We start from the raw sequence: 57,671 nt of genomic DNA, 5'->3' as shown, positions 1-57,671 counted from the left end.
GTAATGGAAAATGCAGAGGGCGGCCTCGAATCGAGGCCGCCCTCTTGCCATGTGCGGACATATCCGCAACTTGGCAAAACATTTTCTTTGGGGCTTGGGGGCCCGTATAATAGCGCCCGGTTCCGGGTGCCGCACCCGCCGCCCGCGCAACCATCTTTCCCAGACTTCACAACGATTTCCCCCGAAAGGAAGCGCTTTCCCATGCCCAATTTTGATGCCGAACGCAATATTGAAACCCAGCAGATTGATGCGCGGCTGAAGGAAATCCAGGCCACCATCTACAGCCACCGCCGGCCCATCGGGCCGGTTGAAGCCAGCGTGACCGGCCGGGGTCTGGGTCCGGAGCGCATGCCGAAGTCCGGCTGGAAGCCTTTCAAGGTCATGGACCGCTGGGGCGGCTTCGACCAGACCACCTGGTTCCGCATGACGGCGGTAATTCCCAAAGAATTCGCCGGCCAGCAGGTCGTGGCGCTGATCCGCCACTCGGGCGGCCACTTCGAATGGGGCGTGCCCATGCTTTCGGCGGCGGGCGAGGCTCTGGCCTATATCAACGGCCAGCCCTACCAGGGTCTGGACAAGTTCCACGAGGAGATCGTGCTGTCGAAGAAGGCCAAGGCCGGGGAAAAGTTCGAGATCGCGCTGGAAGGCGTGCCCAGCACGAAGATGGACATCGAGCACCACTTCGAATATGCCGACATGGCGGTGCTCCATCAGGAAGCGTGGGACGTGTATTGGGATCTCCTGGTGCCCTTCAAGGCCTACAAGGCGCTCGACCCCGGCTATGCGCCCGTGCGCCAGCTCTTTGACGTAATCGCAAAGGCGGTCCGCATGGTGGACCTGCAGCACGTGGGCACGCCGGCCTACTACGCCTCCTGCGCGAAGACGAGCGCGTGGCTCAAGAAAGAGCTCAAGCGTTTCGAGAACAGCCACGGCATGGGCAAGCTTATTCTCGTGGGCCACTCCCACATCGACACGGCGTGGCTCTGGCCCCTGCGCGAGACGCGCCGCAAAGTCGGTCGCACCTTCTCCACGGTGCTGCGCCTCATGGAGCGCTACCCGGAGTACCACTTCTCGTGCAGCCAGCCCGAACTGTACATGTACGTGAAGGAGCACTTTCCCGAAGTGTGGAAGGGCATCAAGCAGCGCGTGAAGGAAGGCCGCTGGGAGCCCTGCGGCGCGCCCTGGATCGAACAGGACAGCAACATGCCCAACGGCGAGTCGCTGGTCCGCCAGTTTCTCTACGGCAACCGCTTCTTCCAGAAGGAATTTGGCATGCGTTCGCGCACCGCGTGGCTGCCCGACGCCTTCGGTTACCCGTGGTCCCTGCCCCAGATTCTGCGCCAGTGCCAGATCGACACTTTTGTCACCACGAAGATCGACTGGAGCATGTTCACCAAATTCCCCTACAGCCTCTTCCAGTGGCAGGGTATCGACGGCACCCGCATCCGCGCGTGCATGCCGCCGCTCAACTACAACGGCAATCCCGTGCCCGCCGATTGCATCCAGCAATGGCAGCTTTTCAAGCAGCGCGACAGGATCGAAGAGCTGCCCTTCCCCTTCGGCTGGGGCGATGGCGGCGGCGGCGCGACGCCGGAGATGATCGAGCACGGGCGACGCCTGAAGAACATCATTGGCGTGCCCAAGTGCGAATTCGGCCGCACACAGGACAGCTTGGACCGCATGGCGCAGCAGTGCCCGGACGAGGCCCTGCCCGTATATAACGACGAGCTGTATCTGGAACTTCATCGCGCCTGCCAGGTGACCCAGGCCCGCACGAAGCGCTTCAACCGGAAGATCGAGATCGCGCTTCACGACACGGAGTTCCTCGCGTCCCTCGCCCACCTCAACGGCGGCAAGTACGACAACGACACCCTCTGGACGGCCTGGCGCACGCTATTGACCAATCAGTTCCACGATATCCTCCCCGGCTCGTCGATCACCGAAGTGTACACAACCGCCGAGAAGGACTATGCGAAGGCCCTTCAGACCGTGCTGGACGTGCGCGCGACCGCGCTGCCCAAAGTGCTGGGCAAGAGCAACGAAGCAAGCCCCGGCACCCCGCTGGTCATCTTTAACACCCTCTCCTGGGTTCGCACCGATGTGGTGGAGGCCGAAGTGGCCCTGCCCAAGGGCGCTTTCCATGTGGTCGGACCCGACGGCGTGGTGGCGCCCAGCCAGAAGATCGGCAAGGACCGGATTCTCTTCGAGGCGGCCAATGTGCCGCCCCTGGGCCACGCCGTGTTTCATGTTGTAAGCGGAAAGGGGTCGACCGCCGAGCCTTCCGAGTTGAACGTGAACACGAAGGCCCTGGAAAACGACACCCTGCTTATCAAGCTCGACGGCAACGGCGAGTTTACCAGTATCTACGACAAGCTCGAAGGCCGCGAAGTACTCGCCAAGGGCCAGAAGGGCAACGTCATCCAGTTGTTCGATGACCGTCCCTTCGATCACGACGCCTGGGAAATGGACCACAACTTCGACGAGGAACAGCAGTGGGCCCCGGGAAAGGCGGAGTCCGTCAAGGTGATCGAAGAAGGCCCGGTACGCGCCGTGGTGCGCGTGGTGCGCAAGACCGAAAACAGCACCATCACGCAGGACATCACGTTGTACGCCCTGCTCCAGCGGGTGGATGTGCAGACCCACGTGGACTGGCATGAGAAGCGCGTGCTGATGAAGGTGGCTTTCCCGGTGGACATCCTGAGTTCGAAAGCGACCTACGACATCCAGTACGGCACCATCGAGCGGGCGACCCACGGGAGCCGAGAGCACGAGCGCGCGCGCTTCGAGGTCACCGGCCACCACTGGGCCGATCTGTCCGAAGGCAACTACGGCGTGAGTCTGCTCAACGACTGCAAGTACAGCTATGACATCAAGGGCAATGTCATGCGCCTGTCCCTGCTGCGCGCCCCGGTGCACCCCGATCCCCAGGCGGATCAGGGCGAGCACACGATGGTTTACAGCCTCTATCCCCACAACGGCGATTGGCGCAATGGCACCGTGCAGCAGGGCTACGAACTCAACGTGCCGCTGATCGCGGTATCGGGCGCCGCGGCCGAAGCGGCGGCCTCCTTCGCGAGTATGGACGCGGACAACGTGATCATCGACGCCGTAAAGAAGGCGGAAGATTCCGACGCGCTCATCGTGCGCGTCTACGAGGCTTATGGCCAGCGCGGCGATGTGCTTCTGTCCTTCGCCCGCCCGCCGAAATCCATTGCGGTGTGCGACATGATGGAAGAGAACGACAAGCCCGTGAAGTTCAAGGGCCACACGGCCGCCCTGTACTTCACGCCCTACGAGATCAAATCGTTGAAGATTCAGTTCTAGGGTAACGAGATTGAGCGAATGATCGCGGCCCGGTGGTGCAAACCGCCGGGCCGTTCCATATCTTACACTGCGTATGAAAATCGAGTCGTGATCCGGTAGAAAATCAGAGGGAGCGTTATTGTGAAGGGTGCTCAAATTCCAGCCATTCAGGTGTCCGCATTGACCGGTCAGGAAAGGTTCACAAATGGGGCAGGAGACCTGCAATTTGAAATCCTAGACTTCTGGCGATGGATGGGATCTGATCTAGTGTGCAATTCAATGCGCGGTCTGCTGGCAGAGTTCATTGTGGGCCAGGCCTTGGAACTGAAAGGCGGTGTGCGAGTCGAATGGGACGCATGCGATCTCGCTACGCCGTACGGTGTCCGAGTAGAAGTGAAATCCGCCGCCTATTGCCAATCATGGGCACAGCGCCGCCTTTCGCCGATAAGTTTTGATATAGCTCCCAAATGGCCGGACAACATAGCCACCAATGAAGTGTCTGAATGTGCACGGCGCGCGGCGGACGTTTACGTGTTTTGCCTCTTGCATCATCAAGACAAGACCACCATTGATCCGACCCAGATGGAGCAATGGACATTTTTTGTCTTGTCGGCGCGCGTACTCGATCAACAGGTTTTCGCTCAAAGGCGAATAGCGCTTTCCTCATTGCGAAAGCTCGGACCGATAGAGTCGAATTACGCCAAGTTGCGTGAAAGCGTTGAGCGCGCGGCCTCCGAATAAACTCGAATCCTATCGCATCCTGTCATACGAACTCTTCTTATCTGCGCCTGAGATTAATTGCCGTAGTTCAGTCCCGCAATTTTTAGCGACATCAATACATTTCTTCCACGCGCACAATCTCGGTGCTGTGTTGTGGCGACAGGTACGTCACATCTTCGAGGAGGTCGAATTGTGTACCGAAAAACTTGTTGAAGATGACGCGGAAAGAATTCACGGGCGTGATCTCCGGGTAGAGGAGGCCATCATACTGCCGGTCGGGAAAGTAGAAGGTGCTCAGGTTGGCGCAGCGATCGCGGACGTACTCTTCCCAGGGGCCTTCCCAGGGCAGCAGTTCGTTGGAAAAGGTGCTCTGCCAGGTGGTCCGGGGACCGTGATCACCCTCGATGATGATGACGGAGTTCGGTTCGTGCTTTTGAATAGCGTCCACCACCGCAATGAGCCGCCGGTTCACGAAGTCTGTCATCTGCCGCCAGCCTGGCTTGTAGGGCGGAAACTCCAGCAGCACATTGCCGTCCACATCGTAGGCGTGGGGCAGGTGGGGCGCCATGAGGTGGGCGAAGACGAACATGGGCTTGTCTTCCCGCCGCACGGTTTCGAGCGTGTCAAACACGAAGGGGACCCGGTGGTGGAATCGCTTCTTTTTCATCCGGTTGAGGACGGAGCGAATCGGGGTGGCGTCGATCAACTGCTGGTGATATTCCGTGGGCCGCCAGCCGCCCGGATGGATAAAGCGGTCCGCCTCGCCCAGTTCCGTGGGGAAGACGCCGGAGGCGATGGCCACGAACTCGTAGCCGACGGACCGGAGCATGGGCACCACCCTATTGCCCCGAATCTGGGAGAGGAGGGAAGGGTAGCGCGCGTCCTCCCAGCCTTCCGTGGCGATGGCGTTGTCTAGATAGTCCATGTTGAGGGTGGACGCGAGCGAGGGCAGCGTGTTGGGATAATTGGAGCGGCTCCGCTCTGCGATGTAGAAGCCCCGCGCGCGAAGCTGATCAAGGAAGGGCGTGTTGTCGATGTCGAAATACGACTTCAGATAGTCCGACCGGGGATATGAATCCGCCACGATGAAATAGATGTTCGGCAGGGCTGCGGGGTCCAACGCCTTGTCCGCCGGGACCGGCATGGCCACGCTAGGTTGCGCCTGGGACTGACGCACGAGCGCGACGGCGCAGGAAGCCAGCGCGACCAACAGGATCAAAGCGGAAATGCGGTTCAGGGCCGTGGTGACGCCCTTGAAAGACCAGGGCGACTTCCGGAGTCCCCAGAGCGCGCCTGCGGCGATCAGCGCGGTCGCGACCGCGATAGCCGCCACGGCGCCGGGACTGAGGAGTTCGCGGAAGCTGAAGAAGTCCCGAAGGGTATCGACCACGAGGCTATAGCCGTAGAAGGGCAGCCAGAACAGGGAGAGGGCCAGTCCCCGCTTGTGCGGTTGCGGCAGGAGTGGCCAGAGGGCCAGCCAAAGCAGGGTCGTGGCTGCGATCACCACGGCGGCGGGCAGCCATACTTCGTTAAAGCCCGCCCAGACCATGTTGGCCGAGAGCAGGGAAAAGAGGGGGAAAAGCCCGAAGAAAAAGGGGTGCAGGATAAGGGCGCGGCTTCGGTTGGGGGGCTGTTCGGTCATGGCGGATGGTAACGTTGTGTGGGCCACCGAATCAATGCACCGTGTCGACCCGGATGATCTCCGCACTTCCCTGGGGGGACAGGTAGGTGACGTCTTCGAGCATCTCGTAGTTCCCGCCGAAGTACTTGTTGAAAATCACACGAAAGGTGTTCACCGGCGTAATCTCCGGGTAGAGCAATCCCTCATACTGGCGATCCGGAAAATAATAGGTGCTCAGATTGGCGCTGCGATCGCGGATGTACTCTTCCCAGGTGCCCTTCCAGGGCAGCAGGTCCATCGTGTTTGCGTCCTGCCAGGAAGTCCGGGGGCCGTGATCGCCTTCGATGATGATGATCGAGTTGGGCTCGTGGCGCTGGATGCTGTCCACGATTTCCGTGAGGCGACGATTCACAAGATCCGTCATCTGGCGCCAACCCTCCTTGTAGGGCGGATAGTCCAGCCGTATGTTGCCCTCGGCGTCGTAGCCGTGGGGCAGGTGGGGCAGCAGCACGTGGGCGAAGACAAACATGGGCCGTTCGTTTCGCCGCAGGCCCTCCAGCGTGTCAAAAACGAACGGGGCGAGGCGGTGGTGGTGGGGTTTTTTCATGCGATTGAAGATGGACCGGACGGGTGTGATTTCTATCAGGCGCTGCTGATACTCCGTATACGGTTTGTCGCCCGGGTGAATGTAGCGGTCGGCCCCGGTCATATCCGTGGGAAAGAGTCCCGTGGCGATGGCGACATACTCGTAGCCCCGTGCGCGCAGCGTGCGCACCACGAGATTGTCCTTCATCCGGGGGATCAGTTCCGGGTAGTACTCATCCCAGCCGCCGGGGGCCAGGGCGTTGTCGAGATACTCGAGATTCAAGGTGGACGACAGCGACGGCATGGTGTTGGGATAGTTGGAGCGGCTCCGCTCCGCGATGTAGAAGCCCCGTTCCCGGAGGGCATTCAGGAATGGCGTGTTGTCCATGTCGAAATACGATTTCAGATAGTCCGCCCGGGGATAGGAGTCGCAGACGATGAAGTAGATATTGGGCAGCGCATCCGCGTCCGGCGGAACGGCCGCCATCGCCGTTGCGGGCTCCATCGAAGGAGAAGGGGCCTGGCGCGCGTAGCTCATGGCGCAGGAAAGCAGGGCCACCGCGAGAGCCAGCCCCGAAATACGGTTCAGGAATTTCGTCGCGCCGACAAGCTCCCAGGGGGCCCGGCGCAGCATCGCTATGAATGCGAGCCCGAGCGCCGCCGCGAGGAGGGCCACCGCCGCCAGTGCTCCCACGCCGAGCATTTCCCGATAGCCCAGGAGCGCGCGGAGCGAATCCACGATGGTGCTGTAGCCGAAGAAAGGCAGCCAGAACAGCGAGACCACCAGACCCCGCTTGTGGGGCTGAGGCACGAGGGGCCACAGGGTGATCCACAACACCGCCGCGACCGCGAGGACAACCCCGGCGGGCAGGAGCACCTCGCCGAGGCCCGCCCAGGCCATGTTGGCCGACAGGAGCGAAAAGAGGGGGAAAAGTCCCAGAAAAATGGGATGAAGAACCAGGGTCCGGGAGGATGGGGAAGGGGAGGAACTCATGGATCAGTAAACCTCCGTCACTTTCAGCAGCTCCCGCGAGTTCTGAGGCGTGATCCAGGTGACGTCGTCGAGTTTTCCGTAGTCCGTCTGGAGGAAGGTGTCGAAAAGAATCCGGAACAAATTAACCGGGGTCATCTCGGGATAGAACAGTGTCGCGGGATCTCTTTCCGGCACGTAGACCGAGAGCAGATTGGCGCTGCGATCGCGCACGTAGTCGCGCCACTCGCCTCGCCAGGGATTAGCCGCGTACTCCTCGGGGCTCTGAAGGGCCGTGTTGCTGCCGTGATCGCCCTGGATGACAATGATGGAGTTGGGCTCGTTCGTTCGGATCTCGTCCACCACTTCGATCAGGCGCTTGTTCAAGTACGTTGTGACCGTGCGCCAGCCCTCCTTGTACGGCGGAAAGGTATCCACAAAGTTTCCATCCTTGTCGTAGGCGTGGGGCAGGTGGGGCGCCAGGAGGTGAGCAAAAACAAACATGGGCCGTCCCTCCCGGCGCAGGCCCGCGAGCGTGTCCAGCGTGAAGGGCACGAGCTGATACCACAGCAACTGGTCCATGCGGTTCATGATGGAGCGCACGGGCGTCATGTCGATAAGGTTCTGCTGATACTCCGTGTTGTTGAAGGCGCCGGGGCGGATGAAGCGGTCGGCATCCTCCATCTTCGTGGGAAACAGCCCCGAGGCGATGGCGACGAACTCGTAGTCGTGGGCCCGCAGTGTGCGCACCACGAGGTTGTCGCGCACCAGGGGAATGAGGAGGGGATAGTTCTCGCTGAACTGCCGGGGAACGATGGCCGGGTCCAGGAAGTCGAGATTCAGCGTGGAGGCCAGGGACGGCAGGGTGTGGCAGTAGTTGGAGCGGCTTCGATCGGCCACGTAGAAACCCCGTTCCCGCAGTTGGCCCAGAAAAGGAGTATTTTCGAACTCAAAATAATCCCGGAGATAATCCGCCCGCGGGTAGGCATCGCAGAGGATAAAGTAGATATTGGGAAGCTGGGCACGCTGCTCCGGATTGAGGCGCACGGGCACGGCGGCGGCCTGAGCGCGGGTATTGAAGCCCCGGGCCACCGCGACAACGCAGGAAAGCAGCGCGACCGCCAGCATGAAGGTGGAGAGGCGATTCAGAAAAGCTGTTACGCGTACAAAGGGCCGGGAAGTGCGCCGCAGCAGGTAGAGCAGCGCGGCGGCGATGAGCAACAAGACCGCTGCGGCCCCGACAGTCTGGGCGGGGCTGAGCATGTCGTGGAAATCGAATTGGGCGCGGATAAAATCCACCACGGCGCCATACGCATAGAAGGGCAGCCAGAAGAGCGAGACCACCAGGCCGCGCTTGTGCCGGTCGGGCAACACGGGCCACAAAACGAGCCACAAGATGCCCCCGATGATCAGGACCGCACCGGCAGGCAGCAGGGCTTCCGTCGGCGCCGCCCAGACCAGGTTGGCCGAGAGCAATGAAAACACCGGGAAGAGCCCAAAAAGAAGGGGATGGGCGATCAAGGCGCGATGTTGCGGTGTGGTGGTGTGCATGCGCGATGGTAGCCTTCGTCCGCGTTACAGTTCAATGGTCCGCCGGTGGGATGTGGTAGAAATTGCGCTGGTCGCCTCGGACCAGCATCTCCAGCGGCAGGCGCATGAAGGACGGCGCGGCCACATACTCTACGCCATATTTCACCGAGAGCCGCTGCCAGGTCTCCAGCGAAAAGGAAGGCCACACCTCATGCCACGCCAGAGGCGGCTCGGGCCGGGGCGCCGCGGGATCGAGATAGACGCCGTAGAAGTCTTGAAAGATCGCATTGACGGAGGGCGCGATGGCCGGGCGGTAGACGCCATGCAGCATGGTGGCCATATCCGCCATGACCGGATGGCCAAACTGCATCTGATCCCCCGCCTGATCGTGCTGGACCAGAATCATCCCCTGCGGTTTGCCCTCTCGTTCCATGACCTCGGCCACCGCTTGATGGAAATCACTTCGATAGAGATGGTTGCGGGCCTCGACCTCCCGGGCCACGAGGGCCAGCAGGATCAGGCAGGCCAGCCCCGCCCCGACAAAGCGGAGCGCGCGCGGGGTGACCGCGCCGGGAAGGGGCACGCAGGCCGCGAGCACGCCCGCCAGCGTGCATGCGGCGCCATACTGGTGAAAGACCGCGAGAAGCCCGAGCACGGCGGCGGACGCAACAATAGCCGCCATTGCTGGAACGGCCCTCTGACGGCAGGCGAGCAGTAAACCGGTGCCCATCGTTCCGCCGAAGAGGTAGAAGAAGAGATATTCTCCATTGTCGAGATACTTGGCGATCATTTCGCGCTCCATCGCGAGATCGGCCAGCGGGGTGAGAAGCGCGGCCAGCAACGCGGCGCTAATCCAAGCGGGCATGCGGTCCTCGCGGGTATAGCCAATGGCCACCAGCAGCGGAATCAAAACGGGGGCCACATGGTTCATGAGGCGATAGGGCAGCCAGCCCACGAGCACATAGGGGATGTCGGGTCCCATGACATAGTGGACCGCCATGATGGACCAAACCAGGATCGAAGCGATGGCGCAATAGAGCAGGCCCCAGGTCCAGGGACTCTCCAGCAGCGGTCCCTGGGGCGTATTCGAACGCCCGGCGCCGCTGCGGCGGACAGCCAACAGGCCAACGGCCAGCAGCACCGCCCCCACCAGCACGATGTGGCCCGTGGTCCAGGGGATGGCGCGGTGGCCGGCATAGCGCTCCATGAAGGTGCGCCACAGCAACTCCGGCGCTACGGGACTGAAATAGGGGCCGTCCACCGGCGGGGCTACGGCGAACCCGCGCAAAAAGAGGGCAAAAAGAACCGAAGCCGCGAGGCCAGGTATGGCAAACCGAATCAGGGTGAGCACATCGCGGGTCTGACCTTTCCGCAGGAGCCACAGGACCTGAAGCGCGCCAATGATCAGAAGTGGCGGAAACTGGCCGAGGTGGACGGCGGGCGCAAGGCCCAGCAGCAGCCCGGCGAGGCGGTAGCGCCGATCCAGCAGGGCCCAGAGGGCCAGCAGCATATAGCCGAGTCCGATGGCGCCGTTGGAGAAAATCATGGGCCAGACGAGCACGGGGTAGGTGCTGTAGAAGCTGGTATGGATCTGCAGCAGCACGAAAATCACCGCCACGTGGCCGACCAGTTGCCGCCGCGCGAAAAGGGTGCCCAACAGATACACGGGCACCGTCGAAGCGGCGAGAAAGGCCCAGTTCCGCAGCAGATTTGGGAGCAGGGGCTCGGGGAAGAAATACATGAGGGCGGCCAGGCTGTAGGTCTGGAGACTGTAAAAACCGTGGACGTACTGGAAGAGGGGATGCCCTTCAGGGTAGGGGATCTGACCCAAAATCACCTGAGCGAACTCGTAGTTCTCGTCCCAGCGCACGCCGCGCAGGAGGACTGCCAACAGCGAGAAGACCGTCCAGAGCATGGCCCCCGTCAGACAGGGGCGCTGCGTGAAAGGCTTGCGAAAGTGTTCGAGGGTCATGGATCAGATTCCCGGTGCGGCACGGTGGAAAGGCGCTATCATGGGGCAGGCCCGGTTACGGGGTCAACAAACTACCGGCCCGTGCGGCGCGCCGGTATAATACCGCCCGTGGGCCGCAGGCTCGGGCATGCGGCCCGCGATACAGCGCCACGGTGAAGTGTGAGGACGCATTGACCATAGACCGGAAGATTTACCGCACCCGCTTCGGCGAGGAAGAGATGGGCGGCCGCATCGAACTGTGGCAGGTGCTCTGCGAACACTGGTTCGCCCGCTACATCCCCGCCGACTCCACCACCCTCGATCTGGGGGCGGGCGCCTGCGAATTCATCAATAACATCGTCTCGGCGAAGAAATACGCCATCGATCATAACCCCGACGTGACGGGCCATGCGGCGGATTCCGTGGAGTGCATCGTGGCCGAGCTGGTCGATGGATTGAAGCAGGTGCCGGATGACAGCATTGATCGCATCATGGTCAGCAACGTGTTTGAGCACCTCCCCGATCGCCAGTACCTGTACGATTGTCTGGCGGAAGCGTATCGCGTGTTGCGGCCGGCCGGCAGGATCATCGTGATGCAGCCGAATATCCGCGTGGTTAAAGAGCGCTTCTACGACTACTCCGATCACAGCCTGCCCCTCACCGAAAAGGGCATGGCCGAATCGCTCCAGTCCAACGGCTTCGTGCTGGAGGAAGTGCGCACCCGTTTTCTGCCCTATACCACCAAGAGCCGCTATCCACGCTGGCCCTGGCTGGTCAAACTCTACCTGATGTTTCCCCCGGCCCATTATTTCATGGGCGGACAGATGTTTCTCGTGGGCCGAAAAGACGGTTCTCTCAGAAGTTAAGCAGGTCGAAACCGACGTGAAATGAAAGGGCCCAACCCGGCATGGAGATCGACAGCTTTCTCTTCAAACTGAAAACCGCGCTCAACTATGCGAACCTGGGCGAACGCATCAAATCGATCGACGGCTACCTCATCGACATTCAGGGCTATACCCTCATGCTCCTGGCCGAAGAGGGGCCGGGCTGCGGCGCGATTGTGGAGATCGGAAGCTTCATGGGCAAGTCCACCTGCTGGCTTGCCACCGGCTCGAAAAACGCGCAGCGCGAAAAGGTCTACGCCGTGGACCACTTCGCCGGGTCTCCGGAGCACCAGGAGAACGCCCAACACGAAGTGAGAGCCCTGGTGGAGCAAGGCACCACCTTTCACAAGTTCGAAGAGAACATCCGCAATTTCGGAGTGGAGGACCACGTCATACCCGTCAGGGCCAGCTCGCAGGAGGCCGCGGAACGTTGGAGTGGCCCTATACGACTTCTCTTTATCGACGCCGACCACTCTTACGAAGCATCGCAACTCGACTTTAGTCTGTGGTCTCCCCATGTCGTACTGGGCGGCCTGATCGCATTCCACGACATTGGCGATTGGGAAGGGGTCACCCGCTTCTATCAGGAACTGCTGCAAACGTCCACCGAATTCGTCGAGGTCGTCAACGTCGCCGGGCTGTGTGTTGTAAAGCGGATTGCGCCACCATCCGGGGTCTCGCCCGCGTGAGGGTGGAGAATCCCACGCTCACCGGAGACGGCCGCGCCTTCCGCATCCTCCAACTGACCGATTTTCACGCCGACGTGAGCGAATATGAAAACGAGCGGACCCGCGCGGATGTCCGTGCGATGGTGGCGCGGTACCGTCCCCATTTTCTCGCGGTGACGGGCGATATCTGGTGTGGTGACGCACGACCCGAGACCGCCGGTATGTGGATGACCCGGGAGCTGGATTTCCTGGCCTCGCTGGAGACGCCCTGGGCATTCACCTGGGGCAATCACGATTACGCCACCGATTTTGCCCGGGCCCAGGCGCGTATATGCGCCACGCCGGGCTACGCGGCCCCCGAGTCCACCCCACGGGGCGAGTGTCATCTCGAAGTGCGCGGGGCGTCTGGTGAAACCGCCTGGGACCTCCTTTTCGTCAACTCCCGCGATAAATGGCGGCTTCCCGGCGATCTGGCTTGGCTGCTCTCACAGTCCAGGGCCCTGGCCGAAACGCGGAAACGTGTGCTGCCCGCCATCGTATTTTTTCACATCCCCCTCATGCGCTATCAGCGGGCCATCGACGCGGGGCGCGTTCATGGAATCGCCATGGAGGAGGTGCTCGCCTGGGGAGACGAAGGGGACACCGGCGCGGATCTGATTTTGTCGGCGGCCAATGTGCGGGCCTGTTTCTGCGGCCACAGCCACCGGAACGACTGCTGGTTTGAAGAAGACGGTGTGGTCTTCGCCTATGGTCGCTCCACGGGTTACGGGGGCTATGGCGACGACGTAAGAAAGGGCGCGAAGCTGATCACACTGGACCTCGCCGGAGGCGACTTCCGCTTCGAGACGGTATTCGGCGATGGGAGCGCACCGGAGCCGGGGTGCTGTCATGCATTTCCGTTTCGGGATCGTTGTTATACTGAAGGTGATGGATACCCGATGGACCAACAGGACCAAAGATGAAAATATTTGCAGGAAATATGCTTCTAACCGCCCTTTTGCTCGTGGCGGCGTGTCCCGCTCCGGCTCAGGACGAGGAAGCGCCGCCGGTGCGTACTGGTATCGAAGCGATCGACTGGGCGGCGGAGCAGGTGAATTTTACGTTGCGCGAAGCCGAACCGGCCTCAGATGGGGCCAATGCGGCGACGGTCCAGGAAGAAAAGATGCCCGTGCTTTCGCCCACCCACTCCATCGAAGCCATGGAGATGATGCGCCTGCAACAGGAGATCCGTCTCCTGCGCGAGCTCATCGAAGAGGGCATGGTGAATCGGGTCACCGCGCTGGAGGCGGAGGTGCGCGACCTGAAAGCAACGTTGCGGGGCGAGCAACCGGTCGGTCCCGTGGTGCCCAAGCCCGATGAGCCGGCGCGAGCCCGCCTTCCCCAGCCCGAACCAGGCGCCGCAACGGAGGCGAAGCCGGAAATGTCCCTGGAGGACCTGGCGGCGGCCCAGTTGCCCGCCGTGCCGGCAGAGGAATTTAAGTTTACCGTGGTGGACGAATGGGGGCGCAGTCCCGAGGCCGTTGCGGAGCTGGGCGGCACGGCGTCCACGCTGATTGGCGTGGCGGGTCTCGTGCCCGCGGGAAGCACTCGGGACGATGTTGTGGCCCTGGCTCAGGAGCTCCGCACGAAGTATCGCGTCTACGACAACATCGTGATCGAAGTATTTGACGATGCGAGCGCGGCCCAGGATTTTGCCGATTCACAAAAGGTGAACGCGGAGCGAAGGGTGCTGAGCATCGCAAAGTCCAAGGCGGAGGGGCGGGATCTCATGATCTACTTCGGCGGCGAGTTGCCCGAGGCGCTGACACCGTAGGGACAGCGTCGCCACGAGTTTCGGAATCTCGAAGTTCTCTACGGGGCATCTGCCGAACTGGAATTTTCTTGGACCTGCAGTGCTTTTTCCGACTCTCGGTCACGGGGCGACGCTGTCCCTACATCGCGTCCAATCGCATGCAGGCCGCAACGCGCCCCTCGCCACAGGCCACCAGCGGCGGTGTGGCCTGACTGCATGCCGGGGTCGCCCAGGGGCAGCGGGGGTGGAAGGCGCAGCCCGCGGGCGGGTGCAGGGGCGAGGGGGGATCGCCCTGGAGCATCAGGTTCTCGAGCTGGGCGGCGGCCCCGGCGGTGGGCCGGAGGATGGCCCCCAGGAGCGCACGGGTGTAGGGGTGGCGCGGGTTGTTGAAGACTTCGGCGGCGGGGCCCTGTTCCACAATTTTGCCCAGGTACATGACGGCGATGCGCCGGGCCATGTGCTTCACCACGGCGAGATCGTGGGATATAAGAATCATCGCCAGGCGCTCTTCGATGCAGAGTTCGCGCAAGAGATTCAGGATCTGGGCCTGCACGGAAACGTCCAGCGCGGAGACGGGTTCGTCGGCCAGGATGAGGCGGGGCTTCAATGCGAGCGCCCGGGCGATGGCGATGCGCTGGCGCTGACCGCCCGAAAACTCGTGAGGATACTTGCGCACAAATCGTTTCGCCAGACCCACCTTTTCCATGAGGCGTCCGACTTCATGGGGCACGCCGTCGCGGTCGATGAGGTCGTGGGCGATCATGGGTTCGGCCAACGTGTCATAGACCGTCTTGCGGGGGTTCAGCGATGCATAGGGGTCCTGGAAGATCATCTGGAATTCGGGCCGGGCGCGTCGGAGCTCTTCCTTGCCGTAGGAAGTAAGGTTCTTGCCGTTGAAGGTAATGGCGCCGGAAACGGGCTTGACGAGTTGCATGATCGTGCGCGCCAGCGTTGACTTGCCGCAGCCGGATTCGCCCACGAGGCCCAGGATCTCGCCCTCTTTCAATTCCAGGCTTACGCCGTCCACGGCGCGCAGCCACTCGACCTTGCGATTGAAGAAGGGACCCGAAGTGATGGGGTAGTGGGTCTTGAGGTTGTCGATGCGAAGGAGGCAATCGTTATTCATGATGTGGCCTCGGCGTATTCAAAAGAAATTGGAAACGTGCCACGCGATCCGGCAACGCCGGTTCGTGTGCCCGTTTCGAGGTCAAACCAGAACAACAAAAGGGGTGTTTGGGCGAGTGGTTGAGACTCAATTCCGCCGCTCGGACACGGCCTGCTCCAATGTCCCAAGTCCACGAGGCTTATGGCACACGAACCGGCGTTGCCGGATCGCGTGGCACGACCGTAGTGCTCTTTTGTGCGCGGAATCACAACGCCACCTCCCCGGTCTGCACGCGAATGCACGCAGTCTCCTGGCCCGGCTGCGCTTCGGCCAGCTTCATTGCTCCGGTGCGGCACGCGTCCTGCGCAAACTCGCAGCGCGGCGCGAAGGCGCAGCCCTTGATTTCCCGGCCCATGTCGGGCGGCATGCCGGGAATGGTGTAGAGCGCATCGCCGGACTGGTGCAGGGCGGGCATGGAAGCCATGAGCGCTTTCGTGTAGGGGTGGGCGGGTTTGCTGAAGAGCACCTCGCGGGTCGCCGACTCCACAATGCGCCCGGCATACATGACCAGTACGCGATTGCAGGTGGCCGCGATGACGCCGAGGTCGTGGGTGATCATGATCACCGCCATGCCGAGATCGCGCTGGCGCTGTTTGATGAGGGCAAGGATTTGGGCCTGCACGGTCACGTCCAGGGCCGTGGTGGGTTCGTCGGCGATTAGCAGGGCGGGCCGCGTAATCAGGGCCATCGCAATCATGATGCGCTGGCGCATGCCGCCGGAAAACTCGTGGGGGTAGCGCTTCAGGCCGCTTTCCGCATCCTGAATACCCACCTCGCCCAGCGCATGAATCGCCCGCATGCGGGCCTCGGCTTTTGAGATGTTGCTATGGAGCAGCAACGGCTCCATGAGTTGCTTGCCCACGCGCATGTACGGGTTCAGCGCCGTCATGGGGTCCTGAAAAATCATCGAAATGCGGCCACCGCGTATCTTCCGCAGCGCCGCCGGCGTTGCGGCGAGTAGATCGATGCCTTCGAAGTGCGCCGTGCCGGATTCCACCCGTGCCGGGGGCACGGGCAGGAGTCCGAGAAGAGAGTACTGCGACACCGACTTGCCCGAGCCCGATTCGCCCACAATACCGAGGGTTTCGCCGGGTTCCAGGCGGTAAGAGATTCCATTCACAGCGCGGATGACACCGTCGCGGGTGTGGAAGGCGGTCTGAAGATTTTGTACGTCCAGCAGGCTCATGGGTCAGTCCTTCGACGCTTTGGGGTCGAGGGCGTCCCGCAGACCGTCGCCCAGGAAATTCAGGGCGAAGAGGGTGGTCGAGAGCGCAAGGCTGGGGAAGAGGAGCATCCAGGGGAACTCTTCCATCGTCTCCACGCCCTCCTGAATCAGGAGGCCCCAACTGCTCATGGGGGGTTGCACGCCGAGGCCGAGAAAGCTGAGGAAGGCCTCCAGCAGCATGACCTGGGGCACGGTGAGGGTGACATAAATGATGATCGGCCCGAGGGTGTTTGGGATGATGTGCTGGAAGATGATCCGGGCCTCGGTGAAGCCCATCACCCGCGCCGCCTCGATGAACTCTTTCTCCCGCAGGGAAATAACCTGCCCGCGAACGATGCGGGCCATGGTAAGCCACTCCACCGCGCCAATGGCGATGAAAAGCAGGAAAATGTTGCGGCCGAAAACCACCATCAGGATGATGACAAAAATGGTGAAGGGGAGGGCGTACAGCACATCGACCAGACGCATCATGATCTGATCCACGCGCCCGCTGAGGAAGCCCGCGATGGCGCCATAGGTCACGCCGATGACCATCGAGACGAGCGTGGCCACGAGGCCCACGAGGAGCGAGATGCGGCCGCCATAGAGCGTGCGCGTCAATAGATCGCGGCCCAGGGGATCCGTGCCAAACCAATGGCTCGCCGAGGGGGCCGAGGCGTAGAGCGCCGTGTCCTGCTGGTCGTAGGTGTAGGGCGAGAGCCAGGGTCCGACAAGTGCGCAGAGCACGACAAAAACGAGGACACCCGCGCTGATGACGGCGAGCTTGTTCTTCCGCAGGCGGTGCCAGGCATCCTGCCAGAGGGAGACGCCCGCTTCGGCGTTGTCCAGGATTGCCGCGCTGCTCATCGGGCGGACATCCGCACGCGGGGATCGAGGAGAGCGTGGATCACATCCGCCGCAAGATTGAGGAAGAGCACCAGGGTGGCATAAACGAGCACGGTGCCCATGATCATCGTGTAGTCCCGGTTGAAGGCCGCCTCCACGAACTCGCGGCCGAGGCCGGGCACCTGGAAGATCTTCTCCACCACGAACGAGCCCGTGAGGAGGCCCGCCGTGGCCGGACCCAGGTAGGACACGACGGGCAATATGCCGCCGCGCAGGCCGTGCCTCAGCACCACGGCGACTTCGCTCAAGCCCTTGGCGCGGGCGGTGCGGATATAGTCCTGCCCCATCACTTCGAGCATGCCCCCGCGCGTGAGCCGGGCCACATAGGCGGCATAGACCGCGCCGAGCGTGAGGGATGGTAAAATTTTTTCCGATGGCAGGTCCCAGCCCGCCACGGGCATCCAGTCGAGCCAGAGGGCAAAGATGAGTACCAGCAATGGCCCGAGCACGAAATTGGGCAGGCAGATGCCCGCCATCGCGAAGGACATGGGCGCGTAGTCGCGGAGAGAATTGGGTCGAGTCGCCGCGATGATTCCGGCGGGCAGCCCGATGCACAGGGCCACGATCAGGCCGTAGGCCCCCAGCTCCAGAGAAACGGGAATGCGCAGCAGGATCCACTCGCGCACCGTGCGGCTCGGCTTCTTGAAGGAGGGCCCCAGATCACCCTGGAGCACTCCGCCAAGGTAATCGAGATACTGGCGGTAGAGGGGTGCGTCAAGGTTGTAAGCCGCCTCCAACTGGCGCATGGTCTCCTCCGGCACCCGGCGTTCATCGTCAAAAGGCCCCCCCGGCGCGATGCGCACCATAAAGAAGGTCAACGTGATGATGGCCAGCAGCACCGGGATAAAGGTAAGCAGGCGTTTAAGAATAAAACGGATCATGAAAACTTCGCTGTTCGTCCCCCGGAAAAACCGATGCCCGCGGCGCACGGCACCGCATGCATACTATGCCATCCCGTGAGGGGCCGGTTCCAGAGGGCGAGGATGTGGCCGCGCGGGACAACTCTCAGAGGTTGGGAGTTGTCTCCTCAAGCTGTCGCCGATCGGGAGCGCGGGTTTTCCTACCCGCGTATCGTGCGACGGAGTCGCACGATAATCACGGACTGGAAAGTCCGTGCTCCCGCTGGACCGTATTTTCACAACGTCTCACGCGAACCTACCCCAGCCGGTCCGCCAGGTATCGGGCCGCCGTCCTCGCACTCGTACTGCGGACGAGGGTGCTCAGGTGGACGGCGTCCTCCACGTGACCCCATTCCCAGAGGGTGTCGATGTAGCGGTCCTTCTCTTCCGGGCTCAGCGCGGACCAGGTCGGTCCGTTGAACTTCCGCCTCGGTCCCAGTGTGTATTCCGCCGCGAAGATCTTCGCGGCGTCGTCTTCCCGCGGTGTTATCCAGTCCCAGACCAGGCGCAGGGTCTGGCCATTTTCCATCCGGACCGGGCTGTGGAAGTCGCGGCGGATGCCCGTGCCGCCCCGGAGCACCGGGTTGCGCCGGATCCGGGCGAGGGCGAGGAGCAGGGCCTCGGGCAGCGGCTCGGTCACGGCAATGTCGAAATAGGCGTAGTGGGTCTTGTACTGACCGCCCCGGTGGGGCAGGACGCGCAGCTCGCGAACGCGGGTGATGCTCTCCACAGTGTCGCGCGGGATGAAGAGCACCTCCGCCACGCCCGCCGCGGCCGGCGTGGTGATTTCGGACTGGAGGTTCACATAGACGCCCGCTTCGGTCAGCTTTACCAGCCAGTTGCGTGGACTGCGGCACTGAAAGAAGCGGAGGCTCAGGAGCACGCCGAAGAAGACCGTCACCAGCCCGGGAATGGCGATGTAGATGGGGCTCGTGGGTTCGCCCTTGGGAATGGCGGTGTAGCCCGTAATCGCGGCCGTCACAATGACCACCATCGCCAGGCTCTTCCACGAGACATTCCTGAAGGTATGGTGGACCTCCCCATGAGGGACTTCGGAATTGCTCAACAGTTGCACGGCCACGCGCTCAATTCCCGTTCAATGCGGTCGCGGCAATCGCGGCATGCCGCGCATTCAGCTTTTCGCTCAGTTCACAACGAATCGTCTCATAAGTCGGGTCATCAATGAGGTTCTTCGTCTCGCCGGGGTCGTTTTTCAGGTCGTAAAGTTCGTCCATGCCGGGGCGTCTAAAGTCGCGCATGAGCTTCCATTCCGGCGTGCGATACATGCGCATGTCCGCGTCTGCGCCGTGGTGCATGGCGTATTCGCCGTAGAATTCGTTGCTCCAGGGGATGGACTCGCCCTTCAGCAGGGGCAGGAAATTGCGCCCGTGAATCAGGTCGCCCTCCTTCGGCGATTGGCCCGCCATGGCGAGGAGCGTGGGGTACCAGTCCAGGTTGGTAACACATTCCGTCACCACCGAGCCGGGCGCGACCACGCCCGGCCAGCGCACGAGAACCGGAACGCGCAGCGAGGTGTCCCACATGTTGGGCCGGCGCCCACTGGGTTCGCCGCCCTTCGTGAGCCAGGTGGCGTTGCCCTTGTGGAGCACGCCATGGTGACCCACGTTGTAGCCGTGGTCGCTCGTGAAAATCACAATGGTGTTCTTCGCCAGCCCGTACTCGTCCAGCAGATGGAGGATGCGCCGGAGATTGCGATCCACCCCCGCCACACTGGCCAGGTAGTCGCGCATGGACTGCTCCATCTTCTCCCGGTCCAGGTTGGGTACGTCGGGGTTGGGCAGGGTCAGCACCCGACCTTTCACGTGGTCCGCATCCGCTTCCGCCACGGGGGTCCAGGGCGCGTGGGGCTCGCGAAAATGGAGGGAGAGCATGAAGGGTGCGTCCCGGTCCGCCGCCCGTTGCATGAAGCTCAGCGCCCTGGCCGTTACGAGGTCCGAGGTCAGCCCTTTCTCCTCCGCCACGACGCCATCGTGCTCCAGAATCGGATCGATAACCTTGGCGCCGCCTTCGCGGAAGCCATAGAAGAAGTCATACCCGAAATGGACCGGAAGAAACCTGTCCTGTGTGCCCTGGTGCCACTTGCCCACGAGTCCGGTGTTGTAACCGGCGTCGCGCAGGTCGCGCACCCAGGTGGGCAGCGTCGGCTCCAGACCCAGTCGGGACTCGTCCCGCGTGTCCGGGCGCTTCGCCGGTGAAATCCAGTCGGTAATGCCCACCTCCGATCCGTAGCGGCTCGTCAGCAGGCCCGCGCGGGACGGCGAGCAGACCGGCGTCGTCACATAGAAATTGGAGAACTTCGCACCCTCCGCAGCCAGGCGGTCCATGCCCGGCGTGTCGGCGTCGGGATTGTTCTCGTTGCCCATGGCCCACGCGCCCTGGTCGTCGGTGAGGATAAAAAGGATATTGGGCCGGGTGTCGGCCCAGGCACAAAGCGGTGCCAGGGCGAGAAGGAGGAGCAGGGAGTATGGGATTCGCATCGAGTCCGGCCTTTCGTCGTTGGTCCTTCAACATGACCACAATCATACCGTGTCAACCATGTGTTCCAACAAATCCAGGCATACTGGGAGCGCCGGCATCCCTGCCGGCAGAGATACAGGTGCAACCCGCCGCCGCCCGGCTTGCAGTTGCCCGTGGCAGACGGTAGGATAACGGCGGTGGTCCACAGCAACGATATTTCCGCCCCTATGCCAATCAGGAGAATTTCCCCGCCCCATGGCCAGAGTCAAGTGCCCCCATTGCTTCCATGTGAATCCCGATCAGCAGGAAAGCTGCCAGCAGTGCGGCGCCAGCCTCCCGAAGATCCGGATCGAGGCGCGCTCCGCCATCCAGGAAGCGCAGCAGCCGGGCAAGAGTCAGCTTCAGTTCCGCCGCGGCCAGGTCGTGGCCGGGCGCTACACCGTGCTCAATCTCATCGGCCAGGGCGGCATGGGCTGTATCTACAAGGTGCACGACAACACCCTGGGCGAAGACGTGGCCCTCAAGACCCTGCTGCCCCAGTTTCTCCAGGACAAGCTGGTACTGGAGCGCTTCTATAACGAAGCGAAAATCGCCCGACGCCTGGCCCACCCCAACATTGTGCGCGTTCACGACATCGGCGAGGACGGCAAAATCCTCTATATCTCCATGGAATACCTCCAGGGCATGTCCCTTCGCGAGATTCTGGACAACCTGGGACCCGGGCAGCGCCTGCCCATCGCCCAGACCTTGAAAGTGTTCGACGAGCTTTGCTCCGCGCTGGAGTATGCCCACCAGTTCACGGTCCACCGGGACATCAAGCCCGAGAACGTGATGATCGGCCAGGATGGCTGCGTGCGGCTGATGGACTTCGGTATTTCCAAGCTCATGGCGAACACCCGTCTGACCAATGCCTCCATCGTCATGGGTACCCCCTTCTACATGTCCCCGGAGCAGATCCGGAACAGCCGCGATGTCGACGCCCGGGCGGATATCTACAGTGTGGGCGTGATGCTCTATGAAATTCTGACCGGCACGGTGCCCACCGGCGTGCCCAAGCCCGCTTCACAGGTGACGAAGGATGTGCCCCCCGCCTTGGACAAGATCGTGGCCAAGTGCGTGGAACCCGACCCCCGGGATCGCTATCAGAGTGCGAGCGAACTGCGCCAGGCCTTCCAGCCCCTCCGGCAGTACATCAACAAGTCCGGCATCTCCGGCGGCAAGACCAGCGTCATCCACCGCGCCGCCGGCAGTTACTCGCTCCGGAAGATCGCCGGTGGACTTCTCGTGGCGGGCGCCGTGCTCTTCGCCCTCTGGGGTATCGCCCGGGCCGATGAACGCCGCAAAAAGATCCTGGCCGAGCCCGCGCCCACCGTGGAGGTCGCGGGGAGTGTTTCCCTCGGCGCTCCGACCATGGACGACTATAGTGCCCTCATGGAGCAACTCCAGCCCCTGGCCCGAAGCACCGCCCGCCCCGGCTTGAACCGGGCCGCCGAACTGGGCGACGAATTCTGGAGCGCGGCGCGCGCCGCCACCGACTCGACGGCCGCCCTGCAACTCGCCGGCCAAGCTACCCAGTGTTATCTTGCGCCGCTGCTCATCCGCGATGAAATGGTTTTCGTTCCGCCGGGCCCGATAACGCTCGACGGCGGCCCCGTCGACGTGGGGGGCTTCCTCATCGATGCCCACGAGGTGACGGTGGAGCAATACAAGCGCTTTGTGGTGGACGAGTCCCTCTACTGGTCCCTTCCGCCGGAGTTCAAAGATCGGGAGAGCGAGCTTGCCCGTCATCCCATCAGCAATGTCACCTGCGTCGACGCCCTGGCCTATGCGGCCTGGAATCGCAGCGACCTCCCCACCGAGGCCCAGTGGGCACGGGCGGCCTATGGCGATTCGCCCGTCGGCAGCAGTTATCCCTGGGAGGGCGACCCGGAACCCGAAGATGCCAACGTCCGTTTTGATCCGGCGACGCCCTTCTGGACGGCGCCCGTGGGCGAGTTCAAGAGCGATCTTTCGGGCTTCGGTTGCTACGACATGGTCGGCAACGTGTCCGAGTGGACCCGCAGCGCACAGTCCCCCCTGGGGGAGGGTGAGTCACCCACCTTCCAGACCATGATGGTCATTCGCGGCGGCAACGCCAACGAGCCGCCCCGGCCCTGGACCATGCGGGGCACGAGCGCCTACGCGCAGAAAGCGCTGACCCTGGGCTTCCGCTGCGTGGTGAACATCCCCACGGATCCGGCGGCGGCCCGGGCCGCCATGACCGGGGGATTGTGACCCGCTTTTTCGCAGAATTCGCGGCCGCCGCTTATTCCGGTTTGACAGCCGCACCGTAAATTCTCTAAAATCCAGCTAGTCTTCATGCATGATCCGCGCCCCAGGGGTCCTTACGGAATGCAGCGTTCCCGTGGCCGACCTGCCCGCGCTGGAGTGCGCGTTGGGATGAGCCCGACGGGCGCAAGACGAATAGAAAGTGTGCTGGCTCATGGATACGGTCGTCTGCCCTCATTGCAAAGCCCACCGCATCATCACTTCGCGCGTTCCCAAAGATGTGGTGGCCGTCATGCCCTGCCCCAACTGCCACGAACTCGCCGTCCTCTTTCGCGACAAGATCATCCCCATCAACCGGCGCATTCTCGAAGAGGGCAGCCGGGAAGAGCGCACCCAGCACCTCGCTCAGGTGATCACCGAATTTCTCGAAGCGGGCATCCTTCCCTTTCATGAAGGCGGCTCGGATTTCGACAGCGGCGACGAGGAGATGGATGAGCCCATGGAGCGCATGGAGACCCAGCGCGGCGCCCGGGGCCTGGATCCCATTTCCGACAAAGAAGCGGAAAAGTTCACCCGGGTCGATCTGAAGTGCCTGGATGACGCGTCCTACTTCAAGCGCCACTTCGGGAAGTAGGCCGGGACCGTCCCGAATGGCACTAACTTAAGGGTTTCCGAGCAGAAAAAGGATTCCAAGGGTGCCACCCACACGCGGGCCGCCTCAGGCGGCCATCAGCTTGTGGGTGATGGGACATAGGCTTTGCCTGGCCACTCATGAATACCAGCTTGGCGGCTGCTTTTTCGTTGCCTCGCGACGAACTTGACTCGCTTGCAGGCGCCGCACCCATAAACTCCGTCGCAAGCTCCTCCGTGTATGGGTGGCACCCGCCGTTGGCCTCGATTGTTCAAGGTCAATCCCGTGAAGTTAGTGCCATTCGGGACCGCCCCGCGCTTGCAAAACGCGGGACAGTCCCAGAATCACTACGGAAACCCGGGAGCAATCCGCTCGCCGAGGCTGTTTCTGTTATCAAAGGCACGATTGCCTGTTGGACCGTTCCGTCGCGGTCAATGGTGCGAGAAGCAGCGCTCCAGGCTGAAGACCATCGTCGCGCCCGCTTCGTTGCAGGCTGTGATCGCGTCGTAGTCGTTCACGCTGCCGCCGGGCTGCACGATGGCCGTGATGCCCGCCGCGGTCACCGCGTCCACGGCGTCGCGGAAGGGGAAGAAGCCGTCGGAAGACATGACCGCGCCGTCGAGCGTCTCTTCGCCCTTGTACTTCTGGCCCGCCTTGATGATGGCCTGCTGCACCGCGCCGACGCGATCCTGTTCACCGGTGCCAACGGCCAGGGTCTGACCGTTCCTGGCAATCACCACGCCGTTGCTGCGTACGTGGATGTTCACGTACCACGCGAAGAGGAGGTCGTCCAGCTCGCGCTCGGTGGGCTTGCGGGCAATATCCGCGCGGCCCTGCTTGGGGTGATCGTTGTAAGCCGGTACCAGGTCCGCCGCGCTCTTCACGCGGGAGAGGTAGGGTTGGGCGAGGACAATGCTGCCGTCGTCAAACACCTTCATTTCGTAGCCGCGCGCCACGTCGTCGATATACTTCGGCAGGGCGGAGAACTCGGGCACCTTGATGATGCGGATTTCCTTGTTCCGCTTGAAGCGATCCGCGTCGTTGAAGGCGGCGAGGGCGGCTTCGGAGAAAGAGGGCGCTGCGACGCCTTCTACAATCGTTTCCATGATGGCGGCGGCGGTGGCTTCGTCCACTTCGACGTTGAAGACCACCACGCTGCCGAAGGCCGCCTGGGCGTCGGCGTCGCGGGCCCGCTCATAGACCTGCGCGAGGCTCTGGCCGTTCACTTCGATGGCCACGCCGCTGGGGTTGCAATGCTTCATCACGGCGCAGGCCGGGCGCTGCATGTACTTCAAGATGCCGATGGCGTGCTGCATGTCTTCCAGGTTCGTCTGGGAGAGGCCGCTCTTGCCGGTCTTGAGGATCTCGTAGCGACCGAGGACAACGCCCGCACCGTCGGCGGGGCGGTAGAAGGCCGCGGGCTGGTGGGGGTTCGTGCCGTAGCGAAGGTTTTCCACCTTCTCATAGCTGCGGCCCAGCAGGGCAAAGGTGTCGGGGAATTCTCCCTCCGTTCGCGTGCGGTACATCTGCTTCAAATCGTGTTCGGCCATGGGTATGCTCCTTTGGCGTTTAAGTCTGGCGGGGTGCAATCGTGCACTCCTCCAGGCCCAGGCGCGCGGCAAAACAACGTAAAGCAGCCCGTTTCCCCGTGGTTGATTCCACGCTTCGTCGCCAGTCACGGCGCTGCTTGTGAAGGTCCGTTATTATGCCACATCTCCGGGCGAATTCGGAATTCGGGCGACTTCGCAAGCCGCGGCTCGACTCAACCCGTGTACGTGATCGGTTCCGTCTTCAAATCCTCGTCTCTCAGCCCCAGGTCGGCCAGGATCATCCCGCAGGTGCGGCCACTGTCATTGTCGGGATACCCCAGGCTGGGGATATCGTGGGCGTCCGTGCCGATGGTGAACTTCGTGCCGTGGAGGCGCGCCTCCTGGAGTAATTCGCGGAACCAATCCAGCGCGTGGTCCACATGGCGTGGTTGCAGTTCGAAGGCCATGTTTACCTCGGCGGCCTTTTTCAGCACCGCCGAGAGCCGCTCGTGATTGTAGGCCTTTAAGATCGCCATCAGGCCGTCGTGATCGAAAATCTTGCTCAGCTTCTGATGGTAAAAGGGGTGGCCGATAGTGTCCGCGTAGCCCAGCTCCGTCGCGCCCCAGAGCATGTCCAGATAGTGGTTCGCATAGGCGTCCGCCGTCGGCTCGGGATTCTCCACATGTTTCAGGTGGTAGTGATTGCAGGAAATGAGGCGGTAGTCCAGCATGGCCGCAATTTCGGCGTCCGCCGCACTGAGTTTCGGATTGATCATGGTCGACTCCGTGCCGATCATGACCTTCATCGCGCCCGCCGCGCTGGCTGCCGCCAGGGCCTCTTCCCGGTTCGCCGTCAGCTTTTTCTTGAACTCTTCCCGTTCATCTTCCCGGTCGATGTGTTCCGAGATGCCCATGAGCGTCAGGCCATGGGCCGCATTGGCAGCTATCATGTCCTTCACGATCATGTCCTTCTTCGCTCCCGCGCGCCAGGTGTGCATGTGCCAGTCCTGGCGAATGGTGAAGGGCGCGGGGGGCTCCTGCGCGCGCGCGGAAAGGGCGGCGGCCGAGGCTGCGCCGAAAATGAAGAACTGACGGCGGGTCATGGGCTGGCGCATGGCGGGTACTCCTGAGCTTGGGGTGATGTGATGGGGCCATGGTAGCAGAAAACACGCGGGGTGCGACTATCGGACCGATCAGACAGATTAGACGGATCGGGAGAACTGATCAGATCGGTCTGATCCGTCAGATCGGTCTGATAGAGGCTCGCCCGCCGTCAGCTTCGTTGCACCGCCGCCCGCCCCCGGCGTATGATCAAGGCCCGCCGACTTCACCAACCCCGCACCCCGGCGGAAGAGGGAACACCAATGGAATACCGCATCGAAAAAGATACCATGGGCGAGATGCAAGTGCCTGTGGACCGCTACTACGGCTGCCAGACGGCCCGCTCCATCGTGAACTTCAAGATCGGCGGCGAGACCATGCCCCGCGAATTGATCCGCGCCCTGGGCATCCTGAAAAAGGCGGCCGCCCTCACCAACAACCAACTGGGCCTGCTGGCCGACGACCTCTGCAAGGCCATCTGTGCGGCGGCGGATGAAGTCATCGACGGCACGCTGGATGATCACTTTCCCCTCGTGATCTGGCAAACCGGCAGCGGTACCCAGACCAACATGAACGCAAACGAGGTCATTGCCAACCGCGCCATCGAAATGCTGGGCGGCGTGCTCGGCAGCCAGAAGCCCGTGCACCCCAACGACCACGTGAACATGTCCCAGTCCTCCAACGACACCTTCCCCACGGCCATGAGCATCGCGGCGGTGGAGCAGATCCAGAACCGGCTCATTCCCGCGCTGCAGGATCTACAGGAAGTGCTCGCCGCCAAGTCTGAGACTTTTGAAGACATTATCAAGATCGGCCGCACCCACCTGATGGATGCCACGCCCCTCACGCTCGGCCAGGAATTCTCCGGGTACGCCCACCAGGTGGCCAATGGCGCGGCCCGCGTCAACCAGACCCTGCCCCTGCTCGCCGAGCTGGCCCTGGGCGGCACCGCGGTCGGCACCGGTCTAAACACGAAGAGGGGCTACGACGAAAAAGTCGCCGCCCAGATCGCGGAGATTACCGGCCTCCCCTTCACCACCGCGCCGAACAAATTCGAGGCCCTTGCGGCCCACGACGCCATGGTTATGACCTCCGGCGCCCTCAAGACCATCGCGTGCAGCTTCATGAAAATCGCCAACGATATCCGCTGGCTCGGCAGCGGCCCGCGCTGCGGCATCAGCGAGATCATGTTGCCCGAAAACGAGCCCGGCTCCTCCATCATGCCCGGCAAGGTCAACCCGACCCAGTGCGAAGCCATGACCATGGTGGCCGCCCAGGTCATCGGCAACGACGCCGCCGTGGCGGTCGCGGGCGCTTCGGGCAATTTCGAGCTGAATGTCTTCAAGCCCGTCATCATCTATAACGTGCTCCAGTCCATCCGCCTGCTGGCCGACGCCGCCGATTCCTTCCGCGAAAACTGCGCCGTGGGCATCGAGCCGAACCGCCGAAATATTCAGGCCCACCTGAACAACTCCCTCATGCTCGTGACCGCGCTCAACCGTCACATCGGCTACGATAACGCCGCCAAGATCGCCAAGACCGCTCACCGCAATGGCACGACCCTGCGCGAAGAGTGCATCAATCTCGGCTTCCTCACGGGCGACGAGTTCGACAAGGCGGTGGACCCGAGCAAGATGATCGGGCCTTCGGATAATTGACAGATAAGAGGGGAATCATGGGTCTTATGGGTCGTACGGGTCAGCATGGCGTTCTATAGCTCCATTTGCTCTATGAAGCCCATAAGACCTGTAAGACCCATAAGCCCCCCTCCCGCCAACTAGTGACAAAACTGTCAAATAACCCTTCGTCTATGACGATTTCTTAACGACTCCATAAACCAGTCATAATATTTGATCTATCCCGCGTATTCCGCCAATATTTCGCCGTTTTCACTTGGCTTTTTGCCCAATCTCTCAGGTACAATGAGGTCGTTCTGAGGCGGTTCCGGTGCCAACTCTGCCCAGCTTTTCCCCTGGCGCCATCGCTTCTCCGGCGCATCCCGCGCCCCCAGCGCAGTTCCTTTGCAGACTCAAGACGAGCCGGATCCCCGCCCCGCGTCAAGAAAGGAATCTTGAACATGAGTGAAGACCTCCTCCGAGAAATACTCGGCAACGCCAACAAGAATGACACCTTTCGCCAGATCCTTGTCCGTGCCCGGGACAATCGCACCCTCCTTCAGGTCTTCGCCAATTCTCACAATCTGGACGAGAGCATCATCGGCTTTGTGCGCAGCATTGGGCCCGACACCTGCACCATGGAAGAAATCCGATACACGGGCGAAGAGGACGGTAACAATTCGTTTCTCATTCGCGATGTGATCCAGATCGCCGAAGACACCCGCCTGCTGCGCCGCATCGAAATCCTTCGGGAGTGCGGCCACGGCATTGAAGACTCGGAGCCCTTGCTCGCCGAAGTCTCGGATTGTTTCGTCACCGAACTTGAACGGGCCCAGGCGCTCCATGAGATGGTGAACTGCAAAATTGCCACCTTCCGCGATTTTCGCCATGTGGCCGGTTTTGTTCGCAACATCAAGGACGGCTACGTCCAGATCGCCCTGATTACCATGGAAGGCGATCCCGACGGCCTGGCCACCATCCGCATCAACGATATTGTCAGCGTGTACCGCAATGAAAAACGCCAGCAGGCCGCCATGCTCTTTCACAGCGAGCGCGACCGGCTGTACCCCGAGCTTTCGTAGGCCCTGCCCTCACGAGGTTACCAGAAAAGCCCCCGGATGATTCCGGGGGCTTTTTTTATCAATCGGGCTCGAACATTTCGGTCAAGTCCCTCGCGCTGTGTATCACGCGAACAAGCTCCAGTTTGGACTTGCGCATCCGAAAGTAAATTACATAGCGACCTACGGGGTAGCTTCGCATACCCTCTCCGAGATCAGCGTTCCGGGCTTTTCCCAATCCCGGCATCGCCGCAAGTGCGACACATTGCCTGTAGATCGACTGAAGGAGACTTGTGGCCGCGTCCTCATTGTCGCGACTAATGTACTCCCAAATCTCGGCAAGATCGTGACGCGCCGCAGGCGAAATATCTACAGGATCTTTCAAGCCTGCCGTTTCTGTTTGCCGAGAGCGATAATGTCTTGGACGTCAAACGGAAGACCCTCGCCACGGTCCAACTGCTCCAGCCCTACGGTCAATTCCCTGCGCAGCCGCTCCAGCTTGAGCGCCTCCCCGTCCCTTCGTTCTTTCAAGAGACGCAAGCCATCTCGATAGACTTCGTCAGGCGATTCATACAGGCCCGAATCGATCTGCTCACGTACGAAATCTGCCAGTCCTTTCGGTAACGCAATTTCCATTGGGAGTCTCCAGCTTCTATGTGGCAGGCGCAGCCTGCCTCTTCATCTGAAATTATACAGTATTCGCCCGATTCCCACCAGACTGGACAAGCCGCCCTCGCCTTGCTAGACTCAATGCCAAACGATGCCGCGCGCCGTCGCGCGCGCCCAGCCCAAAACCACGGAGCCTGTTCTCATGAGCACACCTACGTCACGCCGAACCTTTATCAAGACGACCGCCGCCAGCGCCGCCGCCCTGGCCGTCGCCTCTGGCGCACACGCCAAGCCCAAGGGCAAACGCGAGTACGGCATCTCGCTGGCCGGCTGGTCGCTCCACCGCACCATCGGCGAGGGCGAGGGGAAAATCCCCATGCTCGACATGCCCAAAATGACCCGGGAAACCTGGGACATCGAGGCCATAGAACTGGTCAGCGGCATGCTGCCCAAGACCGACAAGGCCTATCGAGACGAGCTGGCGAAGAACGCCGCAGCCCACAACGTCGCCATCAAGCTCATCATGATTGACGGCCAGGGCAGCATCGGCGGGGCCACGCCCGAAGAGTGCGCCGACGCCGTGAAGCGCCACTCGGAATGGATCGACTACGCCGCCGATTTCGGTTGCCACTCCATCCGCATGAACTGGGCCGGCTCGGAAAAAGGCACCGAAAAGGACGAAGCCAAGCTGGACGCCTTCGTGAAGCGTTCCGTGCCCGGCTTCCACGCCCTTTGTGAATACGGCGAGAAGAAGAACATCAACGTCATCATCGAAAACCACGGCGGGCCCTCGTCCTATCCGCACGCCATGGACCTCCTCATGGCCGCGGTGAACCATCCCCGCTTCGGCACCCTGCCCGACTTCGGCAATTTCCCGCCCGAGCAGGACATCTACGAGGGCATCGACAAGCTCATGCCCTACGCCAAGGCCCTGTCCGCCAAGTGCTATGACTTCGATCCGGTCACCGGCCTCCACACGGACAAGGACAACAAGATGGTGGATTTCGAGAAGATGATCGAAATTTGCGTTGACAAGCACGGCTACAACGGCTTTATCGGCATTGAATACGAAGGCAACATCATGAGCGAAAGCGACGGCATTGCCGCCGCCAACAAGCTCCTGATCAAGCTGCGCGGTTAAATCCAATCTCATGGGCGGGCGGCGGACGCGTCCGCCGCCCGCGCGAGGAGTCGGCCATGCTAAAATTCAGCGCTGTCGATCAAGCCTACTATCAGAATTCAGGGGTGTATGCCGATGTATACACCATCCTCAACCGGCATACGGGTGAAACCCTGTGCAACCATGGTGACCTGGACTTGACGGAGATCGACGATGCCGAAGATAGAGGCGTCGATGTGCATGGTCCCGATTGGGTCGAGGTGCCGAAACAAGATGACCTCCGGCTGGGTCGCCAGGTGGCCATCGATTTCGTCGCCGAGTTCCTGCCCGATGATTTGGACAGGGTCTACGACTACTTTTCCAGCCGGGGCGCCTTTCGGCGCTTCAAGGATCTCCTCGAAATGCGGGACAAGGTGGCCGAGTGGCGGGCCTATGAACAGGCGCGAACCGAGGCCGCCCTGCGGGAATGGTGCGCCGACAACGACATCGAACTCGAAGACTGAACTGCGAGCCATCGCCGGTCCGGCATCACCGTGAGATTTCTCCGAACCTGTGACGCGGACGGACTTGCGCGGTATCATTGTAGTCGGTTAACGCGTTATTTCGGGGCTCCCCAATACCATGACCACCCTCACAGCCGCCTTTCAAGGCCTGATCAGCATAATCGCGGGCCTGCTGGCCTTCATCCTGGCCTTTGTTGATTTCACACAACACGATTACCTCCTCGTGGGCACGCGCATCCGCGAGTATGTCCTCCATGTGCCCGAGACCCTCGATCCCGAGGCGCCCACGTCACTGGTGATTGCCCTCCATCAGTTTACGGACACGGGACGGCGCATGCAGGCCCTTACCGGATTCGACGCCATCGCCGATCGCGAGGGTTTCATCGTGGCCTACCCCGACGGCATCCTCGTTTCGTGGAATTCCGACGCCGATGGAAACACCGGCGGGGTGAAATTTGTCAATGACGAGAAATTCATTCTCGAACTGGCGGAGCGTCTGCAGGAGCGCTACAACATCGACCCCGACCGGATCTATCTTACCGGCGCCTCCAACGGCGGCATGATGACCCAGCTTATGGGCTGCCGCCACGGGGACGTCTTCGCCGCCATCGCGCCCGTCATGGGCAGTCTGGAGAAGGTCAATGCCGACGAGTGCGAGCCGGAGGCGCCTGTTTCAGTCTTGTTGATCCACGGTACCGAAGATCCCATCGTACCGTATCTTGGCGGCGCTCAAGATGGGCCCCGCAGCCCCATCTATCTTTCGGCGGAGGAGAACGCGGCGCACTGGGCGGGCTACGGCGGGTGTGGCGGAGACCCCGTGGAGTCTATCGTGCCCCCGGTCGAAGGAGAGAATGGCGAGATCCGCCTCAGCACCTATACCACCTGCGAAACAGGCATTGAGGTCGCGCTGTGTACCGTTACGGGCGGGGGCCACACCTGGCCCGGCAGTACGGAAAACTACGACGAGGCACTCGTTGGCCCCACGAGCTATGCGCTCAACGCCTCGGAGTTTATCTGGGCCTTTTTCAAGGCCCACCCGCGGGTGAAGATCGAGGAATAGTGGATGGTGAAGTGGGACCGGCTTCACCGTAGCCAGGCCCACCGTCGGGAAGTGGCGGCGAAGGGGGGCCACGGGTTACTCTACGGCCTCGCCGCGTGGCGAAAGTTCCAACCCATTCAATTCCTAAATCGCAATTCTTAATTCCCAATTCACGGAGTGTCCCCGTGCCGCCCCTGTTTCATCGTTATCCCCGACTGGGGGAATCCCTGCCCCGTGTCGCCCTGGCCTCGCTGCCCACCCCCGTGGATCGCTGGGAGCGGCTTGGGGCCGATGCGGGTATCGCAAGGCTTTGCGTCAAGCGCGACGATATTTCCGGCGAGGCCTACGGCGGCAACAAGGTGCGCAAGCTGGAGTTCCTGCTCGCGCGCGCCACGGCGCTTGGGGCCACTTCAGTGCTGACCTTTGGCGCCGCGGGCTCAAACCACGCCCTGGCCACGGCCATCTATGCCCGCCAACTGGGCATGGAAGCCATCTCCATGATGGTTCCCCAGCAGAATTCCCCGAATGTTCGGCGCAACCTGCTCCGGGGCCTGGCGGCCGGCGCAGAGCTCCGGCTCTTCGGTGGCCGCAAGATGGTGTCCGCCGCCACGCTCCAGGAAATCGCTTCCCGGTTTTCCGCCGGGAAAGGTCGGCCCTTTGTCATCCCCGCCGGGGGCAGCGCGCCCCTCGGGGTCGTGGGCTTCGTGAACGCGGCCTTTGAATTGCGCGCCCAGGTGGAGGCGGGGCTCATTCCCGAGCCGGATCGCATCTATGTGGCCTCCGGCACGATGGGCACCTGCGTGGGCCTGCTGCTCGGCCTGGCGGCCGCGGGACTGCGCAGTCGGGTGGTCGCCGTGCGCGTGACCACCGCGCCCTACACGACGCCGGAGAAGGCGCGGAGACTTTATGCCCGGACCCTGGGGCTGCTCCGCCGGGCCGACCGCGATTTTCCGGCCATTCCTTTTCCTGAGTCGCGGTTTACCTTGCGGGACGAGTTTCTGGGGGAGGGCTATGCGCGACCTACGGAAGCGGGTACGGCGGCGCTGCGGCGGCTCGATGATCTGGAGGGGGGCGCCCTGGAGGGGACCTATACGGGAAAGGCGCTGGCCTGCCTGCTGGCCGATGGCGCGTCAGGCGCGCTGGAGAACGAGACGATCCTCTTCTGGAACACCTACAACAGCCAGTCCCAGGCGGATGCCATAAAAAATCTTGACTACTATCAACTTCCCGAGGGCTTTCATCGTTACTTTCAGGAAGCGCCCCAGCCCCCGGAGGGGTGAAGGCGTGATACTATGCTCGAAACCGGGGATCACGAGTTGGCCGCCTTGGCGGAAGCGAAGCCGCGAAAATTGTGCCGGTGGTACTCCCGGACTTCCCGGAAGGCGTCATCGGCGCAGGAAGGGCAATAGCCGTGGCTGACTTCCTCGAAGCGTGGAGCGCTGGGGTCGGAAACCCGCCACACACCATCGATTCGGATCTTTTTGCACACGCAACATTGAACTACCATGGTTTGCCTGCCTTTCTGCAACTACTTCATGCTTCTTCATGGGAGCATTAACCATGCCAACGGGATTTGTCCCGCGTTGATTTGATTTAAATTCCTGAAGCGCCATACACTAGGTGGCTCGCAGCCAGCTGAACATGTCGCCTTGGTCCAAAATGGAGCGCATTGTTCGGCATAAATTACCTGGTCCTCCCTGCGGAATTTACCGGGTAGCCGTAAATAATAGTCTAGGCATTGAGCGAGTAGTTCGCAGATTGCACACTTTTCAAGTATCGGCATTTGGCAAAATGTTGTCACTTTGACGGAGAACCGTAATGATTGACGTTCAGGGCCTCACCAAGTACTACGGCCCCATTGCCGCCGTGCAGGACGTTTCGTTTCACGTGGATGCCGGAGAGATCATCGGATTTCTGGGACCCAATGGCGCGGGCAAGAGCACGACCATGCGGATCTTGACCGCTTTCATGCCCGCCACGAAGGGCGAGGCACGGATCGCGGGCTTTGAGGTCCATGCCAATCCGCTGGAGGTGAAGCGGCGGATCGGCTATCTTCCCGAGCGGGTGCCGCTCTACGATGAGATGGTGGTTTCGAGTTTCCTGCGCTATGTGGCCGAGCTGAAGGGCGTGGAGGTCAAGGCGCGGAAGGGCGAAGTGAGCGAGGCGCTGTCGCGCTGCGGCCTGAGCCATATGGAGAATCGGATCATCGGCAATCTTTCGAAGGGCTACAAGCAGCGCGTTGGCCTGGCCCAGGCCTTGATAGGGAGTCCGCCGGTGCTGATCCTGGATGAGCCCACGGTGGGCCTGGACCCGGCCCAGATTGTGGAGATTCGCCAGATGATCAAGGGCCTGCGGGAGAAGCACACGGTGCTGATCAGCACCCACATTCTTCCGGAGGTGGCCATGCTGTGCGAGCGGGCCATCATCATCAATCAGGGCCACGTGGTGGCGGAGACGAAGCTGGACAATCTGGACGAGGGCGGCAAGCGCCTCGAAGAGCTGTTTATCAAGGTGGTTGCCGCCGATCGCGCGGCCCTGCCGGCGGGAGTGAGCGCATGAGAAACACGTGGGCGGTCTGCAAGCGCGAGTTTAAATCCTTTTTCCTCACCCCGGTGGGCTATGTGGTCGTGGGCATGTTTGCGGTCATCGCGGGCCTGTCTTTTTCCATTTCCTTTATCACCCACTCGGATATCACCCAGAACCCGACCATGTACGCCTATACGGCGGTGCCGGATTTTGAGGAGACTTTTCTCAGCCCCTATCTGGTGTTCTGCGGCATGTTGATCATGTTTCTGGCGCCCCTGCTTACCATGCGCCTGCTGGCCGAAGAACGCCACCGCGGTACGATCGAGTTTCTGCTCACCCAGCCCCTGCGCGACCGGGAAATCATCTTCGGCAAGTACCTGGCCGCCCTGGGCGTGCTGGGCGTCATGATGCTCGTCGTCGGCGTCAATCTCGGCATCATGGGGTGGTTTGTGGACAATGTGGAGCCGCCGGTTCTGGTCTTTGGCGTGCTTACCGTGTTTCTGATGGGTGCGGCCTGCATCAGCCTGGGCCTTTTCGTCTCGTCGGTCACCAGGACCCAGATTATGTCCGGCACCATCACCTTTGGCGCAACGCTCATCCTGTTTATTCTGGGAAATCTGGGCGAGGACATGCCCGCGGAGAGTCCAACACCCGAAGGCTGGCCGGCGGGACTGCGCACCGTCATTGCGTTCTTCTACCGAATCTTTCGCGGCCTCGTGATGGAGTTGCCCATTGACGCCCATGCGCGCGACATGGCGCTGGGTGTCGTGCAGCCGCTGGACATTGCCTATTACGTGCTTTTCAGCGCGTTCTTCCTGTTTTTGACCTTCCGCGCGCTGGAAAGCCGGAATTGGAGAGGCTGAACCCTTGAAATCATTACGAACCTTTACCGGGATTGCGGCCCTGCTCTGCCTGGCGGCGGCCGTCAACCTTCTGGTGTGGCAGCAGGCGTCCTACATGGCGGTGGCGTGGGGCGCGCTTCTGCTCGGGCTGGGTCTGGGCCTGGTCTGGCTGGTCATGGCGGTGCTCGGGCTGGCGGGCAGCGCCGGCTGGGAGGGCTGGGCGGCCGGCGGGGTGAACGCCGCGCTTTCGACCGTGTTCTTCCTCGGCATCTGCATCACACTGTACGTGTTCATTTCCGGCTGGGATGCCTCCTGGGACTTGACCCAGGAGGGGCGGCGCGAACTGGCCCCCCAGACGGTTCAGGTCCTTCAGACCATGAATCAGGAGGTGCAGGTGATGTGCCTTTTCCTGAGTGTGGACGACGAGCTGGTGTGGATCGCGCGCCAGAAGACCCTCCGCTTTCTGGAGCAATGCCAGGCCTACACGGACCTGATCAAGGTGGAAGAAATCGATCCGCAGGTGGAGATGCCGCGCCTCCAGTCCATGGGCCTGACCCACGTCTCCCCCCAGGGGACCATCGTGGTGAAGGCGGGCAACCGTCAGCGTGTGATTACATTCTCCGGCGGGAGCCCCCGATTGGAGGAGCGCGATTTCACCAACGCCCTTATCAATGTGCTGCGGAGCAAGGAACTGCATGTGGGTTTCCTCACGGGTCACCAGGAGCGGGATCTGGGCGACGAGGATCCCCAGAAGGGCGGTTCGGTGCTGGGCAATCTGCTTACGGGCGAGTCGTACAACGTGGGCCGGGTCTCCATAAAAATCAGCGCGCCGGATATTCCGCAGCAGATCGACGTACTGGTGATAAACAACCCCCGGGGCGATCTCCATCCCGTGGAGATAAAGGCGATCGACGCCTACCTCGAGAAGGGCGGGCGTCTGCTGATGCTGCTGGAACCCTGGAAATCGGTAACGCCGGGCCAGGGCCAGGGCGAGCAATTGCGCCCGTGGCTTGAGGAGCGCTTCGGCATTGTCGTGGGCAGCGACATGCTCATGGCCCAGGGCCGCGAGAAACCCTGGCAGCTCGAGCTCCGCAATGACGACAAGCCCTTTGAGGCCGTGGACGCGGGCTTCATGGAATACAACGGCTCGTTTCGCAAGGAGCACCCCATCACGGGCGGCTTTGATCGCACGCTGCTCATTGATACCGCACGCTCCGTGGGGGCCAGCGCCAAGGCGCCCGAGGGCGTGGCGGTGACCGAGATCATCCGGAGCACGCCGGAGTACTGGGGCGAGACCAACCTGGAGAGCCTGGAGAAAAAGGGCGAGGCGGCAAAGGGAAGCGACGAAAAGGGCGGTCCCCTTTCGATCGCGGTTTCGGCTGTGCGCAAGACTGCCGCGGTGGACGATACGGGCCAACCGGTGACGAGCCGGGTGGTGGTGATCGGTGATTCCGACTTCGCCACGAACGGCCAGTTGATTACGGAGACCCAGGGCAGCCTGAATCTTCTGATGAATACCATGGCGTGGCTGACGGAGCGCGAAGATCTGATCGCGATCCGGCCCTCGGGCAAGACGGATCCCCCCATCGTGCTCAACGAGGGCGAGCAGCGGGCCATCGTCTGGGTGAGCACGTTGCTCACGGCCCAGCTTATCGTCGGCGCCGGCCTGGCCGCCTTCCTCCTGCGGAGAAAATACCGATGAAATTTCGTCATACCGTGCAACTGGGAATCGTGCTGGTGCTCCTGATCGGCCTCTACTTTGGCCTGCAGTGGGCCGGGAAGCGGGAGGCCCAGACCGTCCAGGAGGCCAAGAAGGTTTTCGATTTCGGGCCGGAAGCCATCAAGAAGCTGACGGTGCACCGCCTGGACGAGCAGCCGACGACGGGCGAGCAGACGGCCCCCGGCGCGTGGTCCATTGTCGTGCCCAACCCGCAGATCAAGGCATTGGACGAGCTCTGGAACCGGGTGGCGAATAACGCCGCGGGCCTGCGAAGCGAGCGCTATCTTTCGCCGGAGGCCCTGGACCTGGAGGGATTTGGTCTGGCCATTCCACGCCTCACCGTGACCCTCGAATCGGGAGGCGCGCCCCGGACCTTGCGTTTTGGGTACCTGGAGCCCACCCAGACCTATCGCTATGCCCGACTCGACGAGGGGCCGGTTTTCCTGGTGGACAAGAATTCCGTTTTCGAGTTGGATCGACCGCTGGAACAACTGCGCGACGCCTTCATCGTGGATGATCGCGAAGCGCCCATCGTGCGCTTTGAGTTTGCCCGCATCATGACGGCCGAAGATCAGAAGAAGTTCGAGAATCCCCCGCCCCTCGGCGAGGAGTCGGAGGCGATCATCGTCATGGAACGGCCCGCGGGCGATCAGCCCTGGGTGCAGGTGTCGCCCGTGTCCACGGCGGCCAACCAGGAAAAGGTCAACGAGATCGTCCAGGAAATTCAATTTGCCCGCGGCCGGAACTTCATCGACAATCCCGAGTCGCTGGCCGACTACGGGCTGGATCCGGCTTCGGCGCGGATAACCGTGATCGACGCCAAAGAGGGGCACCCCCAGACCTTCCTCTTCGGAAATACCGGCATGGTCGGCGAAGACGGGGGGGTCTATGTCCAGCGTGTGGGCGAGTCCGGGGTCTTCATGATGGACGGGCACATCCTCACCCTCTTTCCCCAGTCGGCCAATGCCCTCCGGGAGCGGCGCCTGATGACCCAGGCGGCCAAGGACATCACCCGGCTGGAGTACAGCGGCCGGGGTCACACCTATACGCTGGCGAAGGACGAGAAGGGCATCTGGAAAGTGACCGAGCCGGCCCTCGACGATACGGACGACCAGTACGTTTCCAGTTATATAAGCGCGCTGAAGATGCTGGAGGCCTCCCGCTTCTTTCCGGGGACACCCGCCGAGAACGGCCTGGAGACGCCCGAAGTCCAGTTGAAAATATACCTGGCCGGCTCCGAAACCCCGGTGGATATTCGCCTGACGCCGAACGCGGCGGAGCCCGGACAGTACCTGGCGCTCACGAGCGGCGGGGAAATCGCGGGGATCGAGGGGGAGCGAATCGGCTTTCTTCTGACGGATGCGCAGGCCTTCCGCATGCGCTCCCTGCTGCGCTTTCCCGTGGCCCGGGCGGAGAAAATGAATTTCCAGTTCGACGGGGTGGATTATCAGCTCGAAAAATTGCATAATCGGTGGCTGGTGGTATCGCCCGAGAATCGATTCATGCCAAACCAGACGGATGCCGATAACCTGTTGAAGGCGGTTTCCGAGTTGCGGTTCCTGGGAGCGGAGGAGGGTCTGGAGTCGGATCCGACGGTTTATGGGTTTGAGGCGCCGCGCTTCACCTTCTCGGTGACGCTGGCGCCGGAGGAGGCGGGAGGAGCGCCGGTGACGCTGGGCCCACTGACCATCGGGGCGGTGGTGCCGAATATCGACCAGCAGCGTTTTGCCCGGACGGCGACGCGATCGGGCGTGTTTCGAATCAACCAGTCCTTTGTGGAGACGGTGACGGCGTCGGTGTCGGGAATTCGTCCGTCGGCGGGCGGAAACGCCCCGGCGAGCCCGGCCCAGTAATTAGTTGACAAATAGCATGAATATCGCCGGAACCCTAACCGGGTAACAGGCCATAACTTATAGGCGTATCGGGAATTGCAGCGGGTTTTACTATTGACACGCTGCGTCGCCTATGCTATAAACAACGGGAAACAAAATTGGGGACATTTATGGTTTTGCAACGTTTGACGCCGTCGTGCCGGTGGATGGGTGTTTTTGCGACCCTTTTCCGGGCTGGCGGCTTTCCGGAAGACATTGCCCGAATCGGGGGAGTGTGTTTTTCGGGTGCGTTGACGGGCCCGGGTGCTACCCTCTACATTCAATCGAAGTTTTACCCCCATGGCACCGCGCTGTGAGGGGAAGTCTTATTTTCCGCCGGAGGAGAGTTCAAACGTGAGCAAGATGCACGGCGCCTTGGCAGGCTTAACCCTAACGGGTCTATTGGTATTCGGGGTATCGGTGTGGCAGTACGACGGCCCCGGCGCCGTGGAGGCGACCGGCAACCCGGCGGCCACCGCGGTGGCCACGGTAGCCACGCCGCAGCGCGTCCCCGAACCCGCGCAGAATCCGTCGCCCGAAAACCAGGCGGCCCTCTCCCCGGAAACGGAGACAAGCGAACCCGCGCTGATCATAGAGCCGATACGCGCCGCAGGGAAGAATCCCAACCTGCCGGAAATCAATCTCTCGGTGGAGCAGGCGCCGTCGGAGCTGCCCGGTACACCGGAGATCAAGCTGGCGGCAGGCGCGTCGGCGCTCGCGCTGGCGGAATTCACCACCGCCGGCGCCACGGGCGACGAGAAGCAGGTAAACTGCGCGGACGTGGTCCACATTGTTGCCGTGTCGCCCGCATCACGTCCGGCTCCTGCGGAATTCACCTTCAGCAATAATTCCACCCTGAATGGATCGACCGACCTTACCGGTCTCATCGCCGTGAATTGGCGGATTGAAAGCCAGGAGTTGGACGATCTCAACCAGCCGGTATTCGCCCAGCAGGTACCTGTCAGCGCCACGCTGAACAATGGGGAATTGCGCACCAACGGGGATCAGGGAATTCTGCCCCTTGAAGAGGGTATCTACAACGTTGGCATCCAGCTTGTGTTCGAGAACAACGTGCTTTGCCCGCCCAATGGCTTCAACTTCGTGGCCACGGCCGTGGCCACGGCCGCCGGCGAAACCCCGCCTGCGGCGACGCTCGAAATCGAGTCTGTTGTAGGGGCGAACGACAATGCGGGCCTACTACCACTGAACAACTGGGTTCCGCTGTTTCGCTTCAACATGAACTATGGCGAAGATGCCTACGCACCGCGGGCTCTGACCAACCTCCAGTTCCGCGTAACTCGCGAATTGCACCCGGATGATGAACCCTACCCCACCTCCATTAACCCCGAAGAATCGGATTTTCTTGAGTTCGCCATCTTCCGCGATTCCGGAGACGGCGGTCCGGACGGTGTCTGGGATGGCATAGATTTTGAAAACCCGAGTTTTGACCCGACCTCGCCCATGATTACGTGGGATGCTCACGGCTTTCCGTACGAGATGCCCGTGTGGGCTGGTTCGAATAATTTCGGGGGCAATCTGGTTGCGGGTCCGAATGGCCGCAACTACCGGATCAACGACAATTACTACGACCTGAACTTTGTGTTTGACCCGAACGATCCGGGCTATCTTCCCAACAGCCCCTTCCTGGACTTCCCCGCGATAACCGGGAGCAACCCGAAGTTTCCGTTCAACGAGTGGCCCATAACGGGGCCATCGCCGGACAATGGCTACTTGGTCATGGTACGCCTCTCCAGTGAATGGACCTCGGGAACCTCACTCGGAGTGATTGTGTATGGGGCACGTATGCAGCCTTACTCCGACAACGCGGCCTATGACGAGGGCCAGGAAGTCGGCTCCCGCCCGATAGGCTCGGACGGAGCGCTGCTCGACAACCTTCCGGACTTCACGGAAGGCCCCATTTCCGAGGAAGTGGGCTATTCCGCCAGCTTCGAAGTGTGGGACCAGTCCGGCTGGGATGACTTCTTTGCTGAACCTGGTGATCGTTCCTACAACCGCTCGGCCCATTCCATCAACATGTATACGCCCTATGGCGAACAGGTCCGCCCCCGATGGGACGTGGGCGACAGCATCGTCAACGCGGTGACGGGTGAATGGCTGGATCTTCGTGAACTGTTCGCGATTGAAACGTGGGTGCCGATCGTCGCTATTAACGCCCATGCGACCCAGTTCGGCTTTATAGAGCCGCAGGACCGTGTGGGCCTGCGCGAGGTCAATCTCGTCGTGACCGACGTCGGCGGCGATCCCTTTGGCCCCCCCGGAAACGGTGGATTCGATCCGACCGAAGGCTTGGAGACCCTCACCGCCACCAGCGGTCCGAGTCCCTCAAGTGCGCGCAACGTGGACTACGCCTTCAACGGTGTGTGGGTCTACGAAGACGCAAATGGAAACGGCCTCCTGGACGTTCCCGCCAACACGGGAACGGTCGGTGTGTCCTTTACCGATCATCCGATGGAGCCCTTTGACTTCGGCGCGGCTGAAGCTGTCGAGCCCGGTCTACTGGAATGGGAATACGTGCCCTTCCCCCCCGGCGGTGGCGATCCCTGGTGGAAACTCCGCATGACCCTGGCCGGCATTGACCGTCAGGGTGCCTTTGGCAACCCCGACGACGGCGCGGTCGAATCGATCCCGGATCCCTACGCGCCGACCGAACGTCCCCGTGCGGACTACTTTGTAACGATGCGCGCAGACAGTGGATTCACGGACATCTCCGGCGTGCCGGGCGATGGTACCGGACTCGCGATCGGCGCCGATATGCGGGCCTTTATCGAGCCCCGTCGCTGGCAGACCGGTCGCCCCGGCTCCACTTCTTCCGCGCCGGTGGAGAATGGTCACTGGGACGGCGGTATCTGGTTCGACAGCCAGGTGAATGTGCTTAACACACCCTCCGGCGACGTGATCGACCCGAACGGCCTGACCAGTTTTGCCAACACCCCGAATTACGTCCAGGACGACGTTCGCGTGGACTATATCTGTCCGCCGGATGTATACCCCTGCCCGACCCTCAGCGATACCTTTGACGTGGAGCCCTGGTGGCCCGAACGCTACACTGATCGCAACACCGCCAAACCACAGCGCAGCGGCTTCGAGGTACACGATTTGGTGCTGACCTACAGCACGTCGAACCTGTACGCCAAAGAGACCTTTATCCAGATCGGACAGGCGGGCTTCCTGGGTGAGACCGATTGGTTCACCTCGCCCTTCCCGAGCTTCTTGAATCAGCAGATTCGCTCTCATGACAGCCTCTGGCTGGATCCGGCCTTGGCGGGCGCCGATCTGATCACCGGCGACTTCGATGGCAGCTCCCTGACAAGCTTGGGCATACTGGAATCGCGCTTCGACGAATACCATAGCCCCGGAGGTTTCCCGGATATTACGGACGGCATTGAATCGACCGGTCACTCAGTGCTGAGCGCCACGGGATTGCTGGCGGACGACACCCTGACTTCTTCCCAGTACGCCTTTGAGACCGTGCCCTTCAAGCTGGCGGGCGACGCCGTGGACGCGCAATTGAACGATCCGCGTTCGGTATTCTTCCCCAATCCTCCGCAGCAGCCCACGCTGCCGCGTTATGAAAACTGGCCGATCTTCAGCGATGGATTTGTGAATGCCGGCAACTCGGGTGAAGTGTACCTTCAGTCCGAAGGCGCCATGGCGAACGAGAACTATCGCAATCCCACGTCGCCGAATTCCGAATTCACCTACTCCGACGACGTCTACGTCTTCGAGGCGAATGACGCCCAGTACGGCGCGATCGGCGACGTCGCGGGCATGTGGCTCGTTGACGAGAACGGCGCTCGCTGCCGCATTGTAAGCAACGCGGGCAACGCGCTGACTCTCGAAGACGGTCACCTTCTGCTACTCGACCGATTCAGGACCACCGGCCAGGAACTGACCATCCGCGAGCACCCGACCGGTGTGCCGGTTAATCAGCGCGTTCGTCGCGGCAAGTGGATGATCGTAAACGATACCTTGGTTCGGGGCGAGTATCCCGGTGTGAGCAACTGGCCGGCCGGTCTTGATCGCGATGTTCTTCCCGCCGATCAGGGCGTTCGCGCCGCGCGCTGGCTCAAGCAGTATGCCTCGTACAATTCCCAGCCGACCGCAATGCTGGGTGTAAACCTGGTGGGGGCGGACGACCTGAACGTCAACAGTTTCCCGAATCTGTCGGTGAACGCCTTGACGGTAGCCTTCTGGGGCCCGGAATTCACCTCCCTCGATCTGGCGGGTCTGGACGAAGACGGCACCCTCTTTACGTCGGGCGTCCTGGTGTACGAAGACAACGGAAACGGTGTTTTTGACGGGCCCGCGATCACCGAAGGTACCTCCAACCCAGGTTTCATTGACCGTATCGTACCGGTGGAACCCGGCAGCCTTCAGTGGAGTGTGGAACCGGAGCCGATTAATCTCTATGGCAAACTGGACCCCAACACGGGGGCATATGCCGCCGACGACCTCAGCGGTGACGGGATCGTCTTCCTGGGAGACCAGTACGACGAAGCCGAAGTCGCGGCTTTCCGCGCCACCTTGTCTGCGGGGGATCAGGCCCGCTTTGACGGTCTCAGTGACCGCGCCTGGGTGCTGACATTCGAACTGGCGGAACTGTGGAACGTACCCCAGTCCGACATCCGCAGCGGTGCACCCAACGGTTCCGTCGGTGGGACGGATGATACCGGCACCGATACCGGTGGCGACGCGGGAGGTGACACCGGCGGCGACTCGGGCGACGATGACGGTCGAAAGGCCAGCGTAGCCGGCAAGTCGGCAGACAAGGATTTTGTCAGCAACTGGCCCAGCTTCTGGGCGAGCCAGCCGACGCTTCTGGATCTAAGTCTGCCCCAGACCAAGGCCCTTACTCCGGGTGGCAATCAGGGCGACGACCTCTTTGTGGTCATTCGAACCTCCGATACAATCAGTGCCTTCGAAGAATTTCGCGCGGTCATTCCCGCGCGGCTGCCCGCCCGCACCCCCGCCGCCGAGCAGATCGCCGGCATCGAAATCTCGCCCCGGACCTATCCGAGCGTCGGTTCCTTCGAAAAGGTTCACCCCGACGAAGGAACGTATGACTTCTTCAGACACGACATGCTCGCGATCGATGTGCCGGCGCGGATTATTTCCACCGGCCTGAACGGACCCTCCGTGCCGTCGACCTTCCCGGCCACGATCGAGCCCGGCAGCCTGCCGGCGGCCGTGCTCGGCATCGACGCGTCGGCCAACCGTCGCGAGAACCTCATCGCAAGCGGCGCAACCGGTACCGCCGGGCCGAATACATTCACCGCGACTGGCTTCGCGGGCACTGCGGAAAACGTCGGGGATTGGCTCATTGCCATGTACGAGGACAACGACGACAACGGCGACAGTCGCATCGAGCCTGACCGGATCGAGGCGTATGAAATCACCGGAGTCAACGGCGCCACCCTCACCCTTCGCGCGGGCGTGCCCGCCAATGGCAGCGCGTGGATGATCGTACGCAATCCGTCCTTCCTGGAACAGGTGATTGTGGAATTTTATGACACAGGAAACGACGGTGACTTCGATATTCAACGCGACCTGCTACCACTGGCAACGGAAGATCCGCTTAATGATCTTATAAGCGGCGTCTCCCTTTATCGCGACAACGATATGCACCCGAACAACACGAACGGCGTGTACGATCCGCCTTTCCTGAATCCAGACACGGGCGATATGGAGTATATCGACCTTCCGCTGACTTTGGATGATGAACCGAAGTTCATCGGGCAGGTCGGTGAGCCGGAACGCCAGGTGAAGTTTGTCTTCTCATCGCCCGGTACCGACGATCTGACCGGTCGGGAATCGGTGCCTTATGCGTCGCAGCCGCGACTCCGCCAGGTCATTCCTCAGAGCTTCGGCCTGGCCAACAGCGATCCGGAGTTCGGCTCCGACTTCTTCGTGGTTGTTCGCAGTTCGCGCAACATGAGTCTCGGCGATGATTTTCGCGCGGCCATCGTTTCGTGGGGTCCGAATACTCCTTCCGAACCCGATCCCGACAACTTCAGCCCGGATCTGGGTGGCACGAGCGGTCAGCGCGAAGACGAATTCGACATCTTCTCCGAATTCCCGTGGGGCGCCCGTGGCCTCGGCTTCATTACCTTCTTCAAGGAGCGCCCGGAAGTCCGCTACTGGACCTACAACAAGGACCGCAACCGCGTCGAGCCGACGACGGAAGAGGATCACAGTCAGGACGACCGCAACGTGCGTCACTGGATTCGAACCAACCCGAACGTCTCTGGCCGAACGGGCGTAATCACGTCCAGCGAAGCGCCAGAAGTGGACTTTACGATTGATCGCCATCGCCAGACCGTGGGCGAGCCGGTCATCTTTACGATGTGCACCACGGGTACGGTGACCAAAATCGTATGGCAATTTGGCGATGGTACAACTCTGGAAAATGGCGATCCTACCCCAAACGCGCCTGATCCAGCGAACCCCTCCCAGACATGCTATGATCAGGAGTACACGTATACAGACGAGGGAACCTACACCGTATCTGTCACGGTGACCGACGCGAATGGCGTGGAAGACACGGTCACTCGGGTGAACGTAATCGAGATCGTGGAGTATCCCTTCGCGGACGCGATTGCGACGCCGCTGGACGGTTTCATCACCCCGGATCCGGAAGGGGTCCTGGCCGACGGTCTGGACGTGGTGTTCACGAACCTGAGTGAGACGGGGCCGGACTACGAGGCGATTGCCTTCGCCTGGAACTTCGGCGACGGATCCTCTTCGGACGAAGAAAATCCGGAACACCGCTATCTCGCGCCGGGCGACTACACGATCACGCTTCAGGTGACCTTCCGCGACCGGGTGTCGGGCGAAGAGATCACCCGCAGCATCGAACTGACCAACTATATCCGCGTACGTCCCTGCACGGGTGCGGGCTGCGCCGGCGGCGAGGGCGAGGGTGAAGGCGAAGGCGAAGGTGAAGGCGAGGGTGAAGGCGAAGGCGAAGGCGAGGGAGAAGAGCCCACGGCGAGCTTTGAAGTGACCAACTTGATCCGCGACGGAGAAGGCCTCCTTCCCCTCACGGACTGGGTCCCCGTGCTCAATGTGGTTCTGAGCACCGACGAAGAGACTCCGGCCCAGCGCATTCTGCGCAGCCTGGTCTACCAGATCCACGGCAGCGACGTTGCGTCGGCCGATCTGGGCTACATCAACGCGGGTGGTCCCCAGCCTTCGGACCTCCTCGAGTTCGGTATCTTCTACGAGAACTTCTCCGACGACGATGAGGACAATAATAACCTCAACGTGGAGAACGACTTCCTGATGGCCACGTGGGACGCGTCCGGCGGCGGCATCGCCACGCTCGACACGACCGGTGGCAACCTGACCTATACCCTCGACTTCGTGGGTACGGGCACGCCGGAAGATCCGGAAGTACTGGTCCCCGCTGGACCCACCGGCGACAACACGATCGACGGCAACTCCTTCATCATCGCGGTGCGCACCTCGGCGACCTGGCGCTCCCAGCTCACGCTGGCGACCACCGTGCTGGATGCGGAAATGATCGTGCCGGATGAAACCGGCAGCATACCGACGGACGCCGAGGGTGCGCCCATTGACGATTACACGCCAAACTTCCTCGACGGAGAAATCCTGGAAGAAGACCCGGCCTATTCGTCCAGCTTCGGCGTCTATGACGCGCGCGGTTCGAACGATGGCGCGCTGGACGCCCCGAATATCAATTCCTGGGCGAATCCCATCTTCTACCAGATCCCGACGGCCGAATTTACCCGGCCCCGGTGGAACACGCCGGATCGCATCCTCAGTGTGCTGGGCGGCGAGACCCTGGAAATGCGGCGCCTGGTCGCGGTCGAGGAATGGGTCAACGTACTCAACATCAACATCCATTCGACCGCCTCGGAGCACTTTGACTTCTTCGATCCGGAGACGGGCGGCGTTCGCCTTACCGACGGTGACGAAGATCAAGAGCAGCCGGTTATCCAGCAGATCAACCTGATCATGACGGATATCGGCGCCGATCCCTTCGGTACCCCCGGCAACGGCGGGTTCGATCCGCGTGTCGGCCTGAACAACCAGTCGCTGAGTATCCCGGAGACGGGCAACGATGAAATCGCCATAGCGCCGGATCTCACCTTCAGTGGCGCCTGGCTCTGGGTGGACGAGAACAACAACGCGGTCTTCGATCCGCCCACCGCGAATGCGGACGGCGTTGGTGTGACCTACAACGGCGACTATCCCATGGAGCCGCTGTACGCCGCCGACTTGGAATGGGAATACATCCCCTTCCCGCCCGGAGGTGGTGATCCGTGGTGGAAGCTCAGTCTGAATCACGGCTTCGAACGCCGCAACGGCGCCGATGGTGTCGGTCGTATCGAGGCTGTTCCGGACGCGAACTTCACGATTGAAGATCCGGATACGGACCTGCCGACCAGCGAAAGCAGCCCGGACTACTTCGTGGTAATCCGCACGGACAGTGGATTCAAGGATGTGTCGCAGGGTCTGGCCGACGGCCAGGGGATCCAGCCGGGCGCCGATTTCCGCGCCTTCGTGGAGCCGCGCCGTTACGACACGACCAACCAGACCTTCGAAGGCGGTATTTATGTCAGCAGCATGATTCCGGCCCTCGGCCCGGTGGCGGGCGAAGGCAACCAGGTCTACACGCTGTGGCAGGATGACTCCCGCTGGGGCTTCGACGAGCCCTGGTGGAACGAGCGGACCATGAACGCGAAGTCCGCCAAGCCGATCCGCGTCGGCCTGGATGTGCACGATCTGCAGATGACCTACGGGACCAACTCGGAGTACGCGCGCTTCTCGGACATCTTCTTCTCGATACCCTTCGGTTCTTCGATCTGCTATGGTTTCTCCTCGGAGGAAACCAGCCAGACCTACTTTGACCGTTGGATGGATCCCTTTGGTATCCAGCAGACGCGTTTCGAGAACCTCCACGGGATCGACGTGCAACGGGCGACCTTCTTCTTCACGCTGACCTTCGATATCGGCGGTCAGTCGGAGGTAATCAATACGGCGCCGGACGATATCGATCGCCAGTATCCCTTCGAAACCGCGCCCTTCGGCTCGGGCGAGCCGTCGGACATCCCCCGCTCGTCCGCCATCGCGCAGCTTCCGTTGCAGCCCACGCTGCCGGACTATGCGTCCTGGCCGCAGGAGTTGATACCCGGACAGTATCCGCACTTGTCGGACTGGAACGACGAGGATGCGAAAGCCCGTATTCTGGCTCAGCGTACGGACATCAACAACAACCACACCCCGGTGATTGGCATCAACGCCGTCGGCACCGCGGACGCGGCCGTGAATGCGTCTTCGGAGACCTTCATCTCCGAAATCAACCTGGCCTTCTGGGGTCCGGACTTCGATCCGTCGGATCTCTATCCGCTGGATCAGGCCGGCATCAATCTGGATTCCGGCGTTCTGCTCTGGCAGGACAGCGACACCGGCCAGTCGGGCATTCTGTCCGGCGGCACCTATCTGAATGAGTCGGACTTCCGTTCGTACTCCGATGGCGGCGCGTTCCTGAGCACGGAAGAAATCGTGCCCCTGAACAACGCCAAGTGGTCGTCCGCGCCCGAGTTCGTCGACCTCGACGGCAACGGCACGCCGGACGACATGAACGGCGACGAACTGATCGACGATGTGGACAAGGCCTGGGTGCTGAAGATGAATCTGGCGTCCCTGTGGCCCGTGCCGCACAACGATGAGGAAGGCACAACCTTCGACATCGACTATGTGTTCGTCTGCGAAGGCTTCTCGGGCGGTGGCACCGGCTCGGGCGGCGGCGGTGGCGGCGGCGGCGGCGGCGGCGGTAGCGACGGCGTAACGGACGATCTCGTGTATATCCATCACGGCGCAGGCAGCCAGTGGCTGACCAGCGGCGGTCTGAACGACGCCCTTGTGGAGAAGGAATACATCGACGAGCGCAACGACATCCGCGAGCTCTCCGATGTATCCGCGGACTCGGGTCGTCCCGATTCGATGGAGCCCACGCCGGGTAACTATACCGACATCCGTCACTGGCTCTTGTGGTTCAATGACTACTTCGATGGAATCCGCGAGCGCGACACCGCGAACGGTTTCAACCGGATCGTCATGTTCAGCAGCGATGCCTTCACGAACCAGTTGGAGGGCGCGGGTACCGCGCCGGGCAACCCCTTCAGCGAAGCGATGACGCTGGAGAACTACAAGGCCGTATTCCAGCATCCGGACGGCGCCGGCAGCGGCAGCATCTACACCGACGGCTCCGGCGAGGTCTATGAACCCCTCGAAGCTATCTTCGAAGCCAATCCGGACATGCTCTTCGTCGTGGTGACGGCACCGCCGCTCCCCGCCGGGCAGACCACGGATTCGGAGGCTGATCTGGCGCGCGAATGGGCGGACTGGCTCGTGGATACGTGGCAGCCGGCCTATGAAGCACGCAACCCCAACCTGAACAACGTGGTGGTCTTCGACTGGTTCGACTTCCTGGCCCGTCCGACCAGCGCCGGCGCCGGTCTGCGCCACCGCCTGAAAGAAGAGTACGAACGGAGCGGCAGCACCCTGCCGAATACCCAGGCTCTGCTGGACTCCACGGAGTACTTCGTGAGCGGCACGGACGAGGAAGACAGCGTCCTTGATATCGCGGTGGATGAGTTCCCCGAGATCGACTTCACCCTGCCCGAGAAGTTCCGTCTCGAGCTCGGCAAGGGCGGCCAGCTCGCCGCCAAGGCGCTGGATCTGGAAGCGGCCCAGCCCGGTGACGAACTCTTCGTGACGGTGAAGTTGTCCGAAGACGCGAGCGCCAACGAGCAATTCCGCGTGGTGATTCCGGCGTCGCTGCCGGGCCGCGCGGAGGGCCAGCGCGACGCGGGTATCCGCTTCGTGCCCACGGGCCAGGCGAGTGCGGGCGCGCTTACGAAGAGCAGTCCGGAAGAAGATCCGGTGCAGGACTTCGTGGGTCACGACGTGGTGACGACCAACGTGCCGCTGAAGATCAAAGATCTCACGAGCCTGACCTCGACGCTGAATATCGGTGGCGCGCCCGTGGCGACCATCGGCCTGGATGCGTCGACCAACCAGGCCGACGGCGTGCGGGCGGAAGGCTCGACGGGTCTGGGTACCGAGGGCGTGTTCACCGTGGCCGGCGCGAGCTGGACTGCGAACACCTTTGTCGGAGACTACCTGATAGACTCGCGCTACGAGGCCTATGAGATCACCGGCAACTCGGCAACCGCGCTGACGCTGCTGAGTGGCGAGCCGCGGGACGGCGCGTGGAAGATCGTTCAGAATCCGACCTTCCTCGAACAGGTGGTGGTCGAGTTCTATAACGAATCGAACAGCGCCGACTTCGACGTGGTGACCGATCTACTGCCGATGAACCTTGACCAGCGCCTGAGTGGCGTGGCGATTTACCGGGACAACGATTTCAATCCGGAGAACCGCAACGGCCACTTCGATCCCGCGATCGATATCCCGCTCAGCCTGGATGGCGCACCCCAGTTGTCCGGAATCTCCGGCGACGCGCCGCAGGTGAAGTTCGCCTTCTCCCTGCCGGGTACCGGATTCAATGGCGACAACGTGAGCAAGCTGCCGCGCAACCGCCAGTGGGTCCCCGCATCCTGGGACGGCGAGAATGCCGAGTCCGACTTCTTCATCGTGGTCCGGGCGTCGGAAGGCATGCAAGTGGACGACAACTTCCGCATGGGCATCGTTTCGTGGGGTCCGAACACCCCGACGGAACCGGATCCCTATGTGTTCTTCCGCCTGACCGGCGCGGAACGGGAAGACTACAAGAAGTTCCAGGAATTCCCGTGGGGTAACCGCGGTGTGGGCTTCGTGTCCATCTTCAAGGACGAACAGGTTCGGTACTTCATGAACGGGAACAAGCCGGGCGCGAAAGTGGACAACAGCGGCTTCAACTGGGTGCGCACGCACTCGAACCAGAAGAAGCGCTCGGGTATCCTCACCGCGCGGAAGGAGCCCACGGGCCCGACCTCGGTTGTGATCAACTCGGCGTCCACCACGGAACTGCCGGCCCAGACGCTGGAGAGCAACCCCTTCACCTTCGTGATCTACGGTTCGGGCTTCGGCACGAAGCCGGAAGTGATCCTGACGGGTTACAACGTGACCGTGAACCAGGCGACGGACACCAGCATCTCGGTGACCATCACGACGCGTGCGGAAGATGCGCCCCAGGCGCCCATCATCCTGATTGTCCGCAACAGCGATACGGGCAAGGAGGCCAGTCGCTCCAATCTCTTCACGCTGGTGAACGGCACGGGCGACGTGGCTCCGGTCATCACGCGCGTGTCGCCGGCGAAGGCCAAGAAGTCGGACTTCCCGGTGAAGGTCATCGGTTCGAACTTCGGAGCCCGTGAGGACATGATCGTTCGCTTTGGCGAAACGTTGATGACGATCCTCGCGGTCAACAGCGAGGGTACGGAAATCAGCGTGGGCTACCCGACCGGTGGCTTTGCCGAAGTGGATGTGATGAGCGTAACGGTTGCGAACGATACGAACGGCACGGAAGCGATCAAGCTGAACGCCTTCGAGTTTGTCAGCGACCCCGTGGCCAAGCCGAACATCGGACCCTTCAGTTGCGGTCCGAATGGCGGCGGTACCTCTTCGCCGCTGGGTGATGTGGTGCTCTTGTCGCTGGTCTTCGCGGGCCTGGCCTTCGGCGTACGGCGCAAAAGCGCCCGGAGCCGCGTGTAGGAACATGAGGCCGCGCGTTTCGGCGCGCGGCCATTTGAATACATTCGATCAGTAGATTTCAGCCCCTCGGGGAAGGAAGTAGCTGGCATGAAAGGAAATGGATACGTGATCTCGCGTAGACGACACTTAGGAATGGCGATACTGGCCGGCGGCCTGTTACTTGCCACCAATACCTGGGCTATCTTCCCGCTGGGTAGTTTCGATTCATTCGATGTGCTTCGTATCAAGAAGCATCGGGTGAACGACTTCGATGCCAACAACAATGGCCGCGTGGAAGAGACCGAGGGTGTGCCCGTCCTGATCGAAAATGGTCGGAGCGGTTTCACCGAGGCGGAGCTGGAGATTGTCCGCGAGTCCTTCGCCGTATGGGAGCGTGTTCCGCAGAGCTACGCGTCCGTAGACGAGATTGGCCTGTTTCAGGATCCGGTCATCGCCGGCGGCACCGCGGATTTGCAGAATACCATTGTGATGCAGGTTACGAGCACGGTGGATCTGGATGGCGATGGACTTCCCGACGAGAACGTGGAGCCCGATCCCGCCGATGTCATTTTCGCCCTGCCCGCCGGCGTGCTGGGTGTCAACGTCTATATACACGCCGTCGACGATGTGATTATCGATACGCCGAGCGAATCCTACCTCGTAAGCGCCGGAAACATTGTCGACAACGACGTGATTATCGTCGCGGATACGGTGCGTCCTCAAGTCCTGGGTGAAGAGCCGCTCGGGGACCTCCAGAGCGTGCTTGTTCACGAAATGGGCCACTTCTTTGGCATGGGCCACACGCCCCTCAACAACCTCACCGAGAGCGACGCCAGCCTGATTGAAACGACGGCCATGGTGCACAGCATCGCGGGTGTGCAGCGCCGCATCGGCGTTACGCCGACGATGTTCCCGTTTATCTTCGAAGTGACCGCCGAGGGCGGCGGACTTGAAGGCGGCGGGGCCGATCTCGCGCCGGACGACATCTCGGCCATCTCGTGGCTCTATCCTCGTGGTAGCCAGGACCTGTTTTTTGATCTTACGGGTGAGGCGCGCACCCGCACGCGTCCGGGCACGGGTCTTCCGTCGATCCAGGTTGCAAGCGCGCATGTAGTCGCCTGGGCGGACGTGGACAACGACGAAGCGACACCCCGCGTTCCCCTTTTCAGCGCCTTCACCGCCTACTTTGAGAATCCGGAGAACACCGAGCGGGATGGTTGGTTCGAGATTAACAACCTGTGGAAGACTCTCGAAACCGGATCGGGCGTGATCAACGCGACTTATACGCTCAGCATGACGCCGTTCAACGGCGGCGGCTATGATCGCCAGTCGCCCCCCGGCTTCTCGGTGGAAGAATTCGACAACATCGGCGGACGCACCACCGTATTCAATACGTATCCGTCGGAAGTGTTTCATGAAGTTGAAAACATCATCGACGTCTCCAACAAGGATGCCGGCACGGCGCTTGTCTGGGATTTCGAACGTGGAACGCTCGTCAGCACCGACACCGAGCGCAGCATTGAAGAGATCCTGGGCGACGACCCGATGTTCGGGGACCCCAATGACGTCTGTATCCTGAACGTGGTGAGTTCGGTCGCGGCCGGCGGCGGCACGGGCGCTCTGAACCAGGCGGCCAAAGGCGCGAATGCCGTTCGGTCACTGCGCGACACCGTTCTAATGGAGACCCCCCTGGGTAGTTTCATCGTTGAAACCTACTACAAAGTCTCCCCCTCGGCCGCCCGCTTCCTCTTGGGCAACAGTTTCGCGCTGGGCGCCACCGTCAAGGCCGTTCGGGCATTCTACTGGTGCATGGAGAATTTCACCATGATTCTGGGAGTTTCAGTCCTTCTTTCCGGGATAGTTTACGGGCTTCGCAAACGTCGTCGGGCGGTATCCGGCGTCGCGGGTGCGCTGCTTCTGGGACTCATGCTCACGCCGGGCGCCCAGGCCGTGCTGCAATATCAGAACACCGAGCAGCTTGTGGCCGGCGCCACGGATGTGGTCTCCGGCACGATTACGAGCGCGCAGGCGCGGTGGGAAGGCGGCACCTCCTATATCTATACCGACGTGGTGGTGCAGATTGAAGACAAAGCCAAGGGCGGCTTGAACAAGCAGTCCACGGTCACCTTCAGCCAGATTGGCGGGCGTGTCGGCGGTCTGGATACCCAGGTCAGCGAACTGCCCAGCTTCAGCGCGGGCGAGGAAGTAGTTCTTTATCTCCAGTATGTCGAAGGCGAGGGCTACCTGGTCTACAATGGTCTGGGTGGAAAGCAACTCGTGTCTCTGGATGCCGCCACGAAGACGAAGTATGTGGCCACCCCGCCCGATATCAAGGCCAAGAAGGCCAAGTCGCTGGCTCCTGGCGAGACGGTGCCCGATAAGATGGAGGTGTCGGAGTTCATGGCGGAGTTGCGGGCGATTGCCAAAGCCCAGGAGAAGGCGAAGTCCTGATGGGACTTTTCGGTGTAGTGGGTTTCGTGTCACACCCCCGGTATTCGGGGGTGTGATTTTTTTTGAGGGGGGTGGCGGGTCTTATGGGTCTTATGGGTCTTATGGGTCTTATGGGTCTTATGGGTCTTATGGGTCTTATGGGTCCCTTGGGTCCCTTGGGTCCCTTGGGTCCCTTGGGTCCCTTGGGTCCCGGGCTGGCGCGATATCTCCTAACCTGAAGCCTGAAGCCTACAGCCTACAGCCTACAGCCTACAGCCTACAACCGCCTGCTTCGCGCGAAACCTGCCCTTCCGCATGCCGATCCGGGGGGTTCCGGGGGTTCCTGTGCTTTTGCGTTGTCGGCTGGGGATGGGCTACACTACGCGCCCGTAGCGAACATGGGGCAGGTGTGTACCGAGGCCGGTTGTAGCGTCCGTTGATCGGGCGGCCTTCAGTGCCGTCTTTCCTGTCAACCCGCGCGCCCATACCGGCGTTAGTTGTGGTATCACAACATGTTGCGGCGGGGCGGAATCGAAACCGAGGCCCAGTTTGGCTTCGGGAATGTCGTATACCGCAAGCCCGATACGAGAGGTAGCAATGGTACGTGGTTTAATCATACGGCAGCTTTTCCTGGTGCTGAACCTGGCGCTGTCCGGCTTGATTCTGTACACGGCGGCGTCGGTGGTGCTTCAGATGACCAGCCCGCCTCAGGTCGCCGATGCCTTATCGCCGCCGGTGGAGGGCGGCGCGGAAAGTTCGGGCGAGGCGCTGAAATCTCTTCGGGAGCGCACGGCCTATAGCAGCATCATGGAGAACAAGCTCTTCGGCGAGGCCGGGCAATTCAAGGTGGATCAGCAGGCCACCGAGGTCATTCCCGAAGAGCCGGTTCCGGGCCCTGCGGAAGAAGAGACCAAACTGAATCTGAAGCTCTGGGCGGTGACGAGCCTTTCACCCAAGAGTCCTTTTGCCTCGGCGAGTATCGAGGATCTCGGCCAGAAGACGGGAAGCCAGCTTTTTCATATTGGCAATCCGGTGGTGGAGAATGTCACGCTGGAGGAAGTACATCCGCGCTGGGTGGTGCTGATCAATCGAAACGAGAGCCCGCCCAAACGCGAACGCCTGAGCATGGACGAGGAAGAGGGCGCCGAAGGAGCCGACGCGAACACGCTGGCCTCGCGGGGCAGCCGGGCCCCCACGCTTCCGCCGCAGGAAGTGGAGATCGATCGGAACGACTTTATCAATGAGTTGACCGTGAACTATGCGGACCTGGTGACCAAGGTCAAGCCCGAGCTTTACCGGGACGCCAACGGGAAAGTGGCCGGTATCACGGCGGCGGATATCGCCGAGGTGCCGCTTGCCAAGCAGCTCGGGCTGGAGAACGGGGATGTGCTCCAGACGGTCAACAACGAGAAGATCGACAGCGAGCAGAAGGTGCTGGAGATGGTCCAGAAATATCAGGACGCCGGTTCGTTCCGCATCGGTATCATGCGCAACGGCAAACAGAAGATAATCACCTACAATTTCCGCTAACACGCCGCAGCTCCCAGCCGGGAGCACTGGCTGAACCCGATTGGAAGGACAGACCGTGCTGAAGCGATGCATCGCCTGTTTTGCAGTACACCTCCTTGCCCTGGGCCTGTTTACCGCCGTGCCGGCGCCCGCCCAGGAGGAGCAGGAGGTTGTCGAGGAAGTTCCCGTGGAAGAGGCCCCCGCCGAGGAAGCCCCTGCGGAAGAAGCGCCGGTCGACGAGCACGCGGTCGAAGAGATTCCCGTGCAGGAGGTGCCCGAGAGCGGCACGAGCACGCGCCGTCCCTCCAGCGGCACATCGACGCGGCCCCCCAGCGGTACCACGACGACCCGCCCCCGTGTGAACCGCCCCCAGCCGCTGACCCCGCCGGCCGCGCGTCCCCAGCCGCCCCAGGTTCCCGGCGGCGCGAAGCTGGCCGATACCCCGGCGGCCCCCGCGCTGCCGCCCGGCGCCACGCCGGACGAAGACGCGCTGTTCAATTTCAACGACCAGCCTCTGATCCAGGTGATCCAGCACATCGCCATGTTGACGGGCAAGAACTTCGACATCGATCCCAATATCGGCGCGACCACGGTGACCATTATCACCCACGACAAGTTTCCGCCGGAAATGGCCTACGAAGTGCTCGAATCCGTGCTGAACAGCCGGGGCTACTCGCTGGTGGAAAATCTGGATGGCAAGCTGATTCAGGTCATCCCCACGCCCGACGCGCCCGGATCGGGCAAGACGGGGATCCAGGAAGGTATTACCGCCGACAATATCCCCGAGGGTTACGACACCTTCTCGACCCACGTGGTGCCGATCAAGTACGCCGACCCGGCCGAGATTTCCACGGCGCTGACCCTGCTGGGCACGAAGAACGCCAAGGTGGACACGTATCAGCCGACGAGCACGCTGATTATCACCGACACGGCAAACGGTCTTCGCCGCATGTTGAAATTCATTGAGCTTGCGGACATCCCCGGCAACGACACGACCATGGATATCTTTACGCTGGAGTATACCCGGGCGGAAGTCGTGGCCACCCAGTTGGAGCAGGTGCTCCTGGCGCCCGAGGGTGCCGGCGCGGCACAGAATACGAGCCGCACAACGACCACGCGCCCCCAGTCCGCGACAACCCGGCCCACCCGGCCAACCACCCGCACGGTACCCGGCGCGGAGGCCTCCGCGGTCATCGGCTCGAATGAGGAAGTGCTTCGCATGGTGCCCGATGAGCGGCTGAATTCGCTCATCGTGGTGGCCACGGAAGGCATGATGGAGCAGGTCCGCGATCTGGTGAAACGCCTGGACACGCCCGTGCCCTACGAGCAGAACAACATGCACATTTACGAACTGCTGAATGCGGATGCGGAGTTGATGGAGCAGGCGCTCCAGCCGCTCATCGGCACGGCCCCGCGGCGCCAGGAAGGTGGCGGCGGTGGCGGTGCGGCCGCGGCGGCCGGTGGAGCAGGCGGCGGCGGCGGATCTTCCGGGTCTTCGGAAGTGCAGCCCTTCGAGCAGAAGGTGCAGATCGCCCGCTACGACCAAACCAACTCGCTGCTGATTCTGGCTTCGCCCCAGGATTACAAGCAGCTCGAAGCCTATATCGCGCGGCTCGACGTGCCCCAGCGCCAGGTCTACGTGAAGGCCAGTGTGATGGACGTGGCCCTGAACGATACCTTCAACCTGCAGGTCAACGCGGCCAGCATCAGCGGCAGCGACGGTTTCGGTCTCACGGACACCTCACTGCTCCCGGTGACCGATCTGGCGACGGCCCTGACCAATCCCACGGGCGCGGGCGCGGGCCTGCTCAGCAGTGTGCTGAGTCTGGGGGATTCGGGCGGTATCAGCGCGGGTATTTTCGACGACATCACCGTGGAGTATGGTGGCCGCGAGTTCAACATCCCCTTCGTTCCGGTGCTGTTTCAGGCGCTGGAAACC

Annotated in this window: 37 protein-coding genes (1 of these 37 only partly in view); 22 read left to right on the top strand and 15 right to left on the bottom strand. The window is 61.8% G+C overall.

The features are described from left to right. Window positions 1-201 precede the first annotated feature (201 nt). Together JNK74_04225 and JNK74_04220 are read left to right on the top strand one after the other, a co-directional pair. Complete coding sequence (locus tag JNK74_04225; protein MBL7645381.1) at window positions 202-3,324, top strand: alpha-mannosidase; 3,123 nt, start codon at window positions 202-204, stop codon at window positions 3,322-3,324. A 135-nt stretch (window positions 3,325-3,459) separates the two neighbouring features. Then, window positions 3,460-4,044, top strand: coding sequence for a hypothetical protein (locus JNK74_04220; GenBank protein ID MBL7645380.1), 585 nt, complete (start codon window positions 3,460-3,462; stop codon window positions 4,042-4,044). Window positions 4,045-4,135: 91 nt separating this feature from the next. Here JNK74_04220 and JNK74_04215 read toward each other — a convergent pair whose 3' ends face one another. Genes JNK74_04215 through JNK74_04200 form a run of 4 tightly spaced genes read right to left on the bottom strand, consistent with a single transcriptional unit; the run spans window position 4,136 to window position 10,701 of the window. Further along, on the bottom strand, window positions 4,136-5,665 hold the full coding sequence (locus JNK74_04215) for a sulfatase-like hydrolase/transferase (GenBank protein MBL7645379.1): 1,530 nt from the start codon (window positions 5,663-5,665) through the stop codon (window positions 4,136-4,138). A 31-nt stretch (window positions 5,666-5,696) separates the two neighbouring features. Beyond that, window positions 5,697-7,223: a sulfatase-like hydrolase/transferase gene (locus tag JNK74_04210; protein MBL7645378.1), complete on the bottom strand. Its 1,527-nt coding sequence runs from the start codon at window positions 7,221-7,223 to the stop codon at window positions 5,697-5,699. A 3-nt stretch (window positions 7,224-7,226) separates the two neighbouring features. Continuing rightward, the gene (locus tag JNK74_04205; GenBank protein MBL7645377.1) at window positions 7,227-8,750 is read right to left on the bottom strand and encodes a sulfatase-like hydrolase/transferase; all 1,524 of its coding nucleotides are present in this window, start codon (window positions 8,748-8,750) and stop codon (window positions 7,227-7,229) included. 31 nt (window positions 8,751-8,781) lie between these two features. Then, complete coding sequence (locus tag JNK74_04200; protein MBL7645376.1) at window positions 8,782-10,701, bottom strand: hypothetical protein; 1,920 nt, start codon at window positions 10,699-10,701, stop codon at window positions 8,782-8,784. 170 nt (window positions 10,702-10,871) lie between these two features. Between JNK74_04200 and JNK74_04195 the strand changes: the two genes are divergently transcribed. The 4 genes from JNK74_04195 to JNK74_04180 are packed head-to-tail and all read left to right on the top strand — an operon-like array spanning window position 10,872 to window position 14,045. Next, a complete protein-coding gene (locus JNK74_04195) occupies window positions 10,872-11,546 on the top strand; it encodes a methyltransferase domain-containing protein (GenBank protein MBL7645375.1) in 675 nt (224 codons plus the stop codon). Window positions 11,547-11,587: 41 nt separating this feature from the next. Beyond that, entirely contained in the window at window positions 11,588-12,253 is a 666-nt protein-coding gene (locus JNK74_04190; protein ID MBL7645374.1) for a class I SAM-dependent methyltransferase, read from the top strand. Further along, a complete protein-coding gene (locus tag JNK74_04185) occupies window positions 12,250-13,194 on the top strand; it encodes a metallophosphoesterase (GenBank protein ID MBL7645373.1) in 945 nt (314 codons plus the stop codon). Before JNK74_04190 ends, JNK74_04185 begins: the two co-directional genes overlap by 4 nt. A 17-nt stretch (window positions 13,195-13,211) precedes the next feature. Next, on the top strand, window positions 13,212-14,045 hold the full coding sequence (locus JNK74_04180) for a hypothetical protein (GenBank protein MBL7645372.1): 834 nt from the start codon (window positions 13,212-13,214) through the stop codon (window positions 14,043-14,045). 118 nt (window positions 14,046-14,163) lie between these two features. On the opposite strand, the gene JNK74_04175 is transcribed toward JNK74_04180, so the two are convergent. From JNK74_04175 to JNK74_04150, 6 genes are all read right to left on the bottom strand, one after another. Further along, the gene (locus JNK74_04175) at window positions 14,164-15,150 is read right to left on the bottom strand and encodes an ATP-binding cassette domain-containing protein (protein MBL7645371.1); all 987 of its coding nucleotides are present in this window, start codon (window positions 15,148-15,150) and stop codon (window positions 14,164-14,166) included. Between the two features lie 244 nt (window positions 15,151-15,394). Beyond that, complete coding sequence (locus JNK74_04170) at window positions 15,395-16,375, bottom strand: ABC transporter ATP-binding protein (protein MBL7645370.1); 981 nt, start codon at window positions 16,373-16,375, stop codon at window positions 15,395-15,397. Window positions 16,376-16,378: 3 nt separating this feature from the next. Continuing rightward, complete coding sequence (locus JNK74_04165; GenBank protein MBL7645369.1) at window positions 16,379-17,260, bottom strand: ABC transporter permease subunit; 882 nt, start codon at window positions 17,258-17,260, stop codon at window positions 16,379-16,381. Beyond that, complete coding sequence (locus JNK74_04160) at window positions 17,257-18,180, bottom strand: ABC transporter permease (protein ID MBL7645368.1); 924 nt, start codon at window positions 18,178-18,180, stop codon at window positions 17,257-17,259. The genes JNK74_04165 and JNK74_04160 overlap by 4 nt, the downstream gene beginning before the upstream one ends. A gap of 274 nt (window positions 18,181-18,454) precedes the next feature. Then, window positions 18,455-19,279 carry a hypothetical protein gene (locus JNK74_04155; GenBank protein MBL7645367.1) on the bottom strand — a complete coding sequence of 275 codons (825 nt, stop codon included), beginning with the start codon at window positions 19,277-19,279 and terminating at the stop codon, window positions 18,455-18,457. A gap of 4 nt (window positions 19,280-19,283) precedes the next feature. After that, window positions 19,284-20,696 carry a sulfatase-like hydrolase/transferase gene (locus JNK74_04150; protein ID MBL7645366.1) on the bottom strand — a complete coding sequence of 471 codons (1,413 nt, stop codon included), beginning with the start codon at window positions 20,694-20,696 and terminating at the stop codon, window positions 19,284-19,286. A 235-nt stretch (window positions 20,697-20,931) separates the two neighbouring features. Here JNK74_04150 and JNK74_04145 point away from each other — a divergent pair, with 235 nt between their 5' ends. Together JNK74_04145 and JNK74_04140 are read left to right on the top strand one after the other, a co-directional pair. Then, window positions 20,932-22,950 carry an SUMF1/EgtB/PvdO family nonheme iron enzyme gene (locus tag JNK74_04145; protein ID MBL7645365.1) on the top strand — a complete coding sequence of 673 codons (2,019 nt, stop codon included), beginning with the start codon at window positions 20,932-20,934 and terminating at the stop codon, window positions 22,948-22,950. 208 nt (window positions 22,951-23,158) lie between these two features. Beyond that, entirely contained in the window at window positions 23,159-23,578 is a 420-nt protein-coding gene (locus JNK74_04140; GenBank protein MBL7645364.1) for a hypothetical protein, read from the top strand. A gap of 428 nt (window positions 23,579-24,006) precedes the next feature. Here JNK74_04140 and JNK74_04135 read toward each other — a convergent pair whose 3' ends face one another. Both JNK74_04135 and JNK74_04130 read right to left on the bottom strand, forming a co-directional pair. After that, window positions 24,007-25,125, bottom strand: coding sequence for an IMP cyclohydrolase (locus JNK74_04135; protein ID MBL7645363.1), 1,119 nt, complete (start codon window positions 25,123-25,125; stop codon window positions 24,007-24,009). Window positions 25,126-25,337: 212 nt separating this feature from the next. Next, a complete protein-coding gene (locus JNK74_04130) occupies window positions 25,338-26,219 on the bottom strand; it encodes a PHP domain-containing protein (GenBank protein MBL7645362.1) in 882 nt (293 codons plus the stop codon). Window positions 26,220-26,468: 249 nt separating this feature from the next. On the opposite strand from JNK74_04130, the gene fumC reads away from it, so the two are divergent. Together fumC and JNK74_04120 are read left to right on the top strand one after the other, a co-directional pair. After that, window positions 26,469-27,863, top strand: a complete 1,395-nt coding sequence (fumC, locus tag JNK74_04125) for a class II fumarate hydratase (protein ID MBL7645361.1) — start codon at window positions 26,469-26,471, stop codon at window positions 27,861-27,863. A gap of 419 nt (window positions 27,864-28,282) precedes the next feature. Continuing rightward, window positions 28,283-28,903, top strand: a complete 621-nt coding sequence (locus JNK74_04120; protein ID MBL7645360.1) for a hypothetical protein — start codon at window positions 28,283-28,285, stop codon at window positions 28,901-28,903. Between the two features lie 58 nt (window positions 28,904-28,961). On the opposite strand, the gene JNK74_04115 is transcribed toward JNK74_04120, so the two are convergent. Further along, window positions 28,962-29,264 carry a type II toxin-antitoxin system RelE/ParE family toxin gene (locus JNK74_04115; protein MBL7645359.1) on the bottom strand — a complete coding sequence of 101 codons (303 nt, stop codon included), beginning with the start codon at window positions 29,262-29,264 and terminating at the stop codon, window positions 28,962-28,964. Beyond that, window positions 29,261-29,515 carry a type II toxin-antitoxin system ParD family antitoxin gene (locus JNK74_04110; GenBank protein ID MBL7645358.1) on the bottom strand — a complete coding sequence of 85 codons (255 nt, stop codon included), beginning with the start codon at window positions 29,513-29,515 and terminating at the stop codon, window positions 29,261-29,263. Before JNK74_04110 ends, JNK74_04115 begins: the two co-directional genes overlap by 4 nt. Before the next feature lie 175 nt (window positions 29,516-29,690). Between JNK74_04110 and JNK74_04105 the strand changes: the two genes are divergently transcribed. The 4 genes from JNK74_04105 to JNK74_04090 all read left to right on the top strand — a co-directional run bounded on the left by JNK74_04105 (window position 29,691) and on the right by JNK74_04090 (window position 33,430). Beyond that, window positions 29,691-30,629 carry a TIM barrel protein gene (locus tag JNK74_04105; GenBank protein MBL7645357.1) on the top strand — a complete coding sequence of 313 codons (939 nt, stop codon included), beginning with the start codon at window positions 29,691-29,693 and terminating at the stop codon, window positions 30,627-30,629. A gap of 56 nt (window positions 30,630-30,685) precedes the next feature. Further along, complete coding sequence (locus JNK74_04100; GenBank protein ID MBL7645356.1) at window positions 30,686-31,111, top strand: hypothetical protein; 426 nt, start codon at window positions 30,686-30,688, stop codon at window positions 31,109-31,111. Between the two features lie 118 nt (window positions 31,112-31,229). After that, window positions 31,230-32,171 carry a prolyl oligopeptidase family serine peptidase gene (locus JNK74_04095; protein ID MBL7645355.1) on the top strand — a complete coding sequence of 314 codons (942 nt, stop codon included), beginning with the start codon at window positions 31,230-31,232 and terminating at the stop codon, window positions 32,169-32,171. 164 nt (window positions 32,172-32,335) lie between these two features. Then, the gene (locus tag JNK74_04090) at window positions 32,336-33,430 is read left to right on the top strand and encodes a pyridoxal-phosphate dependent enzyme (GenBank protein MBL7645354.1); all 1,095 of its coding nucleotides are present in this window, start codon (window positions 32,336-32,338) and stop codon (window positions 33,428-33,430) included. Window positions 33,431-33,459: 29 nt separating this feature from the next. Here the strand turns inward: JNK74_04090 and JNK74_04085 are convergent, their stop codons facing one another. After that, entirely contained in the window at window positions 33,460-33,657 is a 198-nt protein-coding gene (locus JNK74_04085) for a hypothetical protein (protein ID MBL7645353.1), read from the bottom strand. A 311-nt stretch (window positions 33,658-33,968) separates the two neighbouring features. Between JNK74_04085 and JNK74_04080 the strand changes: the two genes are divergently transcribed. The 8 genes from JNK74_04080 to gspD all read left to right on the top strand — a co-directional run. Further along, a complete protein-coding gene (locus JNK74_04080; protein MBL7645352.1) occupies window positions 33,969-34,709 on the top strand; it encodes an ABC transporter ATP-binding protein in 741 nt (246 codons plus the stop codon). Next, window positions 34,706-35,539, top strand: coding sequence for an ABC transporter permease subunit (locus JNK74_04075; GenBank protein ID MBL7645351.1), 834 nt, complete (start codon window positions 34,706-34,708; stop codon window positions 35,537-35,539). The genes JNK74_04080 and JNK74_04075 overlap by 4 nt, the downstream gene beginning before the upstream one ends. A 4-nt stretch (window positions 35,540-35,543) precedes the next feature. Then, entirely contained in the window at window positions 35,544-37,220 is a 1,677-nt protein-coding gene (locus JNK74_04070; protein ID MBL7645350.1) for a GldG family protein, read from the top strand. Further along, on the top strand, window positions 37,217-39,091 hold the full coding sequence (locus JNK74_04065; GenBank protein ID MBL7645349.1) for a DUF4340 domain-containing protein: 1,875 nt from the start codon (window positions 37,217-37,219) through the stop codon (window positions 39,089-39,091). The genes JNK74_04070 and JNK74_04065 overlap by 4 nt, the downstream gene beginning before the upstream one ends. 372 nt (window positions 39,092-39,463) lie before the next feature. Continuing rightward, entirely contained in the window at window positions 39,464-51,814 is a 12,351-nt protein-coding gene (locus tag JNK74_04060) for a PKD domain-containing protein (GenBank protein MBL7645348.1), read from the top strand. Window positions 51,815-51,946: 132 nt separating this feature from the next. Further along, window positions 51,947-54,244 (top strand): hypothetical protein, encoded by a 2,298-nt coding sequence (locus JNK74_04055; protein ID MBL7645347.1) that lies wholly within the window; start codon window positions 51,947-51,949, stop codon window positions 54,242-54,244. A 576-nt stretch (window positions 54,245-54,820) separates the two neighbouring features. Continuing rightward, window positions 54,821-55,753 carry a hypothetical protein gene (locus JNK74_04050; protein ID MBL7645346.1) on the top strand — a complete coding sequence of 311 codons (933 nt, stop codon included), beginning with the start codon at window positions 54,821-54,823 and terminating at the stop codon, window positions 55,751-55,753. A gap of 55 nt (window positions 55,754-55,808) precedes the next feature. Continuing rightward, window positions 55,809-57,671: the 5' portion of a type II secretion system secretin GspD gene (gene gspD / locus JNK74_04045; protein MBL7645345.1), read on the top strand. The gene runs 747 nt beyond the window's last position; 1,863 of the gene's 2,610 nt are visible here — the first part of the coding sequence; the start codon lies at window positions 55,809-55,811; its stop codon lies beyond the right edge, outside the window.

The organism is Candidatus Hydrogenedentota bacterium (assembly GCA_016791475.1).
Taxonomy (GTDB): Bacteria; Hydrogenedentota; Hydrogenedentia; order Hydrogenedentales; family JAEUWI01; genus JAEUWI01.
The sequence above is the reverse complement of the archived record's forward strand: the minus strand, read 5'-3'. Positions and strand labels throughout refer to the sequence as shown.

Bases quoted from the DNA above. Each gene is read 5' to 3' on its own strand.
- JNK74_04180 (MBL7645372.1), top strand. From the start codon at position 13,212: ATGCTTCTAACCGCCCTTTTGCTCGTGGCGGCGTGTCCCGCTCCGGCT.
- JNK74_04120 (MBL7645360.1), top strand. From the start codon at position 28,283: ATGAGTGAAGACCTCCTCCGAGAAATACTCGGCAACGCCAACAAGAAT.
- JNK74_04145 (MBL7645365.1), top strand. From the start codon at position 20,932: ATGGCCAGAGTCAAGTGCCCCCATTGCTTCCATGTGAATCCCGATCAG.
- JNK74_04135 (MBL7645363.1), bottom strand. From the start codon at position 25,125: ATGGCCGAACACGATTTGAAGCAGATGTACCGCACGCGAACGGAGGGA.
- fumC (MBL7645361.1), top strand. From the start codon at position 26,469: ATGGAATACCGCATCGAAAAAGATACCATGGGCGAGATGCAAGTGCCT.
- JNK74_04205 (MBL7645377.1), bottom strand. From the start codon at position 8,750: ATGCACACCACCACACCGCAACATCGCGCCTTGATCGCCCATCCCCTT.
- JNK74_04110 (MBL7645358.1), bottom strand. From the start codon at position 29,515: ATGGAAATTGCGTTACCGAAAGGACTGGCAGATTTCGTACGTGAGCAG.
- JNK74_04055 (MBL7645347.1), top strand. From the start codon at position 51,947: ATGGCGATACTGGCCGGCGGCCTGTTACTTGCCACCAATACCTGGGCT.
- JNK74_04105 (MBL7645357.1), top strand. From the start codon at position 29,691: ATGAGCACACCTACGTCACGCCGAACCTTTATCAAGACGACCGCCGCC.
- JNK74_04140 (MBL7645364.1), top strand. From the start codon at position 23,159: ATGGATACGGTCGTCTGCCCTCATTGCAAAGCCCACCGCATCATCACT.
- JNK74_04215 (MBL7645379.1), bottom strand. From the start codon at position 5,665: ATGACCGAACAGCCCCCCAACCGAAGCCGCGCCCTTATCCTGCACCCC.
- JNK74_04085 (MBL7645353.1), bottom strand. From the start codon at position 33,657: ATGGTAGTTCAATGTTGCGTGTGCAAAAAGATCCGAATCGATGGTGTG.
- JNK74_04170 (MBL7645370.1), bottom strand. From the start codon at position 16,375: ATGAGCCTGCTGGACGTACAAAATCTTCAGACCGCCTTCCACACCCGC.
- JNK74_04080 (MBL7645352.1), top strand. From the start codon at position 33,969: ATGATTGACGTTCAGGGCCTCACCAAGTACTACGGCCCCATTGCCGCC.
- JNK74_04100 (MBL7645356.1), top strand. From the start codon at position 30,686: ATGCTAAAATTCAGCGCTGTCGATCAAGCCTACTATCAGAATTCAGGG.
- JNK74_04190 (MBL7645374.1), top strand. From the start codon at position 11,588: ATGGAGATCGACAGCTTTCTCTTCAAACTGAAAACCGCGCTCAACTAT.
- JNK74_04200 (MBL7645376.1), bottom strand. From the start codon at position 10,701: ATGACCCTCGAACACTTTCGCAAGCCTTTCACGCAGCGCCCCTGTCTG.
- JNK74_04175 (MBL7645371.1), bottom strand. From the start codon at position 15,150: ATGAATAACGATTGCCTCCTTCGCATCGACAACCTCAAGACCCACTAC.
- JNK74_04130 (MBL7645362.1), bottom strand. From the start codon at position 26,219: ATGCGCCAGCCCATGACCCGCCGTCAGTTCTTCATTTTCGGCGCAGCC.
- JNK74_04225 (MBL7645381.1), top strand. From the start codon at position 202: ATGCCCAATTTTGATGCCGAACGCAATATTGAAACCCAGCAGATTGAT.
- JNK74_04050 (MBL7645346.1), top strand. From the start codon at position 54,821: ATGGTACGTGGTTTAATCATACGGCAGCTTTTCCTGGTGCTGAACCTG.
- JNK74_04165 (MBL7645369.1), bottom strand. From the start codon at position 17,260: ATGAGCAGCGCGGCAATCCTGGACAACGCCGAAGCGGGCGTCTCCCTC.
- JNK74_04150 (MBL7645366.1), bottom strand. From the start codon at position 20,696: ATGCGAATCCCATACTCCCTGCTCCTCCTTCTCGCCCTGGCACCGCTT.
- JNK74_04095 (MBL7645355.1), top strand. From the start codon at position 31,230: ATGACCACCCTCACAGCCGCCTTTCAAGGCCTGATCAGCATAATCGCG.
- JNK74_04065 (MBL7645349.1), top strand. From the start codon at position 37,217: ATGAAATTTCGTCATACCGTGCAACTGGGAATCGTGCTGGTGCTCCTG.
- JNK74_04210 (MBL7645378.1), bottom strand. From the start codon at position 7,223: ATGAGTTCCTCCCCTTCCCCATCCTCCCGGACCCTGGTTCTTCATCCC.
- JNK74_04075 (MBL7645351.1), top strand. From the start codon at position 34,706: ATGAGAAACACGTGGGCGGTCTGCAAGCGCGAGTTTAAATCCTTTTTC.
- JNK74_04160 (MBL7645368.1), bottom strand. From the start codon at position 18,180: ATGATCCGTTTTATTCTTAAACGCCTGCTTACCTTTATCCCGGTGCTG.